The sequence below is a fragment of the Pseudomonas sp. CC11G genome, from assembly GCF_056174845.1.
The window spans coordinates 55,631-110,271 of sequence record NZ_JBWBZC010000012.1; the positions used below are offsets into that span (position 1 = coordinate 55,631).

Genomic DNA, 54,641 nt, shown 5'->3' on the forward strand with positions numbered 1-54,641 from the left:
CGTAACCGACTGACCCGCAGAGGTCAGCGATATTCGGCGTGTGGACTGCGCGTCGTAGGGAAGGTAAACGATGGTACAGGTTAGAGCGCAGCAACCGATCAACACGGATGGCAGCATCAACCTAGAGGCCTGGCTCGATCATGTATTGAGCGTCGACCCGGCGCTGGATCGTGAGGCCCTCAAAGCCGCGTGCGAATTCGCCCGCGAAGCTGAGCAGCAAGCCAATGCTGCGCAGAACCTGTGGACCGAAGGCACCTCCAGCTTTCGCACGGGTCTGGAAATCGCCGAAATTCTCGCCGACCTCAAACTCGACCAGGACTCGCTGGTAGCCGCCGTGCTCTATCGCGGCGTGCGCGAGGGCAAAATTCCCCTGGCTAACGTGGCGCAGCGCTGCGGCGCGGTGGTGGCCAAGCTGATTGAAGGCGTGCTGCGCATGGCCGCCATCAGCGCCAGCCTCAACCCGCGCGAGTCGCTGGTGCTGGGCACCCAGGTGCAGGTCGATAACCTGCGCAAAATGCTCGTGGCCATGGTCGACGACGTGCGCGTGCCGCTCATTAAGCTGGCCGAACGAACCTGCGCCATCCGCGCCATCAAGAATGGCGACGACGAAAAACGTCAGCGCGTAGCCCGCGAAGTGTTCGATATCTACGCGCCGCTCGCCCACCGCCTGGGTATCGGCCATATCAAATGGGAGCTGGAAGACCTGTCTTTCCGCTACCTCGAGCCCGAGCAGTACAAACAGATCGCCACGTTGCTGCACGAGCGGCGGCTGGACCGCGAGCGCTTTATCACCGACGTCATGGCCCAGCTCAAAGACGAGTTGGCGGCCACCGGCGTGCAGGCCGATATCAGCGGCCGGGCCAAACACATCTATTCCATCTGGCGAAAAATGCAGCGCAAGGGCCTGGCCTTCAGCCAGATCTACGACGTGCGCGCGTTGCGGGTGCTGGTGCCGGAAATGCGCGATTGCTACACCGCGCTCGGCATCGTCCACACCCTGTGGCGGCACATTCCCAAGGAGTTTGACGACTACATCGCCAACCCCAAGGAAAACGGCTACCGCTCGCTGCACACCGCGGTAATCGGCCCGGAAGGCAAGGTGCTGGAAGTGCAGATTCGCACCCACGCCATGCATGAAGAAGCCGAGCTGGGGGTTTGCGCGCACTGGCGCTACAAGGGCACGGACGTCAAATCCGGCTCCAACCACTACGAAGAGAAAATCTCCTGGCTGCGCCAAGTGCTGGAATGGCACGAGGAGCTGGGCGATATCGGTGGGCTGGCCGAACAGCTGCGGGTGGATATCGAGCCCGATCGGGTTTACGTGTTTACCCCCGACGGCCACGCCATCGACTTGCCTAAGGGCTCTACGCCGCTGGACTTCGCCTACCGCGTGCACACCGAAATCGGTCACAACTGCCGCGGCGCGAAGATCAACGGCCGTATCGTGCCGCTCAACTACAGCCTGCAAACCGGCGAGCAGGTGGAAATCATCACCAGCAAGCACGGTGTGCCGAGCCGTGACTGGCTGAACAGCAACCTGGGCTACGTCACCACCTCGCGGGCGCGGGCCAAGATTGTTCACTGGTTCAAACTGCAAGACCGCGACCAGAACGTGGCCGCTGGCCGAACCATGCTGGAGCGCGAGTTGGCGCGCCTGGCGCTGCCCAGTGTCGACTTCGACAAGGTGGCGGAAAAAGCCAATATGCGCACCGCCGAAGACCTGTTTGCCGCCCTCGGGGCTGGCGACTTGCGCCTGGCGCAAGTGGTTAACGCGGCGCAGCAACTGGTCGAGCCGGAACGTGGCAACGAACAGCTGGAGCTGATTCCGCGCCGGCACACCGGCTTCAAACCGGGCAAACGCGGCGATATCCAGATTCAGGGCGTGGGCAACCTGCTTACCCAGATGGCCGGCTGCTGCCAGCCGCTGCCGGGCGATGCCATCGTTGGCTATATCACCCTCGGCCGTGGTGTGAGCATTCACCGTCAGGACTGCGCCTCGGTGCTACAACTGGGCGGCCGTGAACCCGAGCGCATCATTCAGGTGAGCTGGGGCCCGGTGCCGGTGCAGACCTATCCGGTCGACATCATCATTCGCGCCTATGACCGTTCCGGTTTGCTGCGCGACGTGTCGCAGGTGCTGCTCAACGAGAAGATCAACGTACTGGCGGTCAACACCCGTTCCAACAAGGAAGACAACACCGCCGCCATGTCGCTGACTATCGAGATTCCGGGGTTGGATGCATTGGGGCGTTTGCTCGGCCGTATATCCCAACTCCCCAACATCATCGAAGTGCGCCGCCACAGAACGTCTTGATACCGCGGGTCTGCAAAGATCAAAAACTCGAGGCTGAAGCCTCTCCCACAGGGAACCTCAATCCACTGTGGGAGAGGCTTTAGCCTCGATTCCTGGAAACACAGTGTCTCCATGGTTTGAGGGCTGCCTGTCCATGTACCAACTCCCCGACTTACTGCACCTCATGGCCCGCCTGCGCGACCCGCAATACGGCTGCCCGTGGGACTTGCAGCAGAACTACGCCACCATCGTTCCCCATACCATCGAAGAAGCCTACGAAGTGGCCGACGCCATCGAGCGTGCCGACTTCGAGCACCTGCCCGGCGAGCTCGGCGACCTGCTGTTTCAGGTGGTGTATTACAGCCAGCTGGCTCAGGAAGAAGGGCGTTTCGAATTCGCTACGGTGGTCGACGCCATCACTCGCAAACTGGTGCGCCGCCATCCTCATGTATTCCCCGACGGCGACCTGTACGGCGCGCCAGATATGGCCCGCTTGAGCGAAGCGGCGGTAAAGCAGCGCTGGGAAGAAATCAAAGCCGAGGAGCGCGCCGAGAAGCCCGCAGCCCCGGAGCAACTGTCGCTGCTGGACGATGTGCCGAATACGCTGCCGGCTCTTTCGCGCGCCGCCAAACTGCAAAAACGTGCGGCCCAGGTCGGCTTTGACTGGCCCGAAGCGCTGCCGGTGGTGGACAAGGTGCGCGAAGAACTCGATGAAGTGCTGGAAGCCATGAGCGCCAACGACGAGGAGGCGATGGCCGAGGAAATCGGCGACCTTTTTTTGTGGTGGTCAACCTGGCCCGGCACCTGAAGGCCGACCCGGAAACCGCGCTGCGTGCCGCCAACGCCAAGTTCGAACGGCGTTTCCGTTTTATCGAGCAAGTGCTGCGCGAGCAGGGCCGGGATATTCAGGCGTGCAGCCTGGAAGAGCTGGATACCATCTGGGGCCAGGCCAAACACGCCGAGCGCCAGGTGGCGGCATCGGGCACCGGCAGCTGTGGATAAGTCAGGCCGGTAGGTTTTATGCTGCGGCTTGTGGAAGAATACCGACGTTTTTTACCAGTGCCCTTGAGAGAGTCGTCTACGAATGAGCATGTCATTGCGTGACCAGTTGCTGAAAGCCGGCCTGGTCAACGAGAAGCAGGCCAAACAGGTCAGCAAGGAAAAGCAGAAACAAAAGCGCCTGGAGCACAAAGGCCAGGTTGAGGTGGACGACACCCAGCAGCGCATCGCCCAGGAAGCCAAGGCGGAAAAAATCGCCCGCGACCAGGAGCTGAATCGTCAGCAGCAGGAAAAGGCGCAGAAAAAAGCCGAAGCCGCGCAGGTGAAACAGCTGATCGAGCAAAGCCGTCTGCCCAAGCTGACCACCGAGGACTACTACAACTTCGTTGACGACAAGAAGGTCAAGCGCATCTCCGTCAACGCCCTGATGCGCAACAAGCTCAGCAGCGGCTCGCTGGCTATCGTGCAACACGGCGGCGGCTACGAAATCATCCCCCGGGAAGCGGCGCTGAAAATCCAGGAACGCGACCCTCGGCGCATCGTACAACTCAACGTGCAGACCGAAGAAGACGACGCCAACGATCCGTACGCGGCGTACAAGATTCCTGATGATCTGATGTGGTAAGCCCCTCGCCCATCCTTATCTGAAGCGCCCGCCCGCCTTCGCGGCGGGCAGTGGCGCTTCGCCTTGCCGACGACTACCTTCATTGCACCGCTGTGCTACGTGCGCCATCGCCCCTGCGCAGCGACATAGGACGGCGTGTGGTTGGCAAGAAAGCGGTCCGCAGTACCTGCCTGAGTAATCCCGTTCAATAAAAAGAAATGCCGTTCCCGTGCAAGCGGGCGCGCGCCTTTGGCTGTTCTGGTTTCTGCCAATTGAGCAACGGGGAGTTTTCAGGTGTGGGTGCTTGAAGACTCGAGGAGGGACTTCGAGGGCGCTTACATGACAACGTCGGACGACAACCAATCAGCTGGCCAAACCCTGCAATACAGTGCCGAAAAAGCTCGCATAAACCTGCGCCGCAAGTGCCTGGCGCTGGATAACAAGGCGCCGCCGGAGCGGCATTGGGCGCTGGCGTTATCGGGCGGAGGTATTCGCAGCGCTACCTTTGCCCAGGGCGTTTTGCAGGCCATGGCCAGAGCGCCGGCACCTGAGGCGTGCGGTCGGTATGGCGAAACAGCGGTGAGCCGCAAGCTGCTGCCGCATTTCGATTACTTATCCACAGTCAGCGGCGGCGGTTACATCGGTTCTTTTTTCGGCAGCCTGTTTATCCCGGGGCGATTGAGCCTCACCGAGAAAAAGGAAGGTGAGGATGGCATCTGCCGCCAATCGGTAAAAGATGCCGGTGAGTTGGCCTACAAAGTGTTCGAGTTCGAGCCGCCGGGGCGCATCCATTCGAACAAAGACTATGAGTTCACCACCAACCCCGGCGAAGGCCCCATGGCCTGGCTGCGGGAAAACGGCCGCTACCTGTTGCCCAACGGCTCGGGCGATCTGTTCTACGCCATTGCGTTATCGATCCGAAATTTCCTCGCCGTGCATTTCGTGATCGGCATGCCGCTGCTGTTTCTATTGACCCTGTGCATCTTGGCCTCGGTGCTGCTCGGCGATAGCTCGCTCTGCACACCGGGCGGCGAGTTGAGTGATAAAAAGATCGCGCCTTGGGTGTGTACCTCATTATGGGGGTTGCCGCTTGTCTGGTTCGCCGTGGCGGTAATGCCGCTGATATTGGCCTTCTGGATGGTGTACGCCCAGGAAAGCCAGGAGGAGCGCGCCAGGGCATTGAACCTCAGCCTGGCCCTGCATGTAATCGCCGCCGCCGGGCTCGCCACCGCCGGGTTTTATCTGCCGCCGGGAAGCAAAGCTACGGCCATTTTGTGTTGGGCAGTCGCGGCGATCATCGGTTGGGCGGTTGTGCTGCAACTGCTGATGACGGGACCGTTGAAGCTATTGAGCAGCCGGGATGATTGCCCTGGCGGCATCCTCTCGGTACGCAGCTTTCGGGTGGTCGCCACCCGGCGTCTTTCCGAGGCGTTTCTCTTTGCCGGCCTGCTGTTTTTTCTGGCGCTGGTGGTCGAAACCTCGCACTTCGCTTACGCCAAAGTGGTGGGCGGCTGGAACCTTGCCTACACACCGTCAGCGGTGCTGGTGGGGCTGATCGTACTGATTAAAAAGATCTCGACGTTGTTCGATGAAAAGACCCTGCCCAGCTGGTTTCAGAAAGTGCCGGTAAATGTGATTGCAGGTGTGGTGGGTGTGGTGATGTTGTTCTCACTGGCGGTGCTGTGGGGCATGGCGGTGGAGTGGGTGCGATGGAACGGCGGGGTGGTGAGCGACCCGCTCTGCACCGACGCCTGGTTACGGCTATCGGGCCTGCTAGTGGCCTCGTTCCTGCTGACATTTATGTCGGGCCAATTCATTGGTTTTCTCAATCTGTCATCGCTGCATGCCTTCTACTCCAGCCGCCTGGCGCGGGCGTATCTGGGGGCGTCCAACCGCCGCCGTTTCAAAACATTCAAACCGTTCAAAAATCGGCATACGGACAAAGCCGATGACCACGCCAATCTCGACCGGCAGTTCAAAAGTGTGGCCGATGCCCTGGTTGGCGACGACGTGTTGCTCGAGACCTACTACGGCACGCAAACCTGCGCGCCGGTGCACTTGATCAATGTGACCATGAACCTCACCGTCGACCCCGGCGAGCAGTTGGTGCAGCGCGAACGCAAGGGTAAGCCGCTGTGCCTGGCACCGAATTTTTATCCGGCGCAGCACGATATGGATGTGGTCAGTTACATCCTCGATGGTGAGCCGCGCACGCGCTCCACCCGGCATAAATGGTTTAGCGAAATCACCCAGCCGCTTTCTCTCTCGCACTGGGTGGCCACCTCGGGTGCGGCGGTCACTACCGGCCTGGGCCGGGCCACCACGTTGGGCACGTCGTTGGCGTTGGGGCTGGCGAACGTGCGCCTCGGCTGTTGGTGGCCGTGCAACTTCATTGACAGTGGGGAGGGCAAGCACGACCAGCGCGAGTGGAAAGACACGGGCCTGGCGCGGGTGTTGCCGACGCAAACCTACTTGTTCTACGAATTGACCGCGACCTTCCACGGCTACCGCCGCGACTTCCAATATCTGTCCGATGGCGGCCATTTCGAAAACACCGCCGCCTATGAGCTGCTGCGCAAGGGCCGCCAGGTCGAGTTGATCGTGTTATGCGACTCCGGCTGCGATCAGGCCTATGGGTTTGACGACGTTGCCAACCTGATACGCCTGGCGCGCATTGATCACGCGTTGGAGATCGAAGAGGACCTGGACATCCAGAAGCACCCCGTACTGGGCAAGGTGTTTTTCTCCATGAAAGAGTTCGCCGAGCCGGCGAGGCTGGGGCCTCAGGGCTGCGCTGTGATGCTTGATGTGTACGATAAAGACCGGCATATGGGGTTGCGCTGCAAGATTCTGGTCCTCAAACCCTGGAACATCGCCGACCTGCCCGCCGACGTGCAGAACTACGCAAAAACGCACCCGGCATTTCCCAACGAAACCACCGCCGACCAGTCGTTCGACGAGGCCCAGTTCGAGAGCTATCGGCAGTTGGGTTTGAATATGGGGCAGCTGTTGTTTGGTGAACCACGCGCCGATCAGCCGGATGTGGCTGCAGCCTTGTGGACGTATTTGCAGGGCCCCGGACCTGGCAGTCTGAAAGGCAACGCCATGCGCTATTGAACGGTAACGGGAAAGCGATGGGGCGCGCCGCTTGAAGGCGCCCTATGATGCGCAATGGCCATCAAACAGTTCGAACACTCTGGAACGTGCCCGGTCGAACCCCCTAGACCAACACTTCCGGAGGCCCGCCGATGGCCGATATCCACAACCTGCAACGCTTTGTCGATGCACAAGCCACCACCTACGACCAGGCATTTGCCGAACTGCAGGCGGGCAAAAAACAAAGCCACTGGATGTGGTTTATCTTTCCCCAGCTCCACGGTCTGGGCCATAGCGCCACCGCTCAACGCTACGGAATTTCCGGGCTGGACGAAGCCAACGCCTATGTCACCCATCCCGTTCTCGGCCCGCGTTTACACGCCTGCACCCAAGCCTTGCTGGCCTGGAGCCAACGCAGCGCGCGGGAGATTCTGGGTACGCCAGACGATATGAAACTGTGCTCGAGCATGACGCTGTTCGCCACGCTGGCCCATGAACCGAATATTTTTGCTCAGGTGCTGGAGCATTTTTTTGAGGGGCATGCGGATCCGCTTACGTTGGCGCGGGTGGGGTAGGTGCAGAGTGCCGGAGCAGGCATCTATTAACAAAAATCCAGATATCGAGATCAGTGAAGCAGTGAGCCGTGCCCGACACCAAACCGGACAGCTAGCTCGGCTAAGCGTTTATCTAACGTCCATAGCTGCGTGCCGGGGTAATAAGGGTTGAGGCAAGAAGGGTCAGGTCCACCAAACCACAGCCGAGGCCATAGAGCTTTTCATTTTCGATGAAAGCCATCACTTCGTTGAGGCTTGCCTGATTGGACGTCTGTAGCAGTGATAGGTAGAGCAGGGTATTTGCGCGTGGAGCCGGCGGAGTTCCACAAGCAATTTCCGCGATCACCATCGGATGAGTCATGGCCAGGTCCAGACTGATTAGTTTGGCCAGCCCATCATTTCCATTTCGGAAATGGTCTACCCACACCGATGTGTCGACCAGCACCCCCATATCAGGTTGCCTTCTCACTGCGGCGAGGAATGCCTTGCATATCAGGTGCCGAGCCACCCAATGCAGCCAGGCGCTTGCCGGCTTGTACACGAACGAAGGTTTTGAACGCTTCGCGGAAAATGTCCGCCTTATCCGTTCCCGGATCAGCCATCTCCAACGCTCTTTCGTAAAGCGAGTCGTCAATGGTTACGGTAGTGCGCATATGAACGAGCCCTCATCAAAGTTGATGCAATTATGCGTCAATAGTGAATCTAAAGATCCTGCGTTTTTTGGCAACCCTCATTGGCCTAGTAAAACCTCTTCTTCCCCACATCGCCCCTCCCGCATCTGCGCCAACACCCGCTCGGCATTGCTATCACAGCCCATGCCCTCGGGTTTGTTTTCGATATTGGCGATGATCTCCAGCAGCCGTGCCTTGTTCTGCGCCAGGCGTTCCTGCATGGCTTCAATCTCCCCCACCTTGCGTTGCAGGCTGCTCAGAATTTCGTCGTGCTTCCAGCCCGCTTCGTTGTTGTCGGGCAGGAAGCGACGGATTTCTTCCAGGCTAAAGCCCGCGCGCTGGGCGTTGAGGATGATTTCCAGGGTATGCACGGCGTGCGCCGGATAGTGCCGGTAGCCATTGGCGTGGCGCTGGGCAGCGATCAGGCCGCTGGCTTCGTAGAAGCGAATGCGCGACGGCGCGAGGTTAGTGCGTTGAGCCAGTTCGCCGATTTTCATGCGTGGTTTCCAGAAAGGGTATTGACCTTAAAGCTGACTTTAACCTTAGGCTCGTCCCATCTGCCAATACCCTTTTTCTTCTGGAGCTTGAGATGACTGTCTTTTCGCCTCTGCAATTGCCCAACGGCACCTCGGTTGCCAACCGAATCGCCAAAGCCGCTATGGAAGAAAACATGGCCGATGCCGGGCAGGGCCCTTCTGCCGAACTGCTGCGTTTGTACCAGGCCTGGGCCGACGGCGGCGTCGGGTTGATTCTGACCGGCAACGTGATGGTCGACCGCCGCGCCATGACCGGCCCCGGCGGCGTGGTGCTGGAAGATGCGCGGCAGCTGGACAAGTTTCGCCAGTGGGCGCGCATCAGCCGCAGCCAGGGTGCGCAGGTGTGGATGCAGCTCAACCACCCCGGCCGGCAAATGCAGGCCAGCCTGGGGCAGCAGACCGTCGCGCCGTCGCCGGTGTCATTGCAGCTGGGCGGCCTGTCGAAAATGTTTGCCGAGCCCAAGCCAATGAACGAGGCGGATATCGCCGAGCTGATCCAGCGTTTCGCCACTGCCGCGCAACTGGCCGAGCAAGCGGGTTTTACCGGCGTGCAGATTCACGCAGCGCACGGTTATTTGCTGAGCCAGTTTCTGTCGCCGCTGAGCAACCAGCGCAATGATCGCTGGGGCGGCAGCCTGGAAAACCGTGCGCGGTTGCTGGTGGAGGTGGTGAAAGCCGTGCGTGCCGTCGTAGCGCCGGAATTCTGTGTGGCGGTAAAACTCAACTCGGCCGACTTCCAGCGCGGCGGTTTTGATGCCAGCGATGCGCTCAGGGTCGTCGAGTTGCTTAACGAATTGCCGGTGGATTTGGTCGAGCTGTCCGGCGGCAGCTACGAGGCGCCGGCCATGCAAGGCGATGCGCGTGACGGCCGAACCCTGGCGCGTGAAGCGTACTTCCTCGAATTCGCAGGCGAGATCGCCAAGTCGGCCCGCATGCCAGTGATGGTCACCGGCGGCATCCGCCGTTTGCCGGTGGTGGAGCAGGTGCTGGCCAGCGGCGTGGCCATGGCCGGTATCGCCACGGCATTGGCCATCGAGCCGGCCTTGCCCAAGCGCTGGCAGGCAGGCCAGACCAGCAGCCCGGAGCTGGCGCCCATCACCTGGAAGAACAAAGTGTTCGCCTCGCTGGCCTATATGGCGGTGGTCAAATTTCAACTGCGCCAATTGAGCCGCGGTGACCGAACCAAGCCGGGCGTGTCGCCGCTGTGGGCGCTGGTGCTGGAACAGGTGAAAACGCTGCGGCGTACGAAGCAGTACAAGCGGTGGATGGCAGTGAATTAAGAGCCCGACCACACCGCCAACTCATACCCATCCAGATCCAGAAACTGAAAGCGGCGCCCACCGGGAAAGGCAAACACCGCCTTGCTGAGGGTGCCGCCGGCTTTCTCCACGCGTTGTTGCGTGGCGGCCAGATCATCGCCATACAGAATCACCAACGGCCCACCCGGGCGTACCGCCGCGCTGGTGGTAAAGCCGCCGGTCAAGCGGCCGTCGGTGAATTCGCAATAGGTGGGGCCGTAGTCGGTGAAGGTCCAGCCAAACACGGCGCCATAGAAGGCTTTGCTGCGTTCGATATCGGCGACGTTGAATTCGATATTGTCGATCTGCCGATCATTGCCTCGGGTACCCATGGTGCTCTCCTCGTTTAACGCGCGACGTTCTTCAACGTTAGCGGCGCGATCAATCGATGAAAAGGCGCAACGGGCACCATGTACAGCGTGCCCAGCCAGTTGTGGGTATGCACCACGGTCGACATCACCAGCGTGCGCGTGCCGTCGGCGTTGATGGGCAGGCGGTTGAGGGCCAGGTAGACGTCCAGGTGTTTGTCCTGGTCGGCCATGATCACTTCGTCAGCGTCGTTGCTGATCAAGGTGAAAATACCGACGCGTTCGCCGGGCTGGTAGGTGTTTTCGTCACGGTTGAGATCAATGCGGGTCAGGCGCCCCAGGTCTTTCAGGCCCAAGCGTCGGACGATGCTGTTGCGCAGCTGCATCATGTTGTCGATCCACTTGGGCGTGGCCGACATGGCGCGCAAGGCATGGCCCATGGCACTGCGTTCGGTGTTGGTGACGTCGATGCGCTGACAGTCGATAAACGAGGCGCCGGCAGCGCGTTGGGTCAGGCTGCAAACGGCGGGCAAGCCGCAGCTGTGGACGGTGGTCATAGGTCTTCCTTGCGCATCAATGATTCAGGCCAGATCGCGTATGGCGTCTTCTACCCGAGAAAAACGGAACACGTAGCCCGCCTCGAGCAACCGCGTTGGCGCAACGTTCTGGCCATCGACAAACAGCTCAGCCATTTCCCCGGCCAGTAGTCGAAATGGCGCGGCCGGCAGGTGTAGCCACACCGGTCTGTTGAGCACCTTGCCAGCCGTGGCTGCGAACTCGGCCTGGCTGATGGCATCGGGCGCGACCAGGTTGTAAACGCCCTGCATGCTTTTATCCGCGATGGCGCGGGCGATCAGCTGCAGTACGTCTTCGCGGTGAATCCAGCTGATGATTTGAGCACCGCTGCCCACCCGTCCGCCCATGCCGAAGCGATGGGGAAACAACAGGGGCCGCAATGCGCCGCCTGGGCCGAACACCACACCCAACCGCATGACCACCTGGCGTACGCCGGCAGCTTTGACTGGCTGATTCGCTGCTTCCCAGCGAGCGCAGAGTTCGGCCATAAAGCCGCGGCCTACGGAACTGTCTTCACTTAACAATTCTTCCGGACTGCGCACGCCGTAGTAACCGATGGCCGAGGCTTGTACCCACACCTGCGGTTTATGGCGGGCCGTATTGAGCCAGGCAACCAGGGCTTGGCTTACGCCCTCGCGACTGGCCAGCAATTGCGCCTGGCGGGCCGGTGTCCAGCGCGGCCCGGCCACCGGCGCGCCGGCCAGATTGATAACGGCGTCGAAGGTGTCGAATTCGTTGAGTGCGGCAAGGGTGGCGATGCAGCGCGCGCGGCCGTTGAACATCGTCGCCGCACGTAGCGGGTCGCGGGCAAATACGCACACGTTGTGGCCAGCATCCAGCAACTGGTTAACCAGGGTTTCACCGATAAACCCGGTGCCGCCGGTTACTAATACGCGCTGATAGGGAACGGCTGCAAACGGGTTTGGCGCGCTCGATGCGTTGGTCGGGCGGGGGCGCCGATCATGGCGATAGAGCCAAGCCAGCGGCACGAGCAAGGCGATCACGGCGGCGCTGTCCACCACTACGTGCGACCAGATACCCGCCTGCAATGAAATCCAGATGTCCTGAGGCGCCCACAGCACAATCCCGACCATGAGCGAGGCCCAGGCGGCGCTGCTTCTATGCCGATTGCCCAGGTACACCAGCGCGGCCATAAACACCGCATAGCTCTGCACGGTGGCGCCGAACAACGCGACCCACCACAGTTGCAGTTCGCGCGCGGCACTGGGCACATCCTGCCCCCAGAAAGCCTGCTCGATGCTGTGGTGGTAGCCCTCGAAAATGCCCGCGTGGCCCCACCAACTGAACAGTGCGCCACCGAGGAAATGGAGGGCGGCGACGGCATAGAGCCAGCGCACCAGCCACACACGTAGCGTATTGCTATCGACCTGTTGCATGGCGCTGGACTCCTGTCGAACGTGGTTGCCTGGCCGGATGATAGCAGCGGCGTCGCGTTATCCGCCGTAAAGGGCTAATAGGTGTAGCGCTGAATCACACTCCTGACCGTCTCCAGCGCGTGCGGCAACACGTTCAGCGCCAATGAGCCCAAAGCCAAACGCAGGGCATGCGGCACCTGCGCGGCCGTGCAAAACGGCTCGGCGGTCGACACGGCTACGCCTTCGCGCAACAAGGCCATGGCCACCTGATCGGCACGCACTTCCTCGCCCAGCGGCAACCAGACGAAATAGGACGCGGGGTGCGCCACCAGCGGCAAGCCCGCCAGCACGTCGCGGGCGATGGCCTGGCGCTCACGGGCATCGGCGCGTTTCTCCACTTCCAACCGCGCCACCGTGCCGTCCTCCAGCCAACGACAGGCGATGGCGGTCATTACGCTCGGCGTATTCCAGGTGGTGGCGCGAATACAGCGCTCCAGCGCCGGCACCATGGAGGTGGGTGCCGCAACAAACCCCACGCGCAAACCGGTGGCCACGCTTTTGGAAAAGCCCGAGATATACACCGTGCGCTCCGGCGCCAGCGCGGCGAGAGGCGGCGGTGGGTTGTCGACGAGAAAGGCGTAGGCCGCGTCTTCGATAATCAGCAGACCGTGTTGGCGAGCGATGGCAACCAGTTGCTCGCGGGTGTGCAGGTCCAGCACCCAGCCGAGCGGGTTGTGCAGGGTGGGCATGCAATACAGCGCGCGTACCCGGCGTGTTTTGCACAGCTGGTGCAGGGCATCAAGGTCGGGACCGTGTTCGTTGACAGGGATCGGTGCCAGCTCCAAGTGGTAGGTGTCGGCCAAGATCTTGAAGCCGGAGTAGGTCAGTGCATCTACTGCAATTACATCGCCGGGACGCAGCAACGCCATGGCGGTGATGGCCAGGCCATGTTGAGCGCCGCTCACCAGCAGCACGTTTTCGGCCTGGGTCGATACGCTTCTGTCGCGCAAGTGGGCGGCCACTGCCTGCTGCTCATGTTGGCGGCCGGCGTGCGGTTGATAACGCAACAGCGCTTCCATATCACCGGCCATGGCCAGCTCGCGCAGCGCTTTGCGCAACAGGTTGGCTTGGCCGGGCAGGGCTGCGTAGTTGAAGTTGAGGTCGAGTATGTCCGGGCTAATGGCCGGTTGATCAATGCCCAGCCCCGGCGGCAGCGCCGTTTCGCGCACAAAGGTGCCGCGCCCGGTTTCGCCGCTCACCAGGCCCATGTTTTCCAGTTCGGCGTAAATCCGCGTGGCCGTGGCCAGGGCGATGCCGTGCTCAAGGGCCAGCTGGCGATGGGTAGGCAGGCGAGTGCCGGGTGTGAGGTGGCCGCAGCGGATATCGGCGGCCAGGCGGTCAACCACGTGCTTGTAGCGGGCGCGAGGCATGGGAAATGTATCCATGACAATATTTTGATTGTGCTGAATATGGGTGAATAACATGGGCCGCCGCAACCCATCACCCATCAGGAAGCCCGCCATGCATATCGCCATCCTCACCTTCGACGGCTTTAACGAGCTCGACTCGCTGATCCCCTTCGGCATTTTGCAGCGGGTGAAAACGCCAGGCTGGCGGGTGTCGATTGCCAGCCCTACGCCGCACGTGGTGTCGATGAACGGGGTGAGGCTCCACGCCCATATTTCAGTTGAGGAAGCGTGTGCGGCCGACGCAGTGTTGGTCGGCAGCGGCATGGCTACCCGCGAGGTAGTGGCCAACCCGGCGTTGATGGCGCAACTGCATCTCGACCCGACACGGCAACTGATCGGCGCGCAATGCTCCGGCACGTTGATTCTGGCCAAGCTCGGCCTGCTGGAAGGCGGCGTGGCCTGCACCGACCTCACGACCAAACCCTGGGTAGTCGAAGCCGGCGTCGAGGTACTGAACCAACCATTTTTTGCCAACGGCAATGTCGCCACGGCCGGCGGTTGCCTGGCGTCGCAGTACCTGGCGGCGTGGGTGATTGCGCGATTCGAAGGGTTGGAAGCGGCGAAGAGCGCGATGCACTACGTGGCGCCCGTGGGGGAGAAGGAAGTGTATGTGGAGCGGGCTGTGGAGAATATTTCGGCCTACGTTTGAGAAAAATACACGTAGAGAGCGGAATGTTCAGCGTCCAAAACTGCACCTAATTCAGTACAGTTTTTTGCCTGGTCAATCACAGGGCATTGGCCAAAAAACGCCATTCCATTCTTCGAGGTGATTCCTGATGAACAAACACGTAGGCAGTGACTTCGATGCGTTCCTGGCCGAAGAACAACTGCTCGAAGAAGTCACGGCTGCGGCTCTGAAACGTGTAGTGGCTTGGCAAATCAGCCAACTGATGAAGGCCCAGCGCGTGAGCAAGTCCGCGCTGGCGCAGCGGATGCAAACCAGCAGAACAGTGGTAGGGCGGGTGCTCGACAGTGACGATGCGGGGCTTACGCTTGCGACGTTGGCCAATGCAGCGCGGGCATTGGGGCAACGAGTGGAAATACGCTTCGTACCGGAGGGTGGCGCTTAACCCGCGCTAATGTCATCCGCCCGCTGCGCGCGAAATTCCAGCACTTCGAGTTCGATCTCGATGGCGTGGGCAATGATGGTTACATCGTCTTCAGACAACGTGGTACCGCACGGAATGCAGGTGATCACCACCAGGTTTTCCCCGCTCTGCGGGTCGTACACCCGGGCTGTCATTGAGGTCGGCGAGCTCAACACACCTTCGAAGCCCAATGGCGCGAAGTGGTTTTGCAGCCTTGCGCAGGCGGCCGGGAAGATCATTCTGGCCATTTATGACTCTCTGGGAAAAATCCAACGGTGCCAAGGATAATTCAATCACAGGAAATGTGACAGGTTGCTCATTTTGGCGGCCACTTGATTGATGTGTGTCTGCACCACTTAGCGCGCTATCTGCTCAAGCCTATTCAGACGCTGCCGGTAGTGGGCGGGCGCTTCGCCGGTGTGTTGTTTGAACACCCGGCTAAATGAACTGAGCGTGGGGTAGCCAACCGCCAGGGCAATGTCGCCAATCGAAGCGGCACTGCGTTGTAACAGTAGCTGACTGCGCTCCACCCGTAGCTGTATCAGCCAGGTGGCCGGCGCAACGCCGGTGGCGGTGGAGAACGCGCGGACGAAACTGGAGCGCGACATGCTGGCCTTGGCCGCCAACGCTTCCACGCTCCAGTCGTGGCCCAGATCATCCAGCAACGCCATTGCCGCCTTGGCCAGACGTTTATCCCGCAGCAGCGCAAACACGCCCGGCAGTTCCTGCTGGTGCTCGCAGAAGTGGCGCAGCATCAGGGTGAACAGAATCACCGACAGCCCATCGACCACCGACTGATTGGCCAACTGTTCGCCTTCGGCCTCCAACCGCATCAGGGTAATGATCGCCTCCAGTCGGTCGCGGCTGGCCGGGGTGCTGGCGTTGATCACCAACACCTCCGGCAGCGCGGCCAGCAAGGTGGCCTGCGGGGTGTATTGGATACGCCCGCAGAGCATGTTCAGCGCGCCGCTGCCCTGGTCTTGGCGCAGTTGGGTGATGCGCCCGGCCTCGCGAATTGTGCGCGGCATACCTGCTGGTGCGGTGCCGGCTGCCAGCACATGCACGGCACTACGCGGCAGCAGCACGATATCGCCGGCACTGAGCCATTGCGCAGCATGACCCGGCAGTTCGAGGCGACAGGCGCCGTCCAGTATCAGGTGATAGCTCGCCTGCCCGGCGGCCAGCGGCGGGTGGTCCAGCGCCCAGCTGCCCTGCAGGTGGCAATTGAGGTCGAGCACCCCGCGCAGATTGGCCAGGGAAATCAGGTGATCGAAGGCATGCATTCGGGACGATTCGACAAGTGAATGAGCGGTGCGGAAAAGCGCGGCCGGCGTGCCAGGGCCAGACTGTTTACGTCGGCCACCTTCCGGCCGTTGGCAACCCAAGTCCCCCAAAGTAGGAGAATCGATCATGCTCTTCAACTGGTCCGAATACGTACCCGCAGTAAAGAAAGCCTTTGGCAAACTCGGCAAGGCGCACCCCAAAATGCTTCAGGCCTACGGTGCCCTTGAGGAAGCGGCGGCCGAAGGTGACGCCCTGGATGCGAAAACCCGCGAGCTGATTTCCATCGCCGTGGCCATCACCACCCGTTGCGACGGCTGCATCGGCGTGCATGTGCAGGCCGCACGCAAGGCAGGCGCGACCGAGGCGGAACTGGCGCAGACCCTGGCCACCGCCATTTCCCTTAACGCCGGCGCGGCCTATGTGTACTCGTTGCGGGCACTCGAAGCGTTCGAGCAACTGGAGGCTTGAGCGAGCGCCGGCGCATTGCGCAATGAAGGGGGCTGGCTATATTGCTTAACAAGCGTCGCTGCACGGTCGCCTTGTCTGTAGCCCCTCCCAGTTGCCGCGCATGTGCCGGCTCCTGTTGCGCAAGTGGCGTTTATCGGAGCCTTGCCCCCATGTTTTTCCCCAACACAGGTCGCCGCTGATGGCTCGCAAACGCCTGCAGCAGTTCTGGAATTCGGCAGACCTGGCCTTGATTCATCACCGCCGTGAACGGCGTATGCGGGTGCTCGCCAGCTTTGTGATGTGGGTGCTGGGCGGCATCTGGGCGGTGTTTTTTTCCTTGCAAGGGCACTGGTTAATCGTGGCGATCGACCTGGTGCTGATGGGCACCGGGGTAGCGGTGTTCACCCTCAGTTGGCTGCACTTTGACCGTACGGCCCGGCTGCTGCTGTTTGGCGTGCTGTTGCTGGTGATTGTCGGCATTTCGTTTGTGCTGGACGTGCCCAACGGCGCTGTTCCGCGCTCCACGCACCTGTATCTGTTGCCGCTCGGCGTGGCGGCGATGATGGCGTTTCGTGACGAACCCACCTGGCTGCGCTACAGCGTCATCGCTGTGTGCCTGGCCAGTTTTGTGCTGCTGGCCGGCACGTACTGGACGCCCATGCCCGGCTACAGCCTGCCCGACGAAACCCGTGGCCCCGGCACCTGGGTGAATACCACTGCGGCCATGCTGTGCCTCTTCGCCATGCTGCATGTGCTGCAAACCGATGCGGTGCAGCGCTCGGCTTGGGAAGGCGAACTGCTGGAGGCGTTATCGGCCCAGCAGTTTCAGCTGCACTACCAGCCGCAACTGGACAGCCACGGCAAAGTGATCGGCGCCGAAGCCTTGCTGCGTTGGTACCACCCGCAGCGCGGCATGATTCCGCCCGGCAAGTTTATTCCCCACGCCGAAGAAACGGGCCTGATCATCCCGATCGGCAAATGGGTGCTGGAAACCGCCTGCGCCCAACTGCGTTGTTGGAAAGACGACCCTGCGCTTGAGCACCTGTGCCTGGCGGTGAATATCAGCCAGAAACAGTTCAATCAGGGCAACTTCGAGGCCGAAGTGCTGGCACTGATCAAACGCTATGAAATCGTGCCTGGCCGGCTGCAACTGGAGATCACCGAGACGATGGTGGTGAAGGACATGGAAGAGCTGTCGCGCAAGATGACCAATCTGGTCAGCCTGGGCATCACCTTTGCCCTGGACGACTTCGGCACCGGTTATTCCTCCCTGAGCCACCTCAAGCGCCTGCCGTTGAACAAGCTGAAAATCGACCAATCGTTTGTCTTCGATGTGCTCACCGACCACAACAGCGAAGCCATCGTGCGTACCGTGATCGGCCTGGGCAGCAACATGGGCCTGACGGTGATTGCCGAGGGCGTGGAAACCGCCGCCCAGCATCAGTTCTTGCTGGACAACGGCTGTGAGCAATTCCAGGGTTACTTCTTCAGTCGGCCGCTGCCGCTGGTTTCGTTTGCCGAGTACACCTTGGGCTGCAATACCTGAGCAACTGAACAATCAGGCAAAAAAAGGGGAGCTCGATGCAACATCGGCTCCCCGTTTCTTATCCCGTGGAATCAGACAATCAGAAGATTTCCAGCGGGTACTCAACGAACGCACGAATCTCGTTCAGGTTCGGGCCCACGTCACGGTCGGCGCGGTAGATCGAGTTACGCAGTTTCAGCGACAGGTCTTTGAGCGAGCCGTCCTGCACCACGTATTTCACCTGGTTGAAGAACTCGCGCTCGGTGCCGTCCTGCTCGCCGCCTGCATCGATATTGCTGCCGCGCACATAGGCGGTTTTGTAGCTCAGACCGGCAATGCCGTACTCGGAAAAATCCAGCTCGTAGCTCACCTGCCAGGACTGCTCGTCCTTGAGGTTGAAGTCCGAGTAGTAGGAGTTGGCCACGTAGATGGTGCTGCCGCCATCGCCGTAGTCGTAGGCGTAACCGGCATCACCGCTGCTGCGTTGGTGAGCGACGATAAACGCGTGTGCGCCCACGCTGTACTTGGCCGCCAGGCTCCACAGGGTGTTGGTGTCGTTGTTGCCGTCACCACCAAAATCCAACGCGGCCGTGGAGTTGTCGTCGTAGTCGGTGCGGTAGATGTTGAAGTCGAAATTCAACGCCTGGTTATCGCTCAGCACCTGGGTGAAGTTCACGTTGCCGTAGTACTTCTTGAAGGTGTCTTCCACGTCGGAGTGGTAGGCCGCCACGCTCAGGGCGTCGTTGACAGCGTAGGTGCCGCCGATGACGTCGATGCTTTTCAGGCGGTTAGGGTCGCGCGAGGAATCGCCCATCGGGCTGTCGGCGGTGAAGCGGCCGGCGTTGAGTTCCAGGCCTTCAATTTCCTTGCTGGTCACCAGGGTGCCGGTGAAGGCTTGCGGCAGCAGACGCGAGTCGTCATAGGCCAGTACCGGCAGCGACGGGAACTGGTTGCCGTAGCGCAGCACGGTGTTGGAGATGCGCAGTTTCACCACGCCACCGGCTTCGGAGGTGTCGTCGACCGGGTGGCCATCGCTGTCGGTATCAAAAAACGCGCTGTAGTTACGGCCGCGGCCGCTGTCCAGCTTGATGCCCAGCAAGCCATAGGCGTCAACGCCAAAACCCACGGTGCCCTGCGTGAAGCCGGACTGGAACGTGCCAATGAAACCCTGACCCCAGACCTTGGCGTCGTTGGTGTGGTTTTTGTAGTCGCGGTTGAAGTAAGCGTTGCGCAGCAGAACGTTCAGGCTGCTGTCTTCGACAAAACCCTTGGCGTCGGATTGTTCACTGGCGAAGGCCGGCGAAACGCTCAGCGAAGCCAGCGCGCAGGCCAGCGCGATGCGTGTGCGATTGAACATAGGTGCTCCCCATATCAGGTACTTGGCGTAAAGGTGTGGCAGGAGACTGCACGGCCATGGGAAGCCAGCGTAGTGAGCCGGCTGACTTCATGCGGGAAGTTATTAGCTATAGGAATTCCCAGCCTATGCAGTGGCTGGGATAAATACGCCTTCAGGATCCATCGGTAAAACTGCTTATTTCAATTTTTACTATCGATAGGATTGATGGCCTATTTCAGGCGAGGAGGATTACCATCGGCCCCGATGAAATCTCCAAGGTACTGAATTACGAGACTTATTCGGTACTTTGCTCTCTTCATCAACCTTTGGTTTTATTTGCCGCCTCAACTGGGGCGGCTTTTTTATGGGCGTTAAATAATCGAGCTATTCGATTGTTTATCAAGGGTGCGCAGCGCCATCGCTTCCCACCGGCGCAACTCTGGCAATGGCTTGCCGACGACTTTCGCCGCTTCATCCCAACGCCGCAGGCGCAGGGCGTCTTTGAATAAAGGACTGTGTTCAAACGCATCGGCTTGTTCGGCATTCATCGGCCCACCTTGCCAGATCAGGGTCTGCCGACTGGCCGGGCTCAGCCCTTCGAAATAGCCGGGTTCACGCGCACACAGGTAGCGCTTGGCGTCGACATGGCTGGCCACCAGGTCGCATAGCCGTCGGGGAAAACCCAGGCTGGCCAGCCAGTGCGCGCCGACCTGTTCGTGGCCCTGGCGGCCGTGTTCGTCCATGCGGTTATGGGCCTGTAGCGGCGCGCAGAAATGGCCGACGTCATGGAGAAACGCCGCCAACACCAACTCCTCATCGGCGCCTTCCTGCTCGGCCAGTTCGCCGGCTTGGGCCATATGTTCGAGCTGGCTGATGGCCTCGCCAATGTAGTCGGCGTGAGCCTGTTGGCGGCACAGCGCAAAAAGTTGGCTTACGGATTGTTCAGCACTCAGGCGTTCGGCCATGGACCTTCTCCCAGCAAGACAGCAATTGTGCGTTCACCCAAACCTAGCCCCACGCTCATGCCCAACCCGGTGTGCATCAACACGGCGGTAACGCCATCGGCGGCACGCAGCACACTGAACGGGCCAGGCCCACGCGAGCCGTATACGCCTTGCCAGCGCTCGACCACCTCGACCTTCATGCCCAACGTATGTTCGGCCAGCTCCAGCATGATGTCGTCGGTGCTCTCGGCATTGAACGGCGAGGCGTCGCTGCCGTAGTCGTGGGAGTCTCCGATGATCAACTCGCCATAGGGCGTGGGGCTGATCAGCAGGTGAATGCCCAGGCGCTCCAGTTGCGGCTGGTCGCGACGGATCTGTTTGCGAATGGCGTCGGCTTGCGGCAGGTCGGAGAACGCGCCGTAGTGGATGCAGCTCAGGCCGGTCAGCACGGAATGCTGCAAGGCCAGCGGTTCAGTTGGCCGGGCACGGAGCATTTGCAGGCGGCACACCTGCGGTTGCAGACGCGCCATCTGGTCGGCCAGCAGGGTTTGGTAATCGTGGCCGGAGCACACCAGGATATGCCGCGCGGTAAAACGCCCGGCGCTGGTGAGCGCGCTGCCCGGCTCCACGTCGCGTACCAGAGTAGAAAAGTGAAACTCCACGCCGTAGGCGCGCGCCAGATAGGCAACGATCTGCGGCAGGGCTTCACGCGAATACAGCTGCTGATCATCCAGACCATGCAAGGCCGCGCGGTGGTGGCTGAAACGGCCGCCATACAAAGTGTTCAACGCTTCGCCGCGCAGCAGCTCGGTGCGGTAACCCAGCTCTTCGCCGCGACCGTTGACGAAGGCTTCCACCAGCGCTTCTTCGGCCTCGGTACGAGCAAACAGCAACGAACCCTGCTGATACAGATTCAACCCGGCTGCTTGCGCCAGTTCAGCCCACAACCCACGTGCCTGGCGCGCCAGATTAAGCATCGCCCCCGGCGCCTGACCGCCCACCAGGGCCTGGCCGAAGTTGCGGATGGAAGCGCCCAGCGGCGTATGTGTGCGTTCGAATACCTTGACCTTGAGGCCGCGCTTGGCGCCGGCCCAGGCATGGGCCAGACCGAGAATGCCGGCGCCGACGATTAACAGATCGCAGTCTTGCTCAGCCATAAAAAACTCCAGAACCGGGTGCAGAGAAAAAAGCCCGCCCCTCATCACGAGGGGTGGGTGGTAACGCGGTACTTATTGAGGCAAAGGCTCGGATTTACCGTCATAGCGCTTGCGCCACTCGGCCAGAATCTGGTCGCGGTTTTCCGAGGCCCAGTTGAAGTCGTTTTTGATCAGGCGCTGCTCGTAGTCAGCCGGCAATTCCTGGAAGCGCTCGGCAATGCCGGGCTGGGCCAGTACGGCGAAGTTGGCTTTGTACAAGTCCATGGCTTCGCGGCTTGCCGAGAAGTCAGCGAGCTTTTTGGCCGCGGCCAGATGCGAGGTGCCTTTGATGATGCCGGTGGCTTCAATTTCCCAACCCAGGCCTTCTTTAGGCAACACGATATCCAGCGGTGCGCCTTTGCGTTTCAGCTGTACGGCTGGGTATTCAAAGGAGATACCAATCGGAAATTCGCCAGCGGCGGCGAGCTTGCACGGCTTGGAACCGGAGTGGGTGTACTGGCCGATGTTGGCGTGCAGTTTGTCCATGTAGGCCCAACCTTGTGCTTGCCCGAAGGTTTGCAGCCAGGCGCTGACGTCAAGGTAGCCGGTGCCGGAGGAGGCCGGGTTAGGCATCACGATCTTGTCTTTGTAAACCGGGTTGGTCAGGTCTTCCCACTTGGTCGGTTTGGGCAGGCCCAGCTTTTCGGCTTCCACGGTGTTGAAGCAGATGGTGGCGGCCCACACGTCCATGCCCACCCACGACGGCGGGTTGGCGGCGTCGCGGTAGTTGCTGCCGATCTTGTCGAGGTTGCCCGGTGCGTAGGCTTCAAGCATGCCTTGTTGTTTCAGAATGGCCAGGCTGGAACCGGCCAGGCCCCAGACCACGTCTGCCTGTGGGCGCTCTTTTTCGGCCAGCAGTTTGGCGGTGACGATACCGGTGGAGTCGCGTACCCATTTGATTTCGATGTCCGGGTTCTGCTTCTCGAAGGCTTCTTTGTAGGCCTTGAGTTGTTCCACTTCGAGGGCGGTGTACACAGTCAGCTCGGTGGCGGCTTGGGCCTGGAATGCGCAGGCAGCGAGAAGGCCGGCGGCCAGGGCGGTGCGTTTGAACATGGAGACAGCTCCTAGTGGTTTTACGTTGGCGTTGGTTATTCGGTTTCAGGCATTGCGGCTCAATGCCCCGGTGCCGGCTGACGCCAGGCTTGGGAGCGGCGCAACAGCCCACGGGAAAGACCGGCCAGCAGCAGCGATACGCCGGCCGAGGTGAGCAGAATCAGGGTGGACATGGCTGCCGCGCCGCCTACGTTGCCGGCGTCGTCCATGTTCAGCACGGCCACGGCGGCGAGCACGCTGTCGGGGCTGTAGAGGAAGATTGCGGCCGACACCGTGGTCATGGCCGATACGAACAGGTAGCGAATGATGTCCAGCAGGGCGGGCAGGCAAATCGGCACCGTCACCCGCAAAAAGTGGCGCACCAGCGGCACCTTGAGCGACAGCGCGGCCGCTTCGAATTCGCCATCGAGTTGGCGCAGGGCGGCCGCGGCAGTCATCTGCGCGGTGGTGAAAAAGTGCGCGATGGTGCACAGCACCAACAGGGTCAAGGTGCCGTACAGGCCGTTCAATGGGTTGTGGGTCTGGTTGAAAAAGAACACGTAACCCAAGCCAAACACCAAGCCCGGCACGGCCATGGGCACAAAGCTGAGCAAGCGCAGCGCCTGGGTGAGGACGGTTTGCCGGGTTTTCTCAATCAGGTAGGCGCCGGTAAAAATCACCACGCTGCCGAACAGCGCGCTGCATACCGCCAGCACCAGGCTGTTGCGATACGCCAGCCAGCCACCAGGCAATTCGGAGAAGGCGTAGTGGTCCAGCGACAGCGACAGGTTGTAGGGCCAGAACTTCACCAAGGAGGAATAGATGGCCATCCCGAATACGCCGAGCAGTGCCAGGCAGATGAGCACGGTGATGGCGAGAAAGGTGAAGTCGCGGTTGCGCGAAGGCTTGGGGTGATAGACCTGCGCTCGGCCGCCCATGGCATCGCGCTGACGGCGGCGTAGCCACAGGTCCACGGAAAAACTCAGCAGGGCCGGCAGTAACAGCACCAGACCAATCAACGCGCCGCGGCCGAATTGCTGCTGCCCGACCACCGCTTTGTAGGCTTCCAAGGCCAGCACCTGATAGTCGCCACCGACCACCACCGGCACACCGAAGTCGGTGATGCACAGCGTGAACACCAGACACAGCGCCGCGAACACGCCCTGGCGGCTGCCCGACCAGGTGATGCTGCGAAACGCCCGCCACGGCGAGGCGCCCATGCTGGACGCGGCATCGAACAGTCGCGCATCGGCCAGGGCCAGCGCCGAGAGCAACACCATCAGCGCATGGGGAAAGGTGTAGATGGCCTGGCCAATCACGATGCCCCAGAAGCCATAAATATTGTCGGCGAGCAGCCCGCGCAACACGCCCTGGTTGCCAAACAGATAGATCAGAGCAATGCCCGGCAACATCGACGGCGCCAACAGTGGCAGCAGGGAAATACCGCGCCATACCGGCTTGGCTTTTATGCAGGTGCGTTGCAGCGCATAGGCGAAGGCGTAGGCCAACGGCACCACGATAACGGCCACGGTCAGCGACACTTTCAGGCTATTGCCCAGCAACCAGCGGAAGTTAGCGCCGCCATACAGCGTGGCGGCGGCAGTAAGACCGCCGCCCTGGCTGGCGTCACCGGCGAAGCCACGCCAGAGCATGGCCAGTAACGGGAACACCACTGTGAGCAACAGCAGGAGCATCAACAGCCATTGGCCGCCTTGAATAAACAAACGATCAGGTACAAGAGCATCGAGGCTGAAGCCTCTCCCACTCCGTGCCTCGTTCCCCTGTGGGAGAGGCTTCAGCCTCGATTGGCCCTCAGCCGAAATGCACGTTTTAACCGCCATCACGCAAATACCTGCAGACTGTGCGGCGGCAACGCCACCCAGATATCGGCGCCGTTCAAGCGCGGCATGGCTTGCGGCTCCAGCTCGGCCAGCAACGAATGGCCGGGCAGGGCATCAAGTTCGAAGCGCAGGCGGCAACGGTTGCCGAGGAACGTCATTTCGCGCATTTGCGCGGAGAACAGGTTGTCTTCATGCACCGGCGGGTTGATCACCACCGACTCCGGCCGGCAGAACAGGCGACCACGGGCATGCCCCGCCACATGGCTAGGCAGGCGCAAGCTGATGTCGCCCACCTGCGCATGGCCATCCAGGCTGCGCTCGAATGGCAGCCAGTTTCCCTGGCCCACAAACTCGGCCACAAAGGTCGTGGCCGGGCTGCGGTAAATGTCTTGCGGACTGGCGTATTGCTCGACGCGGCCCTGGTTGATCACCGCGATGCGGTCGGCCATCAACATGGCCTCATCCTGGTTGTGGGTGACCATCAAGGTGGTGATGCCCAGGCGTTGTTGCAGCTCGCGCAACTCACCGCACAAGTGTTCGCGCACACGCGCATCGAGAGCCGACATCGGTTCATCGAGCAGCAACAGGGACGGTGCCGGCGCCAGGGCGCGGGCCAGCGCCACGCGCTGCTGCTGGCCGCCGGAAAGCTGGCCGGGGTATTTCTTTTCACTGCCCAGCAGGCCCACCAGTTCGAGCATCTCGGCCACGCGCGCCCTGATGGTGGCGCGGCTGTTGCCGTTGAGGCCGTAGCCGATGTTCTGCTCCACCGTCAGGTTGGGGAACAGCGCGTAGGACTGAAACAGAATGCCGTAGTCGCGTGCCTGCGGCGGCAGCTCGGACACATCCCGCGAGCCGATCACGATGCTGCCGCTGTCCTGACGTTCCAGCCCGGCGATGCAGCGCAGTAACGTGGTTTTGCCGCAGCCCGACGGACCCAGTAGGCAGACCAGTTCACCGGCGGCGATATCCAGCGACACCCCATCCAATGCCTTGAAGGCACCGAAGCCTTTGTGGATGTTGCGAACCTGCATATTCACTGAATGGGACATGGCCATCACAAAAACCTCGAAGCGCGACTGGGCTAGACCAGAGTCATGCTACTGAGGGGATGCGAAGGCTTTGTGGCAGAAGGGCAAAAGCTACCGATAGTGGTATTGGCGAATTTTGTACATGGCGCTCAGCTAGCGGCGCCGCTGCGCGCCAGGCTCAAAAAAGCCGCGGGCAATCGCGCATGACGGCGCTCTTTCAAGCAGTACAAATACTCGGCCATCAGCGGCGCGCCTTCGAGCTCCACTACTTTGAGTTGCGGATTATCCGGCACCTCGTGGCGGGCGATGATGCTGATGCCGATATTGCGCAGCACCGCTTCGCGGATGGATTCACGGCTACCGATTTCCAGCAGGGGGCCCGTTGCGATGCCGGCTTCGCGCAACAGATTCTCCGTCAGCACGCGGGTGCTCGAACCGGTCTCGCGCATCAGCAAACAATGCCCGGCCAGTGCGCTGAGCGGCACACGGTTATGTACCGCCAATGGATGGCTGCGGTGCACGGCCAATACCAGTGGGTCGTGGCCTAGCACTACGCGAATCAGGCGACTGTCTTCCAGCAGTTGCGAGGAGGCTGCGAGGTCGACGCGGTAATCCTCCAGGGCCTCAATCACTTCCTGAGAGTTGCCGATGGTGAGAGTGACTTCGCACTGCGTGAATTGCTCGCGAAAGCCGCGCACCAAGTCCAACACGTAATAGGGCGCCGTTGCCCCCACCCGCAGCGCGCCCTGTACCTGGCCGCTATTGCGCAGAAAAAACTCGATATCCGCTTCCTGCTGCAACAGGTTCTGCACCATGGGCAGCAGGCGCGCACCTTCGTCGCTCAAGGTCAGGCGCCGGCCGCCACGGTAGAACAGCTCGACGCCGTACTGCCCTTCAAGATGACGGATCTGGGTAGTCACGGTGGGCTGGCTTAGACCAAGCTTTTTCGCCGCCTGCGTGATGCTGCCCAGGCGGGCCACCATATGGAAAGATTTGAGTTCGGCGCAAAGCATAGGAGTAGTCGTCACCCAGGGCAGAACGCCCGAGGTGGCAACAGTATTAAAAAAACATGACGGCTATGTGACGGGGGTGTGAGCGCTATCGAGCGTCAGTCACCAGGCTGTCGTGAGCGGAATCGGCTCGCGTAACGGTTCCTGAGCATCCTGCTCGAAGCCACACATTTCGGTATGCACCTCGCAGTGCACCAGGTGAAACGGCACCACCACCGGCAGCCCCTGCAGCAACTCCCGCGCCTGGGTTACCGAACGCAAACGCAGCGTGTTGCCGTTCTGCATTTTGATGGCATGCACCCGGCCCTCGATCTGTGCCTGCAACAGATAAATGCCGCCCACCAGCGACAACAGTTCCAACCCTTGCAAATCGCCTACCGAGGCGTACTCGTAGACATCCTGAATATTCATGCTCGCGTCCCTCGCTTGGGCATGTGTCGCAGGGTGCAGCGAGAGCCAAAGACCTCGCCGCCAGATACCGGTACGACACAAACCGGGGTGCCTTTTTTAACCGTATGCGAGATTTGCGTTTTGTATAGTTTCCAATGCGAAGAATTTCACTTTAAGGGCTTTGCCATGCGGGTTCTGGCGGCAATTTTCAGGGCTGCGGCTACTGTTTTTTCCAGGAAACCGGGATCTGGAACACCTCTTTGTCGTTCCAGACCGTGACAAAAGCCGAGACGGATTGGCTCGATATCTTTATGGCACTGACGGTGTAGCGATATTCCGGGCCGGCACGTTCCATCGCCGCGTTTTTGGCTTTTTCGGCCGTTTCCCCGTTGAGCGCCACTTTCACCGATACGAATGTCAGCAAAATCATCCCAGCACCCAAGCCCACTGGAATGCGCATATCCCGTTTGCGCCGGCCGCTGGCTGCCCTGGCGGCCTCTACAGTGGGGTCGCCCAGTAAGACAACAAGCCAGACCAGCAACACGCTTATCGCGCCATAGAGAGCGGCTGCAAAAACGAACTCCCACGGTGCGAGGCGTGCCTGCACCAGCGTTAAATCCAACGGTTGGAAAAAGGGCAGAAACGGTAGCGAAGCGGCAAACGCGCTGAGTGTCATCACACTTATCCAGCGCACCAAAGACGCCGTGCGCAAACTGCCGCACATCAGCAGGAGCCCTGCGATCACGCCGAAGAAGTGGAAACCAGAGGAGTACCTCAGGTTGTTGCTGAAGCAATAGACAATCACGCCTATATCAATCACCCCGATGGTAAGCAGTGTCGCGCCCGCCAGCTTGAGTGAAGGCAGGTGGTCGGTATAGGGCGCAGGGGCTTCGATCGGGGTGCTTTCAGACGGCGTCATACGGGAGAACATCCATGTTGGAAGAGGGTATTCAAGCCCGCTACCACGGGCTAAAAACCGGACGCTACTCAAGCGCGCCGCCTTTGTCTAGGAGCTGGCGCGACTTGCCCTATACACCCAGCTCGGCGCCTGCCCCGGTACATCGTCCAGCACATCGATGCGCTGCATGCCGACCTTTTCCAACACCCGTATCGAGGCCAGATGCGCAGGGCGCACCACGGCAAATACCTCGGGTTTGCCCAGGTCTTCGAACGCGAACGCCAGTGAGGCCGCTGCCAGTTCACTGGCGTAGCCCTTGCCCCACGCTTGCTCGGCAAACCGGTAACCAAGGTTCAGGCGCTCCACGTCGCCATATAGGCGCGGGGCTATGCCGCCAAAGCCAATAACTTGCTCCGGCTCGTGGTGTGTCGCAATCGCCCATTGGCCGTAGCCGTAGTGTTGCCAGTGGCCTAGCCAAATGCCCAATACGTGCTCGGCCTGCTGGCGGTGGAGCATGGGCCCGGCGGGATTGAACTGGTTGGTGGCGGGGTCGGCGTGGATGGCGTGGAACACCTCCAGGTCGGCCAACGAGGGCGGGCGCAGCAACAAGCGGATGGTGTCTTTGCGCATCGGCGGGCTCGTGAATAGTGTTCGGTTGAGGCGCACTGTAAAACGTGCGTAGCCGCCGGCCTAGAGCCGTTTTATTGCCCTGCGTTTTTTCAACCAGTCACTACACTTGCCAAGGCTCGGCTCAGGCAGTGGCAGTCCGGGTATCAACGGAAGGAAATCTTTTACGGTAAGCGGAGATGACTGCATGCGTGCACTTCGACATTCATTGACTTGTGGCCTGGCACTCGCAGTGGTGGTGGGTTGTTCCTCCACCTCGCAACCGGGCAGAAGCACCACGCTGGGCGAAGACGTTAAAGGCTCAGGCTTTCTCGGCGATCTTTATTCGCAGATGAAAGAAGGCGGTGACGGTGAGGCATTGCGCCTGTACCGCAACCCCAAGTACGCCACTGCGGCGAGTTTTACCCGCTACAAAAAGGTATGGCTGGACCCTATCCAGATCTACGCCGATCCCACGTCCAAGCTGCATGCCGCTTCTAAAGACCAGGCCAATCTGATTGCGCAGAGTTTTCATAAACAGGTGACTGACCACCTGGGCAAGGACTACCAGATCGTGGATGCCGCAGGGCCCGATACCTTGCATATCTCCATTGCCATCGTAGAGGCGCAAGAGGCCAATACCACCGAGAAGGCCGCCTCCTATATTCCCATTCCCCTAGGCCTGCCAGGTGCCAAGGCCGCCGCGATGCAAGGCATTACGCAAACCACCGGGCAGCCACCTTTCACCGGCGAAATTTCCATTGAAGGCAAGATGGTTGACTCCCAGACCGGAGAAGTCATCGCTGCCGAAATTGACCGCCGCGTTGGCTCGCGCAAGCCCATCATCGGGCTGTTTGAAAGCGGTACGTATGACTCGTGGAATGACGTCACGAGGCCGAGCGTTACTGGGCCGAGTTGCTGCGCTATCGCTTGTGCATGCGCCGGGCGGCGGGGAATTGTGTTACGCCGACTGAGTAACCGTTCATGGGCGGTGGGTGATACGTAATCGGCCGCCCATGATGCTGCAAGTTGACGCTCAACTCATCGACGCAAAACGTTCGATAGGTGGTTGTGGACGGTGCTCGGCTTGCCAGATGTCGTAGCTAGCTTGTACCGCTAGCCAAAGGCGGGCGGTGCTGATTCCGGCGCGCTCCAGGCGCACCGCCAGATCAGGACTGATCGGAGCGTGGCCGTGGAGAATGCGCGAAAGTGTTTCGCGGGCAAAACCCAGGCGTCTGGCAAATTCCGCGATGCTGATATTCAGTGCTGGAAGAACATCTTCCAGCAGGGTTTCGCCCGGATGAGGCGGATTGAACATGCCCATGTCGGGTACTCCTAGTCAGTGGTAATCCAGATAATCGACCAGCTCGATATCGTTATTGATAAAGCGAAAGATCAGCCGCCAATTGCCGCTGACACTGAGCGACCAGAACTCAGCCAACTCACCACTAAGCGGGTGCAGCCGTCGGCCAGGAATTTCCAATTCGGCGGGTGTCACGGCGTCGTCCATAAGTTGCAGTAGGCGCGCTAGTCGCTTCGCATGATCGGCTCGAATGCCGCGGGTGGAGCCTGTCTCATGGAAAAGGCGCAGACCCTTGTGCTGGAAACTGACAATCATGTGCGTTGAGTGTGATGTGTTAGATCACACTTTGCAAGCCGTGCTTGCGTGGAAGTGGCATTCCATTCCATCTCTCTTCTCGCCGTGCCGTTGTGACAGCGGCGATCGACTATAGAAAGAGAGAAATACTGATGTCTGGAGGACGCTGCCTAAGCCCGCAGCGGAAAACCGCTAGCCCCGCAACAATGCCAACAACGCACTCGGCGCCAACCCCGTCCAACGCTTGAACGAGCGGCGGAAGTTGGTGGCGTCGTGAAAGCGTAAATGGCTGGCGACTTCGTCGTTGCTGTAGCCCTTGAGTTGATAAAGGTACAGCGCCACCAGCATGCGGATCTGGTCGTGTTGTTCCTGGTAGCTGGTGCCGTGTTTGTGCAGTTTGCGCTTGAGCGTGGCCGGGCTCATGGCGAACGCGGCGGCGGCATGTTCCAGGTTGGGGGCCTGGCGCACGTGGCGAAATAGCCAGCGTTGCAGGGTGTCGAGCAGGCTCGCTTCGGCGCCTAAACTTTGCAGCTGTGCGCGCGCTTGCTGGCAGGCGACCTGCGCAGTGCTTTGCACGGTTTGCGGCCAGGGCTTGGTGAGGCATTCGCGTGGCAGGCGCAGCAGGTTATAGGGCCGATTGAAGTGCAGGTCTTCGCCGAGGTTGACCCAGTATTGTTCGATATAGCGCGGCGCTGCCCCACGGAAGTGGCATTGCCAGGGCAGGTGTTCACCGCCCAGACGGCGACTCATGGCGACAACCGCAGTCATATTGGCTTCCAGCAAAAACCGTTGCTGCTCGCCGGCGCCACAGCTGTCGAGCCAGTACAGGTATGCGTGCTGGTCATCCAGCAGCAACCGTGGGCTAAGCAGCGGCGAGAGCAGGGCTCGCAGCTCACTCAACAGTTCCAGCGCTTGTTGCAGGTTATTGGCCAGTGCCAGGGCCTGGCTGGCGGCGCCGTGGTGGCCGGGCAGCAGGCGTTGGCCGAAGAGAAAACTGGAGTCATCGGCACCCAGCAATCGCTGGGCATTGTCGATCAGGGTGAGGAACTGCCCGGGGCTGATCAGGGTGTCGGCCTTGGGCACGTCTTCTACGAACAGGCCGGTGCCGCGCAGCAGGCGATGGCTGTCGATGCCGCGCGACAGGCACAGTTCGATCAGCGTGGCGGGCTGCTGGTGCGCGGCGATGATGCGGCTGTCGCACTCGTACCAGGGGCAGGGCAGTGTCATGGCCGGTCAGGCGCTCAAAGCCAGCGGACGCTTGGCTTTGGCCAGGGCCAGATTTAAACGTTGCAGCAGGTGTTCCGGCGTTTCATGCAGGGCCATAACGGTGGCTGCCGCCGCGCTCAATTGAATGCGTTCACCATGCTGGCGACTCTTGTGCGCCAGATGCTGCAGCGACTCGGCCAGCTCGCGGGCCAACTGGGCAGCCAGGGTTTCGCCGGTGTTGGGCAGCAGCACCACAAAGCGGTCGCCGGCCAGGCGGCAGAGCAAGTCTTGCTGACGCAGATTAAGCAGCAACAGCTGGGTGACAGCCTGCAACACGCGGTCCCCTTCGTCATGCCGTAGCGTTGGTGATCGTGTCGAACTGGTTATATCCACCACCACCAACGACAGCGCTGCTGCTCGCGGGCGCTCTGTTGCAGGCTCAACTCCAGCTGCTTGCGCAGGTAGTCGGCGCCACCCAGCGGAGTGAGTTTGTCGAACAGACGGTGCTCGCGAACAGCCGCTCGCGTTTTTCCATCTGCTGCGAAATGGCCAGTTGTTCGTGGTGCCAGTGGTAGATGCCGTAGGTCAGAAACAGCAGGCCCACCGGCATCGGCGCCGACTCCAGCCAGTGGTCCAGGTGATGGCATCGGGCAGGCGGATAAATTCGTCGAGCAGGTCGATCCACCAGGAAAAGAACACGCAGCTCAAGCCGATGGCAGCAGATTGGTCACCCGCCCGGCCGGCCGGCTTTTCAGAATCAGCCCCAGCCACACCAGCGCCAACAGCGTGGAGCCGCCTTCACCGACGATATCCAGCCACACCCATTCGGCCACGGCCTTGAGGTCGCCAACGGCCAGGTGCAGCAGCAAACCCAGGTTGGCCGCCCAGGAACAGCGCGGTGAGTTTCAGACGGTGGTGGTGCAGCAGGCTGGATTTCATTTCGGCTTCCTTTTTGGGGGCACTGCCATTGCCGCTACGTCGCGAAAATCTAGATCCCCCCTGCGCGGGGATGACGGTGTAATGCCAAGCACCTCCGTCTTCCCCGCGCAGGCGGGGATCCAGAATAGCGAGGCAACGAAGTATCTATGCCGCCCAGCTCACCAGAGCCTTATGACACTCAGGTTGCAATGGGGGAGGTCAATTGGGCTCAGGCAATCGTGCGGTTTTTTTTGCGTTGCGCTGAGCAGATGACAGCGGGTATGGCTGGGGCCATCGTTGGCCGGGTCATTTCAGCCCATTCGGTGCGCCAAACCCCGTAAAACCCCCGGTTTCACTGGCTTTGCGGCGGGTGCTGTCACAGAAGCGTCATGGCCGCTGCCTAGCGTGTCGCTCCACTTGCCGGGTTCCAGCCTGGCCTTTGCGACCACATGGGGAGTTACCGATGACGTTGAATTTCCGCCAGGCCGCCGTGCCGGGCATGCCCTCAGCGCCTGACCCTGGCCATCGCCGCCAGTGCCGTGCTGGCTGCCGAACCCGTGCCGAAGTGGCCGCCGACGGCGACACCGAGCACGTCAATGTGGTCGGCCAGGCCGTGAGCATGGACAAGGCCATCAAGAACAGCGCACCGCCGACACGGTGAAAAGCGTGGTCAGCGCCGACGGCGTGGCGCAGCTGCCGGATGAGAACGTGGCCGAAGCCGCGCAGCGCTTGCCGGTGTGAGCGTGGAGCGCGACCAGGGCGAAGGGCGCTTTGTGAGCGTGCGTGGCCTGGGCCCGGACCTCAACAGCGTGAGCATCAACGGCACCCTGATTCCCTCGCCTAACAGCGACACCCGCGCCGTCGCCCTCGACGTACTGCCTTCTGAATTGGTGCAGTCACTCAGCGTGATCAAAACCCTCACCCCGGACATGGACGCCAACTCCCTGGGCGGCACCATCGAGGTCAAGAGCCTGTCGGCCTTCGACCACAAGGGCCTGTTCTACACCGGCAGCGTAGAAGGCAGCCACGACGACAACACCGGCAGAACAGCCCGAAAGTCTCCGGCGCGGCCAGCGACCGTTTTAGCCTGGGCGACGGCACCAATAACTTTGGCGTCGCCGCAGCAGTGAGCTGGGGCAACGTGATTTCGGTTCCGACAACGTGGAAACCGGCGGCGACTGGGACTTCGAAGACGGCGCAAGCTGGAGCAATTCGAGCAGCGCGATTACGACATCACCCGTGAGCGCACCGGCGCCGGCCTGAACTTCGATTACCAGGCCGACGACTACAACAGCTACTACCTGCGCACCCTCTACAGCCGCTACAAAGACACCGAAACCCGCAACGCCGCCGGCGTCGAATTTGCCGATGCTCAGGCCGAAGGCGAAACGGGCGACAGCGAAGGATGGCGCGAACTGAAGAGCCGCGAAGAAACCCAGAAATCCAGAGCTACGTGCTGGGCAGCGAACCCTGCGCGGCGACTGGACCTCAATGCCCAGGCCGGTTGGAGCGAGTCCAGCGAAGACAGCCCCGGCCATATCGCCTCGGCGACATTCGAAGGCACCGACGACTTCAGCGATAGCGGTTTTAGCAGCTCCTCCAAGCCGCGTCTGAACATCGGCAGCGAGTTTTACAACCCGGCCAACTTCGACTCGACAGCGTGGAGTGGGAAGAACAGAACACCACCGACACCGAGAAAAACATCAAGCTCGACTTCGCCCGCGACTACGAACTGGCCGGCAACAGCGCCCAGGTGAAGTTCGGCGGCAAGCTCAGCCGCCGCGACAAAGACAACGACCTCAACAGCTGGAAGTACGAAGACTTCGACAACTACGGCATCACCGACGACGAGCTGTCGCTGACTCAATACACCAAAGGCACCGTGCACTACAGCCTGGACAACTTCGGCCCCGGCATCAGCGCCAGCTCCATCAAGAACCTGCTCGCCGTCTGGACCGCAGCGAGTTCTACGACGAAGAACAGTCGCGGGTAAACGACTTCACCATGAGTGAAGACATCAACGCCGCCTACCTGATGCACACCGTGGACGTGGACGCCTGGCGCATCATCGCCGGCCTGCGCTACGAGGGCACCGAGTTCAAGGCCAAAGGCACCGGTATTGAAGATGGCGCCTACGTGGCCAGCGACGCTGACAACAAGTACGACCACTGGCTGCCTGGCCTGCACGTGCGCTACCAGGTCGACAAGCAAACCCAGCTGCGTTTCGCCTGGACCAACACCGTGGTGCGGCCAAGCTTCGAACAGCTGGCGCCGGGCTTTGTAATTGATGGCGATGAGGCCGAATTCGGTAACCCGGATCTTGATGCGCTGGAGTCGAGCAACTTCGATCTGGGCATCGAGCACTACCTGAACAAAGACGGCGTGGTGTCGGCATTCGTGTTCTACAAAGACATCGAAAACTTCGTGTACAACGCCGACCTGTCCGGCAGCGGCCGTTGGGCCGACTTCGACGAAGCCAACACCTTTGCCAACGGCGAAAGCGCCGACTTGTACGGTATCGAATTGGCCTGGCAGCAGAAATTCAGCAGCTTGCCGGCGCCGTGGAATGGTTTGCTGATGGGCGCCAACGCCACGTTCAGCCGCTCGGACGCGCATATCGAAGGGCAGGGGCAGAAGCGCGATATCGACCTGCCGTTCCAGTCCGACACCGTGGGCAACGTGATGCTCGGTTGGGAGAACGACAAGCTCAGCCTGCGCCTGTCGGCCAACTACAAATCCGACTATCTCTACGAAGTGGCCGCCATCGACGACAAGGCTCACGACCTGCACGTGACGACCAGACCTTTGTCGACTTCACCGCGCGCTACTTCCTGACCAAGAACCTGCAGCTGTCGTTCGAGGCGCAGAACCTCACCGACGAGTCGTATTACGTGTACACCGGCAGCGGTGCCTACAACGGTCAATACGAAGAATACGGCCCGACTTACAAGCTCGGCCTGACCTTCACCCACTTCTGATTGCGCCCGCGCGCCCCGCGTGGCGCGCGTGGCCTGTGCGTTTTAGTACAAGGACACCGCTTTGATGAACCCGTTGTTTACCCGAACGTTGCTGTCGCCGGCCTGTTGCTGGCTGGCTGCGATGTGCTGCCCAAGGCCAGCGAAGCACAACCTGCCGTAAGTCTGTCGCCCTGGAGCGCTTCGGCGAAAGTGCAGGCCGAAGACGTACGTTTTCTGCCAGCTGACGCGGCCAACAGCGCCGATCTGCGCCTGGCCGCCAGTGAGCGCAATGGCCTGCTGTTACTGAGCACCGACGGTGCCGAGCTGGCGCGTTTGCCGGGCAATTACAGTGGCCTTGATAGCCGTACACTGGGCCAGAACGTGCTGGTCGCCAGCATCGATGGCGCCACCCAGCAAGCGGCGCTGGTGCTGCTCGACCCGCAATCGCGCCAGTGGGCCAAACCGCTGTTGTTGCCGGCGCGCGATTACGCCGTGTCGGGCCTGTGCCTGTACCGCGATGAAGCCGCCAACCTGCATCTGTTTCTGCTCGGCGAAGACGGCAAGGGCGAGCAATGGTTGGTCGGCAGCGGCACGCAACTGAACAAGGAACCGCTGCGTTTGCGCGGCGTACCGACGCCACCGGGCGCAGAATACTGCCACGCCGATGACGCCGCCAATCGCTTGTATGTGAATGAAGAAGGCGTCGGCTTGTGGGCGTTTTCCGCTGCACCAGAAGCCGATACCGCGCGAGTTCCTGTGGACCTGCGTGCGCCGTTTGGCACGCTCGCCGGCAGCCCGCAAGCGATGGTGAGTGTGCCGGGCGGCCTGGTGGCGTTGGATAGCGAGAACGCCACGCTGCACCTCTATCAACAAGAAGGCGAGCAGTGGAAAGGCGTGGCCAGTCTGCCGCTGAGCGGCATGCAGGAACCCGAGCGCCTCGACGCCCGCGTCACCGCCAACGGCCTGGAACTGTTGATTGAAGACGGCGAGCAAAAGCGCATCTACCAAGGCCAGTTGAACTGGAAGCCAACACCGCAAACCTTGCCGCCACCCCTGCCCAATGTGCCGGCGCTGCGCCAGACCGAACCGGTCGGCCGCCAAGGCGATGCCGCCGATGACCCGGCGATCTGGCTGCACCCGACCCAGCCGCACTTGTCGCGCGTGCTCGGCACCAACAAGAAACAGGGCCTGCTGGCCTACGACCTCGATGGCCGCTTGCTGCAAGAGCTGCCAGTGGGGCGGCTGAATAACGTCGACGTGCGCGCTGGCTTCACCCTGGCCGGCAAGCCCATCGACCTGGCGGTGGCCAGCAACCGCGACAAAAACAGCATCAGCCTTTTCGCCATCGACCGCGTCACGGGCGAGCTGCGCGAAGCCGGCGAAGTGCGCACGCCCCTGGCGGAAATCTACGGCATCTGCCTGTTCCAGCCGGCGCCGGGCGAGCTGTATGCGTTCGCCAACGGCAAGGACGGCACCTTCCTGCAATACCGCCTGAGCGATGAGCACGGGCAGATTCAGGGCCAACAGGTACGCCGCTTCAAGGTGGACAGCCAGCCCGAAGGCTGCGTGGCCGATGACCAGCAACAGCGCCTGTTTATAGGTGAAGAAGACGTCGGCGTATGGGCATTGGATGCGCGCCCGGATGCCTCCGGCGAGCTGACCAGCGTGCTCAAGGTTGGCGATGTGCTCAAGGCGGATGTGGAAGGCATGGGCCTCTATCACGGCGCACGCGGCAACTACCTGGTGGTGTCCAGCCAGGGCAACGACAGCTATGTGCTGCTCGATGCCCAGCCGCCGTTTGCCGTGCATGGCGCATTTCGAGTCGGCCTGAACGGTGCCCTGGGTATCGACGGCGCTTCGGAAACCGATGGCCTGGAAGTGACCGGCGCCAACCTCGGCGGCCCGTGGAGCCAAGGTTTGCTGGTGGTGCAGGACGGCCGCAAGCGCATGCCCGAGAGCACCCAGAACTTCAAGCTGGTGCCGTGGCGTGATGTGGCCAAAACCCTGGGCCTGCCATAAGCGACTGTCACGCCCGCGTAATCGAATAGCCGTACAACAAGCCCCGTTAGCGGGGCTATGAAATAAGGAGCTGCACCATGCACAGCACACTCGAACAAATGAGCGTCTGGAGCCTGATCAACGATGCCTCGCTGCTGGTAAAGGGCGTGATGGTGATTCTGCTGCTGGCCTCGTTGGTTAGCTGGTATTTGATCGTGCAACGCAGCCTGTTGTTGGGCCGTATCGAACGGCTGCTCAAGCAATTCCAACTGCAATTTCGCAACAGCAGCGACCTGGCTCAGCTGTACCGCGAAGGCGGCGAACAGCTGGACGATGACGCTTGTCTGCAACGGATTTTCCACGAGGGCTTTAGCGAATACACCCACCTGCGCCGCGAGCCGGGCATTACTCCGGAAGCGGTGGTAGACGGCGTGGAACGCCGCCTGCTGGTGAGCATCAGCGAGGAACAGGAACGCCTGGAAAAGGGTCTGGCCTTTCTCGCCACCGTCGGCTCGGTCAGCCCGTATATCGGCCTGTTCGGCACTGTGTGGGGGATCATGAATTCCTTTATCGGCTTGTCGCAGGTGCAGCAAGCCACGCTCGGCACCGTGGCCCCTGGCATTGCCGAGGCGTTGATTGCCACGGCTATCGGCCTGTTTGCTGCCATCCCCGCCGTGATCGCCTACAACCGTTTCGCCGCCCGGGTGGAAACCCTGAGCACGCGCTTCTACAGCTTCGGCAACGAGTTGCAAGGCCGCCTGCACCGCGCGCTGCAAGCCACCACGCGCCTTGCGCAAGCGGCCTGAGGAGCAGGTTATGCGCAAGCCAGTTCGCAAGCACGGGCCGAAGGCCGAAATGAACGTGGTGCCCTATATCGACGTGATGCTGGTGCTGCTAGTGATCTTTATGGTCACCGCGCCGATGCTCACCCAAGGGGTAAAAATCGAGCTGCCGAAAGTGGCCGCCGAAGCGTTGGCCAGCAATAGCCAGCAGCAGATTCTGACGCTCTCGGTGAAGGCTGATGGCGGGTATTACTGGAACGTCGGCGCCGAGCTCGACAGTCATGAAAAAGAAGACAGCGCCGTAGGCCTGGATGAAATGACTGCGAAGGTCGGCGCCATCATCGCGGCCCGTGGCGACACCCAGGTGTATATCCGCGCCGACCACAACACTGACTACGCCACGGTGGTGGCCGGGATGGCGGCGCTGCAAAAGGGCGGCGTGCGCAACCTGGGCCTGATCACCGAGGCGCCGCAATGAGTGCGGCGCTCATGTCTGCCGCTCAGCCCATGCCCCGCCTGCAATGGCCCAACCGTGTCTGGTCGCGGCATGCCCTGGCGGTCAGCATTGCCGTGGGTTTGCATGCGGTGGCGGTGCTGGTGCTGATCAGCCATTGGCAAACCAGCCCGCCGCCGGAGCCGCCGAGTCAGGTGATGACCACGCAGTTGATCACCTTGGCGCCGCCGCAGCCGCCCGCACCTGAACCGGTGGTTGCAGCGCCGGTTCCCGTGCCGTTGCAACCTGAGGTGTTGGCGCCTGCGCCAAAGCCGGTGGTGGCTAAACCCGTCGAAGCGAAACCCAAGCCCACCATCGACCACGCCGCCCTGGCCCGCAAACGTGTGCAAGAGCAGGAACAGCAAGCGGCCGATCGCGCGCAACAACTAGCAGAGCAACAACAAGCCGAGCAGCAACGTCAGCAACAAGTGGCCGCTGCAGCCAAGGCCCAGGCCGACGCCAAAGCACGCGCTGCCGCCGCCGCCCTGGCCGCCGAAAGCCGGCCCTATCTGCCGGTCAGCAAAGAAGCCCCGGAATATCCGGACAAGGCATTGGAAAAAGGCGTCGAAGGCGACTGCACCGTGACCTACACCGTCACCCCGCAAGGCCGGGTGGACAACCCGCAGGTGCTGGGCCAATGCCATCCACTGCTGGTGCGGCCATCGCTGGCGGCGGCGCTTACCTTTCGCTATCAGCCGCGCATCGTCGATGGCCAGGCCATCAGCGTCAGCAACGTAAAAAACACCTTTCACTACCGAATCGAGTAAGTTCGGCGCCAAGCGCCGGGCACAGACTTTACGAGAGCCGTCATGAGCCACGATCACGAGCAGTTTCATACCCGTCTGGAAAGCCACGACGACATTGCCATCAACCCCAGCGGCAACCCGAGCCTGGCCGACATCCTTAACCCCAGCCGACGCAATGTGCTCAAGGGCGGATTGAGTGTGGCAATTCTCGGCTTTTTCGGCGGCATCGGCGCGTGCAGCAAACTGGGCGCGAGCTCGCTGCTGAACTTCAAGGGCGTGCCGGTGCAACTCGACCCGCATTTTGACGGCGTAGTGGTTGCCGAGGGTTATCGCGCGGTGCCGTTTTTCTCCTGGGGCGATCCGGTAGAGGCGGGCGCGCCAGCCTGGAACCCGGATGCCAGCGACGATTGGCAGGCCCAGTTGAAACAAGCCGGCGATAACCACGACGGCATGGATTTCTTTGCGTTCGAGGGCGAGACCGACCGTGGCCTGCTGGTGATGAACCACGAATACATCAACCCGCATCTGCACCCCTCCAGCACCATCGACCAGAGCAAACCACGCTCGTTGGACGAAGTGCGCAAAGAGCAGGCCGCCCACGGTGTGTCGGTAATCGAAGTGAAAAAAGGCGCCGATGGCCAATGGGTGCGCGTGCTCGATTCGGCCTATAACCGCCGGATCAGCATGCTCACGCCCATGCGTCTGGCAGGCCCACTAGCTGGCCACGCCCTGATGCAAACCGCCAGCGATCCCGCGGGCCTCGAAGTGCTCGGCACCCTCAATAACTGCGCCACCGGCGTAACGCCGTGGGGCACGTTTCTGACCTGCGAAGAGAACTGGCCGAACTACTTTATCAACCGTGATCAGGCCGACTTCGCCCAGCGCGTTTCCCACAAGCGCTATGGCCTGGCCTCAAGCGGAACCAGTAAAAACTACGCCTGGGAAAGTGCCGACCCACGCTTCAACGCCACTCCGGACGCCAGCCAACCCCACGGCGGGCACGTCAACGAACCGAACCGGTTTGGCTGGGTGGTGGAAATCGACCCGTTCGACCCCACTGCGCAGCCGATCAAACGCACCGCCTTTGGCCGTTTCAGCCGTGAATGCGCGGCGCTGAGCCTGGGCGATGACGGCAAGATGGCGTTCTATTCCGGCGACGATGCCAAGGGCGAATACATCTACAAATTCGTGCCCAGCGGCACCCACGATGTGGCCAACCCCAAGGCCAGCCGCGACCTGCTCGACAGCGGCACGCTCTATGCCGCGAAACTCAATGCCGACGGCAAGGGCCTGTGGCTGGCGCTGGTGCATGGCGAGAACGGTCTGACCGCCGAGAACGGGTTTGCCAGCCAGGCCGAGGTGCTGGTCAACGCCCGCGCCGCCGCCGACAAGGCAGGCGCCACGCCGATGGACCGCCCCGAATGGGCTGCCGTGCACCCGCGCACCCGCGAGGTGTACGTGACCCTCACCAACAACGACGGGCGCGGCAGCAAACAGCCGCTGGACAACGCCAACCCGCGTGCACAAAACCTGCACGGGCATATCCTGCGGTTCAACGAGCAAGACGCTAACCCGACCGCCCTGGCATTTACCTGGGAGTTGTTTTTGCTGGCAGGGGAGGCGCAGGGCACCAAGGGCAAAGACGGCAAACCGGTGCCGGCCAACCTCACCGGCACCATCAACGGCGACATTCTGTCGTCGCCGGATGGTTTGGCGTTCGATGGCGCCGGGCGTTTATGGATTCAGACGGACTACGACGACGTGGAACCGGCGATGCAGAACATGGGCTGCAATCAGCTGCTATGCGCCGATCCATCAACCCGTGAAGTGCGCCGTTTTATGGTGGGGCCGCGTGGCTGTGAAATCACCGGCCTGGCCTGGAGCCCGGACGGCAAGGCGATGTGGGCCAATATCCAGCACCCCGGCATCAGCTTTCCCGCCAGCGACGGCAAGACTCGCCCGCGCTCTACGACCGTGATGATTACCCGCATCGATGGCGGCGTGATCGGCGCATAACGCTACGTTTGAAAACGTAGCGAGCGAAGGTTTGGCAAGGCAAAAGCGGGAGAAAAAGCGCAGTTGACACCCAGTCAATAAGCATTTTTCGCCTGCGTTTATCGAAGCCAAACCGAGCGCAGTAGTTTCGTTTTGAAAACGTAGCGAGCGAAGGTTTGGCAAGGCAAAAGCAGGGGAAAAAGCGCAGTTGACACCGAGTCAATGAGCATTTTTCGCCTGCTTTTAACGCAGCCAAACCGAGCGCAGTAGTTTTCTCAGGAGAAGAAGAGGGTGGCCTTGGCCTGCTGGGTGACATTGCCGGAGAGCTGCTCGCCGGCAAATCGCACAATCACGTAGTTGGCGCCGCTAGGGAATACCGAGTCGTTGGCGGCGGCGGAGGCCGAATACACCCCCAGGCGCTCCTCACGAATAACCGTGGCCTGGCTCAACTCGATGGAGCCCTGCGCAAAGCAGAGAATGATCTCGGCGGGGCCTTCATGCAGGATGCGGCGCGGCATGCGGTATCCAGCATTTCAGGCTGGAGTGGCGGCTGCAGGTTGTCGTTTTTTGGCGTCGTCGCGCATGATCGCCACGTCCTTCGGCGCGGCAATGCCAATGCGCACCTGGTTGCCATTGACCTCAACCACAGTCACCGAGATGTCAGTACCAATCTGCAGAGTTTCGCCTACGCGGCGGGTAAGAATCAGCATGAGCCTGCTCCAGTGGGTCACGATGCCGGAGCACCGCCTGTTGGCACTCCACTTGAGGGCTATGACCTAGGAATTTGCGCAGAGGTTTCAAGAATTTTTCCCTGACGTTTGATTGGGTCGTTTGCAGCACTGCGCCGTGCTTGCGGATACCCGCCGCGCGTGTATTCGCCCTGCGTGTTGGGGGCTTTCAGGGAATTGGCTGTTTTCCGCAGGTGCTGAAAACGCCTAAAGCGCTGAAAGGCACGTTGGTTAGGGGGAGGTAGGGTGAAGTGGAGTTCAGACAGGCGCTGCGCCAGCAGAGGACCCGACTGGCGCGCGCCCGGTAAAGCAGGCGTTAAACGCCCAGTTCGGCGAGCTTCTCCATCGTCCTGTCGTGCTCTTCATCCAGCTCTGTTTCGCCAATCAGGTCGGCCGCCAGGCAGGCTCTGCGGCTGATCAGCACCAGATCGGGAAACTTGTCTTCGAGGCGGTCCAGCACCTTGCGCAGTTCATTGGCCGTGGCAAACGGGCCGTACTTGCCGAACGGCGCGCGCTGAATATGTGCCTCGTCGAGTATGTAGTAATGCACAAAGCCGCGTTCCCGCTTCCATGGGGTTTTCAGGTGTTCCCTGAGGTCCTGGGCTTCCATGCAGCCGATTAACGAATCCACCACCGCTTTGGCCGACTGCAGGGTGTGATGGGTGAGCCAGGCGGCGTTGTCTTGCAGGGGCTGGCTGCCCATGGCGGCATCCATGATGCCGTCTTCCAGGGTGCTCAGCAGGCAGGAAACACTGGTGAGGGCGTCGATGACCGGTACGTCGGGCGTAACGGCGAATAGCGAGCGATGGCGCGTGACATCGCCGGTGGGGTGAAAACGGTGGCCGTCTTCGGTTTTGATGCTGTCCTTGTCCATGATGCAGTCCTTTTCAGGCGCGAAATTGCGCGTACTGAGAGTGGCTGGAGGGCAGGGGACGTTCCAATAGGAGCGTTAGCAGGCGCCTGTAGGACTAACGTTTTATCCGAGTGGCCAAGCGGGCGTGATTTTTACGGTTGAGCAAAACGCTTCACTTGCGCGCGCAGCCATTGCAGGGCTGGGTCGGCATCCTGGCGCGCGTGCCAGTAGGTCATCAGCTCCGGTGCCGGGTAGTCCACCGGCGGCTGGTGACAGCTCAGGCCAAAGGTGCCGGCAAACACCTGGGCGATGGGGCCGGGCAGGTTGCAGATGTAGCCGGTCTGCGCGGCAATCATCGGCATGGCCATAAAGTTCTGCACCACCGCGCCAACGCGTCGCGCCAAGCCAAGAGCTGCCAGGGCCTGATCAATCGGGTTACCGCCACGGTCCTGCATATTGATCACCACGTGGGGCCGCTCAACGTAGAGTTCGAGCGGAAATACCCCGGCCGGTAATTTTTCCTGGTGCCAGATCAGGCTCTGCAAATGCACTTCGCCGATGGCCTCGAAACGTACGCCGGCGCCCACGGCGGTTGGCGTATTGATCATCAGGTCGACGGCGCCGCTTTCCAGCAGGCCGGGCAGGGCGCTGGGTGCAGGCAACGGTTCAACGGCGATCACCACGCCCGGCGCTTCGAGAGCGAGGTGCTGCAACAGCCGCGGCAGAATCAGAAACTCCACGAAGTCGCCGGCGGCAAGACGAAAGCGCCGCTCGGCCGTAGCCGGGTTAAAGGCGTCGCCGCCTTGTAGCGCTTGGTCAATTTGCGCCAGGGCTTCGCGGATCGGGCCGATCAGTTCGCCGGCCCGCGAGGTGGGCACCAAGCCGCCGCGGCCGAGCACAAACAGCTCGTCGTCCAAGCGTTCACGCAAACGCCGCAGCGCATGGCTGACTGCGGACTGGCTTAGCGCCAGGCGCTCGCTGGCACGGGTGACGTGCTGGGTTTCCCACAGGGTGGCGAACACCACCAGCAGGTTGAGGTCCAGAGTACGGATATTAGGTTTGTTCATTGTTGGAATGGTGGATATTCATTTCACTCATTGTCAAGGCTTTGCTTTAGTACGCCCACCCCCACGGCGGCAGAGCACAAACAATGAACAATAAGACTCCCCTGAACATGGGCTGGTTTTGCCCAACCCTCGGCGATACCTCGGCCTTTGGCGACCCTAGCCAAAACATTGCCCAGTCCCGCGAGCACTTCGAGCGTGTGGCCCTGGCCGCCGAAGCCGCTGGCTTCGACTATATGCTGATGCCCGTCAGCGCCATCTGCTGGGACGCCTGGGTAACGGCGACCTACCTGGCCGCACGCACCGAGAAACTGAAAATGCTGGTGGCCCTCAAACCGGGCTACGTGCACCCGGTTGCGCAGGCAAAAATGATCGCCACGTTTGACCAGCTCACCCAGGGCCGCATCTACCTCAACCTGATCGCCGGCGTGAGCGAAAAAGACTCCTACGCTGAGGGCCAGTTGGCCTCCAAGGAAGAGCGCTACGACCAGTTGCTGGAAGAAGTCGAACTGATGAAACGGCTGTGGATGGAAGAGGGCGTCGAACACAACGGCACCTACTTCCACACCCACGGGCCGAAAGTGATTCCCGAGGTGTTCCAGCGCCCCCATCCGCCGTTCTTCCTCGGTGGCGGTTCGGAGCAGGCGGCGGAAATTTCGGCCAAGCATTCCGCCGTGCATCTGTTCTGGGGCGACTATCCCGAGCGCATCGCCGGGCAGATTATCGAGATGCGCGCCCGCGCCGCTCGCTATGGCCGCGAGAACGAAATCCGCTTCGCCATGCGCCTGCAGGTGATTTGCCGCGAGACCGAAGACGAGGCCTGGGCTGCGGCCGACGCGCTGATTGCCGGTGCGGAAAACTCGGCCTTGGCCGCCGCCGTGCAACTGGCCGCCAAAAGCAATTCCGTGGCCAGCCAACGCGCTGCCGAACTGTCGAAAACCGTGGGCCGCAAGCTGCGCCCGCACCTGTGGACCGGTATCACCGAAGTGCGCCCTGGCGCCGGTGTCGCCGTGGTCGGCAACCCGCAGCAAGTGGCCGATCAGTTGATGGAGTTCGTCGAGGCGGGCTGCACCGGTTTCTGCCTGTCCGGCTACCCCCATCACGAAGAAGCCGAGCGCTTCGGCCGTCTGGTAATGCCGCTGCTCGGCCAATGACCCTTTTCCCCGACCGCCCCGGTTGTGGGGCGCAGGAGTCTTGTTATGCAACACGCTGATTTCGATGCCCGCCAGTTTCGCCAGGCCCTTGGCGCCTTTACTACCGGCGTCACCATCGTGACCACACGCGGGGCCGATGGCCTCGATTACGGCATGACCGCCAACAGCTTCAACTCGGTGTCCATCGACCCGCCGATGGTGCTGTGGAGCCTGAACAAGGACTCCACCTCGGCGGCGGCCTTTACCCAGGCCAGCCATTTCGCGGTGCATATTCTGGCCAGCGAGCAGGAGCCGTTATCCAACCGGTTTGCCAAAAGCGGCGGCGATAAATTTGCCGGTCTGACGCCTGGTCGCGGGCCCGACGGCATTCCGTTGCTGGACGGCTGCACGGCGCGCTTCGAATGCCGCACGGCGTACCAGTACGAAGGCGGCGACCACATCATTCTGGTCGGCCACGTACTGGCCTTCGAACGCGTCGAGCGCGCGCCATTGGTGTTCCACGGCGGCGGCTACCGGCGCCTGCAACTGCCGGCCATGGCGGCGGCAGTCTAGGCGCACGCACTTACAACAATAAAAAGGCGTGAGGTGTTTTGTATGTCGAGTGCCACCGAGTTTCCCCAGGCTTACGCGATAAGCCCTGCGCGGGCTAACTACGCCGTCGGCGTGCTGTTGCTGGCCTATGTGTTTTCGATCATGGACCGGCAGATTCTCACCTTGCTGGTGGGGCCGATTCAGCAAGCGTTGCAGGTGAACGACAGCTGGATGGGCGTGCTGCATGGCTTCACCTTTGCCGCGTTTTACTCGCTGGTGGGCTTGCCGATTGCGCGGCTGATCGACCGTGGCAACCGACGCTGGATCATCACCCTGGGCGTGGCGCTGTGGTGCCTGGCGACCGCGGCCGGCGGCCTGGCTACCGAGTTCTGGCACTTGCTGCTGGCGCGGGTGGGCGTGGCGGTGGGCGAGGCGGTATTGCTGCCGGGCGCGGTGTCGTTGATCAGCGACCTGTTCGGCGCCGAAAAACGCGGCCGCGCCCTGGGCGTGTTCGGCATGGGCGCCTCGTTTGGCGCGGGCGCCGGGCTGCTGGCGACCGGGCTGGTGCTGGGCTATTTCACCGCCCACCCGCTGACATTACCGGGCCTTGGCGCGCTGCAGCCGTGGCAAACCACCTTGATGTCCATCGGTCTGCCGGGCCTGTTTATTTTGCTGTTGCTGCGCGGCGTACCGGAACCGCGTGAGCGAGGGATTGTTCAGCACGCCACTCCCGCCACGATTCCATTGGCCGAGGTGCAGGCGTACCTGCTGGAACACCGGCGCACCTTCGTCGGCATCCTGCTCGGCGCCGGCTGTTTTTACGCCGGCGTATACGGCAGCGGCAGTTGGGTGCCGAGCTATTTTGTGCGCGAGTTTGGTTGGACGTACGCCCGCATCGGCGCCTGGATGGGCGCCATCATGTGCGTGTGCGGGCCGCTGGGCGTGATGCTCGCCAGCCTGTTGGGCGAGTACTGGCGCAACAACGGCGTGGTCGGCGGCAACTTGCGCGTGGCGCTGGCGGCGAGCATTGCGTTGCCGCTGTTCAGCGTGCCGATGTTGCTCGCGCCCAGCGCACCCTGGGCACTGGTGTTTCTGCTGTTTACCTCGCTGCTCTGGACCTGCCTGTTCGGCGTCGGTGCCGCCCTGATTGTGGATATCACCCCGGCGCCTTTGCGCGGCCAATTCATGGCGCTGTTCACCGGCGTACTCAGCCTGCTGGGCGCCGGTTGCGGGCCGGTGGCCGTGGGCCTGTTGACCGATCACTGGCTGGGCCCGGCCGGCACCCATTACGCGATTCTGCTAGTCACCTCTGTAGGCGGCGGATTGGCCTGCCTGCTGTTTGCCAGTGCGCGTCGTTCATTCGCCCACACCGCGCAACACGCGGTGCAGTGGCAACCCCGTTCTACCCCTGTTGAGGATTACCCATGAGTTACTCCGGCAATTGCCTGTGCGGCGAGATTGAATTTGTATGCGATGCCGCGGCCGTCACCACTGCCATCTGCCACTGCCATGATTGCCAGAAGCAATCGGGCAGTGCGTTTTCGGTCAACCTGCTAGTGCCGGCCAACGCCCTGCACGTGTCGGGCGACAGTCTGAAAAGCGTGTTCACCGAGGGCGCCAGTGGCGCGTCGGTACGTCGGCATTTCTGCGGCAACTGCGGCACGCCGATCTACACCGAAATGGCCGCGCTGCCTGCGCTGGTCGCCCTGAAAGCCGGCGCGCTGGCAGACACCAGCGGCATCACACCCAAGGTGCAACTGTGGTGTGCGTCGGCGCAGCCATGGGTGGAACTGGCCTCGGACATGCCGCGTTTCGACCAGGCCGCCAGCGTTTGAGTTAACCCCCAAAGCCCGTAGTTGCCTGGCCACTACGGGCTGCCTGCAACGAGAAAAACCGATGAAGAATTTGTCTACGGCGGCCCCAAGGCCTGCGCCGCGACGCCTGCTGCTTGCCTTGCAAAACCTGGCGCCCGGCTTGCTGGTCAGCTTGGCTATCGCCATGGCCTCGGCGTTTATCGCTGACCACTACGGCGGCCCCACGTTGCTCTATGCGTTGTTGTTCGGCATGGCTTGTCATTTTCTCAGCGAGGACGGCCGCTGCCTGCCCGGTATCGAGTTTGCCGCGCGGCATATTCTGCGCGTGGGTGTGGCGCTGCTCGGGGCGCGTATCACCCTGGAGCAGATCGGCTCGCTGGGTGTGTCGACCGTAGTTGCCGCTGTAGCGGCAGTGGCGCTGACCATCACCGTGGGCTGGCTGAGCGCGCGCCTGCTGGGATTGCGCGCCGACTTTGGCGCGCTCACCGGAGGTGCCGTGGCTATTTGCGGCGCGTCGGCGGCCTTGGCTATTTCGGCGATTCTGCCCAAGCACGAACACAGCGAGCGCGACACGCTGGTGACGGTGGTCGGGGTAACCGGCCTATCGACCCTGGCATGATCAGCTACCCGATCGTGAGCAAGCTGCTTGGCTTGGGACCAGAACAGGCGGGGATCTTTATCGGCGGCACCATCCATGACGTCGCCCAGGTGGTGGGCGCCGGCTATATGATTTCGCCGGCCACGGGCGATATCGCCACGGTGGTGAAACTGCTGCGCGTGGCGTTGCTGGTGCCCGCGGTGGTGGTACTGGCTTCGCTATTTCGCCGTCAATGCGCGGCGGCCGGTGGTGGGAAAAAACGCCTGGCGCTGATTCCGGGGTTTCTGGCGGCGTTTATTGCGTTGGTGGTGGTCAACAGCCTGGGCGCCATTCCAGCGGCGGCGAGCAATGCGCTTGGCGATTTATCGCGAGCCTGCCTGGTAACGGCCATTGCGGCGCTTGGGGTGAAAACCTCGTTGCAGAAACTGGCTGCCGTGGGCTGGCGGCCTATTGCGTTGCTGGTGGGGGAAACCCTGTTTCTGGCTTGTCTGGTATTAGCGTTGTTGCTGTTTGCACGTTAAGCCCATAGCGCGTCACCACCTGCTCAAGGTTGTAAAACAGCCGTTCGGGGCCGAGTAACTGCCCCAGCGGCGACGGCAGAATAATGGCCGAAACCCCTGGGTTAAGGCCGGCCATCCACACCGTAATGCCCTTTTCCCGCTGGCGTTGCTCAAAGTCATTGAGCATCTTCAAGGCGGTGTATTCCACGTCGAACACCCGGCTTAAATCCAGCACCACCACCTGCGGGTGTGCCTGGGCGATCAGCGGTAGAATTTTCTGCCCGACCCGTTCGGCATTGGCAAAAAACAGACGGCCTTCGGGGCGCAGCAGAAGCAAGCCTGGAAAGTGCTCGTCATTGGGGTGTAGCGGGCTCTGCGGGCGGAAGACATTGGTGCCCAGCTTGCGCCCGAGCACATACACCGGCGGGTCGGATACCTGATGCGCCAACGCCAGTAGCGACACCACAATGGCCACCACGATGCCCTGCAGCGTGCCCAGCAGCATCACCCCCAGTAGCGCCACCACGGCCCAGATAAATTCGGTTTTGCGCACCCGCAGAATGTCGCGAAACTCTGACGGCTGGATCAGCCCCATCGAATAGACGATCACCACAGCGGCCAGGGTGGCGTCGGGCATCAACCCAATCACCGGGCCGAGCAACAACAACGCCGCCAGCGCCAGCAATGCCGTGATTAGCCCGGCCAGTTGCGTTTGCGCCCCCGCCAGACGGTTTACCGCCGTTTGCGTGGTGCCGCCGCCGGCCGGCATGGCGCCGAAAAACGCACCGCCTACATTCGCCAAACCGGTGGCCAGCAGTTCACGGTTGGGTAGCACGCTGGGGTCGTCGTGGGCGGCAAAGGCTCTGGCTGCGGCAATCGTTTCGGTGAAACTCATCAGCGCGATACCCATGGCGGCGGGCCATAGCTGCACCACCAGATGCCAGTCCGGCAAAGTCAGCGGCGGCAGCCCGGCGGGAATCGCGCCCACTGTGGCGATGCCGTAACGCTCAAAGCCAAACAGGCCGATGCAGGCAATCCCCAATGCCACGACCACCAAGGGCGCCGGCACCTTCGGCACATACTTTTTCAGCAGTACCAGGGCGGCCACCATGGTGACACTTAGTACGACCGTGGGGAGGGACGCGTGGGGTATGCCTTCGACGGTTGCCACCAGGTTCTGCACAAACGAACCCTTGTGAATGTGAATGCCCAATAGCTTGGGCAGTTGGTCGAGCACGATGACAATCCCGATGCCCGCCTTGAAGCCGATCAACACCGGCTCGGAGATAAAGTTGGCGACAAAGCCCAGCCCCAATAAGCCGGCGACGGCCAAGGTGATGCCGACCAATACCACAAGGGTGGCGGCGGCCGTGGCCAGGTTTTCCGGGGTGATGCCCGCCTGGCTGAGGGCCGTGGCGGTGAGAATGGCCAGCGTGGTAGTGGTACTGACGCTCAACGGTCGTGAGCCGCCCAGCAACGCGTAAATCAGCGTTGGTACAAAAACCGTATACAGCCCGACTTGCACCGGCAGCCCGGCGATGGTGGCGTAGGCCAGGGCCTTGGGAATCACCACCGCGCCAGCCGTCAGGCCCGCGACCATATCCAGGCTCAGCCAGCGCCGTTGATAGCGGTGCATCCAGGTTGGCAAAAACGCTCGCATAAGGCCTCTCAATTGAACGCGTTATGGGCGGCCTTGCCGGATCATGTCCATCACGGCGGCGGTCATGGTGGCGGTCGAGACGCCGAACATCAGCACGCCGTTCGCCGCTTCCAGTGGCGCGAGCAAACGCCAGGCAGGGGTCATCACCAGGTCGCCATAACCGATCGTGGTGAAGGTCACGCCGGAGAAATACAGCGCAGTGGAGTAGGTGTCGAACTCACCCAGCAACCGAAACAGCCCGGCCCATATCCCCTGGAGAAAGTTGCCGAGCAGCATCAGCAGCATGACCGGCGACACCACCACGATGTTCCAGCCTGTCGAATGGGGCTGCGGGCGTGCTGCGCTGACGGTTTGGTACAAACGCAGGCACAGCGTCAGGAACGCGGCCTGCAACACCAGACAGAGCAGCATTACCGGTAGGCCAGTGAAAAAGATCAGCAGCACGTGTGCCCCCGTCGATCAATGGAACGGGAAGATGTAGTTCATCCAGGAAGACATGCGCAGCAGAATCTTGCGCATGATCGCCACGTGGTGAAAGTGCTGGCTGTAGATCGCCGCCTGGCCGTAGGAACCACCGGGCATCACCGCGCGGAACTGCTCATAGTCCGGGTCGGTGATCTCGATCACCACCGGCACTCGCCCCGCTGGCGGTGAACCGGTGTAGCTGATCAGGGTGCCGGAAGGCTGCACCTGGCCTTCACCAATAACCGGCAGCACATTCTTCACCTTGCCCTCAAATACTTTGCCGGGAATACCGTCGAACGCCACTTCGGCCTCGTCGCCGAGTTGCAAACGCAGTTGGCTGTTCTGGCGCATCCACGCGGTGAAATACTGGGTTTCGGCGGGAATAAATACCATCGACGGGCGTAGCGGCAAGCGCGTGGCCATCATTCCTGGGCGCAGGGATACATGCACCACCATGCCATCGCCGGGGGCGCGTACGGTGGTGTTGTCCAGCTCAAACTGGGCGATGTTCAGTTGCGCTTGCAGATCGTCGACGCGGGCGGTGGCGATATCTTCATCGCGCCGGTTGCCGACATTGCGCTTCACCAGTTCGCTGGCGCGAAACAGATCGGCACGGGCCGAAACCAGCTGCGCCTTGATCGACTTCACTTTGTTGGTAAAGGGCGTGGGGTCGATGCGAAACAGAATGTCGCCCTTTTTCAGCGGTGTATTACCTTGCACCGGCACGTCGATCACCAGGCCGCTGACTGCCGGCACCACCGGTGTCGACACAAAGTACGCACGCGCCACCTCGGAGTAGGGATGGTTGTAGTTCATGGTGAAGATCAGCGCGCCGATCAGAATCACGCCGCCCAATACCGCCGTGGGCACGGTCCATTTGTTCAGCGGAATACGGAACAGTTTGAAGATCGCCACGCAGAAGGCGGCGTAGGTCAGTACCAGTAATAAATCCATGTTCAGCCCTCCTTGGCGTCGGTGGTGATGGGTGGCAGCGGAGCTGGCGGCGGCAAGTCTGGCGGAGCAGGCGGTGCGGCCTGCGCTTCAAGGGCGGCGAGGCGCTGCTGAAGGTCGAGCACTTGTTCTTCCAGATGCTGCACATGGATTTTCGGCGATTGCCCATCGCCAAACCCCCAACCGCGGTCCTCGCGGTACAGGGTTGCCCAGATCCACAGAAACGGCCACAGCACATGCAGGGTAAACAGGCTTACCCAGCCGGTGGCGTGAATGGCGTCCTGGTGCGGATGGTTGCGGTGTACGGCAATTTCGTAAGGGATGTCGTGCAACGCGATGATGCCGTAGAACAGCACTATGCCCACGAAAAACAGCATCCCCAGAGCGATGTAATCGAGCATATGAGCAGCGCCTCAGACCATTGCTTTAGCGGTCGGGCTGCTTGATGCAGCGGTGAGTGCAAAGCCTTCCATAGCATCTGCCTCCCGATCCGTAGAGCAAGCGTAGATCAGTATTTATTTCGCGCTCTGTGTAGTACTGAGGAGGCGTTCACCAATTCAGGCCAATACCCAGTAGGTAGTGATGATTTTGCTCGGTATGTTCAGCAAAGCCATACCGCTCAAGCTCATACAGCAGCGACAACCTTGCCCAATCATTAAGGCGGTAACTGACGCCATACTCGCTTTGGAACAGGTAGTCGATCGTTTCTATCCGAGGCAGCTTCACCTCGCCTTTGCTGGTGATATCGATTCGGCTGCCCCATAGGGTGCGTTTGAAGTCCCAACCAAGCCCCAGGGTATTGAACGCTAACCGGGCATTGGTGGTTTCCAGCGAAACCCGGGTGAATTGGCCGATTATTTCCAGCCGTCCCAGTTCGTTATCCCAAAAGCGATAGCCAGGGCCAGTACCTAGCTCACGCCAGATTTCCTTATCACCCTGGCGTTCTTCCTCTTGTGCGGCGCTGGTGCGAGCGAACCAGTGGTGGGAAAAGAAGTAGTCGAGGTCGTAGTCGAGTTCCCAGTTATCTTCAGTGCGTTTTTGGTCTTTTGCCTTGCGTACTGTCTGGCCGTTGATGACGTGCCGCCAGCTGTCGTGCTCAATGCGGGTTTCGCCCTTGAGGTTCCACTCCTGGCTGTCGTGTTCGTCGTTGTCCAGGTCCACCTTGACGTCGAGCTTGCCTTGCCATTTGAAGTCGCCAAGTACCTGAGAAGGCGGCAGCAGCCGGGTGATGTTGGCCAACGGCACATTTTGGCTAGCGTCAGTGCCCACTTGTACCGTGCCGCTGGTGCTGGCGAACAGACGGCTTTGAAACTGATTGCCGCGGTCTTTGCGCCGCAGGAGTAAAGGCTTGTCCGAGGCCAGCGTAGTGACGCCTTGCCAGTTGATCTGCACGCGGCCGGCCAGCGGCGTGTCGAGCAGCAATTTGTCGCCGTCGAGCAGCACGATGGTGCCACTGAGTCGGTCACCATTACTTAGCCAAACGGTGTCGGCAACGAGGGGCAAGGGCAGTGCCCAGCACAGCAGAAAAATCAAATAACGACGCATGGCAAGACGGTCCGAGGAAGGACCCCGAGCATGCGTACAGGTGGACCGACTAAAACGCCGGGCTAAACCGAAAGATTTGTGTGCAACCGATTAAAAAACGGCTGATTTTTCCTAGCCGACCATCACCTGATTACGTCCCTGATGCTTGGCCTGATAGAGCGCCGCGTCGGCACGTTGCAGCAGCGTTTGTGCGCTGCTGTCGACACCGGGTTGCAGGCTGACCACCCCGACACTGAGCGTCACATGCCCCAGCGGCGAAAACGCGTGGGGCAGGGCTAGCACGGCCACGGCCTGCACCACCTTGAGCGCCATGGCCTGAGCTCCGGCAGCGTCGGTCATGGGCGCGAGAAACACAAACTCCTCGCCGCCGTAACGGGCCACCAGGTCGCCGGACCGGCAGACGGTAGCGGCCAGGGTCTGGGCGATCTGCTTCAGGCACGCATCGCCGGCCGGGTGGCCGTAGTGGTCGTTGTAGGGCTTGAACCAGTCCACATCCATGATCGCCAGGGTCAGCGGCGCGCCGATGCGTTGGGCCCGCGTCCATTCCTGGGCGAGCACGTCGTCGAAATGGCGGCGGTTGGCGATGCCGGTCAGAGCGTCGGTAAGGCTCAGGGTTTCCAGTTTGGTATTTAGCACTTGCAGTTCTTCGGTGCGCTGCGCCACCCGTTGTTCCAGCTCGCGCTCGGAGCTTTGCAGGGTTTGTACGAGCTGCTGTTGGGTGAGCAGCAGCTGTTCACGCACGCGGGCTTTTTCGCGGCGCATCACGTTGTAGCGGTCGGCCAACGCAAAGGCCAGCAACAGCATTTCCATGGCCGAACCCAACTGCAAACCGTCCACGGTAAACAGGTTGGTGGGCAGGATGCCCATGGCCCGCAGCGAGGCCATGGCCCCGCCCAGCATCAGCAAAGCAAAAGCACCGAGAAAGAAATACGCACTGCGCTGGCGCTTGAAGGCAGCCGCCACGCCGACGGCCAACACGACCAGCGCGGTCGCCAGGTTGAGCAGAATCGCCGCGCGGGAAAACACCGGCAGCGCGATGGCGTAGGCAAGCGGGGTAAGCAGATAAACCACCACCAGCCCGAGCAGTAGACGGTCTACCCGTGGCAGTAACTGCGCCGTGCCGAGCATGCGCCGAATAAACAGCAGCATCGCCGCCAGGGCCAGCGAAGTCCCCGAGTAATACACGATGTTGGAATTAAGCGGCACGCTGCCCAGCAGCCAGTCCGGCGCCAGGCCGTTTTTGATTGCCAGGGTGGCGAAGGTGCAGGCAGCGAAGGCGATGTACAGCAGGTAGATGCGGTCGCGCAGCGAGACGAAGAGCATCAGGTTGAGCAGAATCATTGCCGTGGCAATGCCGAAGTACCAGGCCTGACCCACGTAGTCGTCGCGCTCATGGGCGTGGTAGGCCGGCGGCGTCCACAGCTGCAACGGAATCAGCAGGCCGACGCTGGACTCCATGCGCAGATAAATCACCTGTTCCGACTCGGGCGCCAGGGTGATGGGGAAGATGAAGTTGCGGTTGGGGTACACCTTGCTGCTGGCGGGCACATCGGAGCCTGTAACCACGGTTTGATAGGTGCCTTGGGCGTCGGGCAAGTAAGCCTGAATATGCGAGATACGCGGGTTTTCCACGGCCAGCATGCGTTGCAGGTTGCTGCTGGTGGTATTGCGCAACGGCAGG

At 61.3% G+C, this 54,641-nt stretch carries 53 protein-coding genes and 4 pseudogenes (1 of these 57 cut by a window edge); 22 read left to right on the forward strand and 35 right to left on the reverse strand.

Going from position 1 to position 54,641, the window contains the following annotated elements; translation table 11 throughout:
• The first annotated feature begins 70 nt into the window (after positions 1 to 70).
• The 5 genes and pseudogenes from relA to AC0V2S_RS15785 all read left to right on the forward strand — a co-directional run bounded on the left by relA (position 71) and on the right by AC0V2S_RS15785 (position 7,567).
• Positions 71 to 2,314, forward strand: coding sequence for a GTP diphosphokinase (relA, locus tag AC0V2S_RS15765; protein ID WP_475510552.1), 2,244 nt, complete (start codon positions 71 to 73; stop codon positions 2,312 to 2,314).
• Between the two features lie 133 nt (positions 2,315 to 2,447).
• Positions 2,448 to 3,295: pseudogene (gene mazG / locus AC0V2S_RS15770) on the forward strand (nucleoside triphosphate pyrophosphohydrolase).
• An 82-nt stretch (positions 3,296 to 3,377) separates the two neighbouring features.
• Positions 3,378 to 3,917, forward strand: coding sequence for a DUF2058 domain-containing protein (locus AC0V2S_RS15775; RefSeq protein ID WP_457441678.1), 540 nt, complete (start codon positions 3,378 to 3,380; stop codon positions 3,915 to 3,917).
• A gap of 318 nt (positions 3,918 to 4,235) precedes the next feature.
• Positions 4,236 to 7,013 carry a hypothetical protein gene (locus AC0V2S_RS15780; RefSeq protein ID WP_475510553.1) on the forward strand — a complete coding sequence of 926 codons (2,778 nt, stop codon included), beginning with the start codon at positions 4,236 to 4,238 and terminating at the stop codon, positions 7,011 to 7,013.
• A 131-nt stretch (positions 7,014 to 7,144) separates the two neighbouring features.
• Positions 7,145 to 7,567 (forward strand): DUF1810 domain-containing protein, encoded by a 423-nt coding sequence (locus AC0V2S_RS15785; protein ID WP_475510554.1) that lies wholly within the window; start codon positions 7,145 to 7,147, stop codon positions 7,565 to 7,567.
• A gap of 112 nt (positions 7,568 to 7,679) precedes the next feature.
• Here the strand turns inward: AC0V2S_RS15785 and AC0V2S_RS15790 are convergent, their stop codons facing one another.
• From AC0V2S_RS15790 to AC0V2S_RS15800, 3 genes are all read right to left on the reverse strand, one after another.
• Entirely contained in the window at positions 7,680 to 7,997 is a 318-nt protein-coding gene (locus AC0V2S_RS15790) for a type II toxin-antitoxin system VapC family toxin (RefSeq protein ID WP_475510555.1), read from the reverse strand.
• Position 7,998: 1 nt separating this feature from the next.
• Positions 7,999 to 8,199 (reverse strand): type II toxin-antitoxin system VapB family antitoxin, encoded by a 201-nt coding sequence (locus AC0V2S_RS15795; protein WP_475510556.1) that lies wholly within the window; start codon positions 8,197 to 8,199, stop codon positions 7,999 to 8,001.
• A gap of 77 nt (positions 8,200 to 8,276) precedes the next feature.
• Positions 8,277 to 8,714 carry a MerR family transcriptional regulator gene (locus AC0V2S_RS15800; protein WP_475510557.1) on the reverse strand — a complete coding sequence of 146 codons (438 nt, stop codon included), beginning with the start codon at positions 8,712 to 8,714 and terminating at the stop codon, positions 8,277 to 8,279.
• Between the two features lie 92 nt (positions 8,715 to 8,806).
• On the opposite strand from AC0V2S_RS15800, the gene AC0V2S_RS15805 reads away from it, so the two are divergent.
• Positions 8,807 to 10,033 carry an NADH:flavin oxidoreductase/NADH oxidase family protein gene (locus AC0V2S_RS15805; RefSeq protein WP_475510558.1) on the forward strand — a complete coding sequence of 409 codons (1,227 nt, stop codon included), beginning with the start codon at positions 8,807 to 8,809 and terminating at the stop codon, positions 10,031 to 10,033.
• Here AC0V2S_RS15805 and AC0V2S_RS15810 read toward each other — a convergent pair.
• The 4 genes from AC0V2S_RS15810 to AC0V2S_RS15825 form a co-directional block, all read right to left on the reverse strand.
• A complete protein-coding gene (locus AC0V2S_RS15810; protein WP_475510559.1) occupies positions 10,030 to 10,383 on the reverse strand; it encodes a VOC family protein in 354 nt (117 codons plus the stop codon). The genes AC0V2S_RS15805 and AC0V2S_RS15810 overlap by 4 nt on opposite strands.
• Before the next feature lie 14 nt (positions 10,384 to 10,397).
• Positions 10,398 to 10,916 carry a DUF2867 domain-containing protein gene (locus AC0V2S_RS15815; RefSeq protein ID WP_475510560.1) on the reverse strand — a complete coding sequence of 173 codons (519 nt, stop codon included), beginning with the start codon at positions 10,914 to 10,916 and terminating at the stop codon, positions 10,398 to 10,400.
• A gap of 24 nt (positions 10,917 to 10,940) precedes the next feature.
• On the reverse strand, positions 10,941 to 12,332 hold the full coding sequence (locus tag AC0V2S_RS15820) for a TIGR01777 family oxidoreductase (RefSeq protein ID WP_475510561.1): 1,392 nt from the start codon (positions 12,330 to 12,332) through the stop codon (positions 10,941 to 10,943).
• A gap of 74 nt (positions 12,333 to 12,406) precedes the next feature.
• A complete protein-coding gene (locus AC0V2S_RS15825; protein WP_475510562.1) occupies positions 12,407 to 13,741 on the reverse strand; it encodes an aminotransferase-like domain-containing protein in 1,335 nt (444 codons plus the stop codon).
• Positions 13,742 to 13,832: 91 nt separating this feature from the next.
• Here AC0V2S_RS15825 and AC0V2S_RS15830 point away from each other — a divergent pair, with 91 nt between their 5' ends.
• Together AC0V2S_RS15830 and AC0V2S_RS15835 are read left to right on the forward strand one after the other, a co-directional pair.
• Complete coding sequence (locus tag AC0V2S_RS15830) at positions 13,833 to 14,429, forward strand: DJ-1/PfpI family protein (RefSeq protein WP_475510563.1); 597 nt, start codon at positions 13,833 to 13,835, stop codon at positions 14,427 to 14,429.
• 127 nt (positions 14,430 to 14,556) lie between these two features.
• Positions 14,557 to 14,850: a helix-turn-helix domain-containing protein gene (locus AC0V2S_RS15835; protein WP_475510564.1), complete on the forward strand. Its 294-nt coding sequence runs from the start codon at positions 14,557 to 14,559 to the stop codon at positions 14,848 to 14,850.
• Here the strand turns inward: AC0V2S_RS15835 and AC0V2S_RS15840 are convergent.
• Positions 14,847 to 15,116 carry a DUF1652 domain-containing protein gene (locus tag AC0V2S_RS15840; RefSeq protein ID WP_475510565.1) on the reverse strand — a complete coding sequence of 90 codons (270 nt, stop codon included), beginning with the start codon at positions 15,114 to 15,116 and terminating at the stop codon, positions 14,847 to 14,849. The two genes, AC0V2S_RS15835 and AC0V2S_RS15840, sit on opposite strands and share 4 nt — an antisense overlap.
• 108 nt (positions 15,117 to 15,224) lie before the next feature.
• Complete coding sequence (locus AC0V2S_RS15845) at positions 15,225 to 16,151, reverse strand: cupin domain-containing protein (RefSeq protein ID WP_475510566.1); 927 nt, start codon at positions 16,149 to 16,151, stop codon at positions 15,225 to 15,227.
• A gap of 127 nt (positions 16,152 to 16,278) precedes the next feature.
• Here AC0V2S_RS15845 and AC0V2S_RS15850 point away from each other — a divergent pair, with 127 nt between their 5' ends.
• Positions 16,279 to 16,620 (forward strand): carboxymuconolactone decarboxylase family protein, encoded by a 342-nt coding sequence (locus tag AC0V2S_RS15850; protein WP_475510567.1) that lies wholly within the window; start codon positions 16,279 to 16,281, stop codon positions 16,618 to 16,620.
• Positions 16,621 to 16,798: 178 nt separating this feature from the next.
• A complete protein-coding gene (locus AC0V2S_RS15855; protein WP_475510568.1) occupies positions 16,799 to 18,145 on the forward strand; it encodes a putative bifunctional diguanylate cyclase/phosphodiesterase in 1,347 nt (448 codons plus the stop codon).
• Between the two features lie 79 nt (positions 18,146 to 18,224).
• On the opposite strand, the gene AC0V2S_RS15860 is transcribed toward AC0V2S_RS15855, so the two are convergent.
• From AC0V2S_RS15860 to AC0V2S_RS15905, 10 genes are all read right to left on the reverse strand, one after another.
• Positions 18,225 to 19,481: an OprD family porin gene (locus AC0V2S_RS15860; protein WP_475510569.1), complete on the reverse strand. Its 1,257-nt coding sequence runs from the start codon at positions 19,479 to 19,481 to the stop codon at positions 18,225 to 18,227.
• A gap of 350 nt (positions 19,482 to 19,831) precedes the next feature.
• Complete coding sequence (locus tag AC0V2S_RS15865) at positions 19,832 to 20,425, reverse strand: phosphonate degradation HD-domain oxygenase (RefSeq protein ID WP_475510570.1); 594 nt, start codon at positions 20,423 to 20,425, stop codon at positions 19,832 to 19,834.
• Complete coding sequence (locus AC0V2S_RS15870; protein WP_475510571.1) at positions 20,410 to 21,561, reverse strand: TIGR03364 family FAD-dependent oxidoreductase; 1,152 nt, start codon at positions 21,559 to 21,561, stop codon at positions 20,410 to 20,412. Before AC0V2S_RS15870 ends, AC0V2S_RS15865 begins: the two co-directional genes overlap by 16 nt.
• A gap of 72 nt (positions 21,562 to 21,633) precedes the next feature.
• On the reverse strand, positions 21,634 to 22,653 hold the full coding sequence (locus AC0V2S_RS15875; RefSeq protein ID WP_475510572.1) for a putative 2-aminoethylphosphonate ABC transporter substrate-binding protein: 1,020 nt from the start codon (positions 22,651 to 22,653) through the stop codon (positions 21,634 to 21,636).
• Positions 22,654 to 22,712: 59 nt separating this feature from the next.
• The gene (locus tag AC0V2S_RS15880) at positions 22,713 to 24,473 is read right to left on the reverse strand and encodes a putative 2-aminoethylphosphonate ABC transporter permease subunit (RefSeq protein ID WP_475510573.1); all 1,761 of its coding nucleotides are present in this window, start codon (positions 24,471 to 24,473) and stop codon (positions 22,713 to 22,715) included.
• On the reverse strand, positions 24,473 to 25,522 hold the full coding sequence (locus AC0V2S_RS15885; RefSeq protein WP_475510574.1) for a putative 2-aminoethylphosphonate ABC transporter ATP-binding protein: 1,050 nt from the start codon (positions 25,520 to 25,522) through the stop codon (positions 24,473 to 24,475). Before AC0V2S_RS15885 ends, AC0V2S_RS15880 begins: the two co-directional genes overlap by 1 nt.
• 128 nt (positions 25,523 to 25,650) lie before the next feature.
• Positions 25,651 to 26,514 (reverse strand): LysR family transcriptional regulator, encoded by an 864-nt coding sequence (locus AC0V2S_RS15890; RefSeq protein ID WP_475510575.1) that lies wholly within the window; start codon positions 26,512 to 26,514, stop codon positions 25,651 to 25,653.
• 99 nt (positions 26,515 to 26,613) lie between these two features.
• On the reverse strand, positions 26,614 to 26,922 hold the full coding sequence (locus tag AC0V2S_RS15895) for a DUF6482 family protein (RefSeq protein ID WP_475510576.1): 309 nt from the start codon (positions 26,920 to 26,922) through the stop codon (positions 26,614 to 26,616).
• A 199-nt stretch (positions 26,923 to 27,121) separates the two neighbouring features.
• Positions 27,122 to 27,820, reverse strand: coding sequence for a hypothetical protein (locus AC0V2S_RS15900; protein ID WP_475510577.1), 699 nt, complete (start codon positions 27,818 to 27,820; stop codon positions 27,122 to 27,124).
• A gap of 87 nt (positions 27,821 to 27,907) precedes the next feature.
• A complete protein-coding gene (locus AC0V2S_RS15905; RefSeq protein ID WP_475510578.1) occupies positions 27,908 to 28,429 on the reverse strand; it encodes a GNAT family N-acetyltransferase in 522 nt (173 codons plus the stop codon).
• Positions 28,430 to 28,613: 184 nt separating this feature from the next.
• Between AC0V2S_RS15905 and AC0V2S_RS15910 the strand changes: the two genes are divergently transcribed.
• Positions 28,614 to 29,411 carry a DUF3313 domain-containing protein gene (locus AC0V2S_RS15910; protein ID WP_475510579.1) on the forward strand — a complete coding sequence of 266 codons (798 nt, stop codon included), beginning with the start codon at positions 28,614 to 28,616 and terminating at the stop codon, positions 29,409 to 29,411.
• A gap of 30 nt (positions 29,412 to 29,441) precedes the next feature.
• Here the strand turns inward: AC0V2S_RS15910 and AC0V2S_RS15915 are convergent, their stop codons facing one another.
• The 6 genes and pseudogenes from AC0V2S_RS15915 to AC0V2S_RS15940 all read right to left on the reverse strand — a co-directional run bounded on the left by AC0V2S_RS15915 (position 29,442) and on the right by AC0V2S_RS15940 (position 32,077).
• On the reverse strand, positions 29,442 to 29,729 hold the full coding sequence (locus AC0V2S_RS15915; protein WP_475510580.1) for a HigA family addiction module antitoxin: 288 nt from the start codon (positions 29,727 to 29,729) through the stop codon (positions 29,442 to 29,444).
• Between the two features lie 15 nt (positions 29,730 to 29,744).
• The gene (locus AC0V2S_RS15920) at positions 29,745 to 30,023 is read right to left on the reverse strand and encodes a type II toxin-antitoxin system RelE/ParE family toxin (protein WP_475510581.1); all 279 of its coding nucleotides are present in this window, start codon (positions 30,021 to 30,023) and stop codon (positions 29,745 to 29,747) included.
• A gap of 171 nt (positions 30,024 to 30,194) precedes the next feature.
• Complete coding sequence (locus AC0V2S_RS15925) at positions 30,195 to 31,229, reverse strand: AraC family transcriptional regulator (protein WP_475510582.1); 1,035 nt, start codon at positions 31,227 to 31,229, stop codon at positions 30,195 to 30,197.
• A 6-nt stretch (positions 31,230 to 31,235) separates the two neighbouring features.
• A pseudogene (locus tag AC0V2S_RS15930) lies at positions 31,236 to 31,628 on the reverse strand (diguanylate cyclase domain-containing protein); the annotation flags it as partial.
• Positions 31,629 to 31,647: 19 nt separating this feature from the next.
• Positions 31,648 to 31,818, reverse strand: a complete 171-nt coding sequence (locus AC0V2S_RS15935; protein WP_475510583.1) for a hypothetical protein — start codon at positions 31,816 to 31,818, stop codon at positions 31,648 to 31,650.
• Between the two features lie 94 nt (positions 31,819 to 31,912).
• On the reverse strand, positions 31,913 to 32,077 hold the full coding sequence (locus AC0V2S_RS15940) for a hypothetical protein (RefSeq protein WP_475510584.1): 165 nt from the start codon (positions 32,075 to 32,077) through the stop codon (positions 31,913 to 31,915).
• 605 nt (positions 32,078 to 32,682) lie between these two features.
• On the opposite strand from AC0V2S_RS15940, the pseudogene AC0V2S_RS15945 reads away from it, so the two are divergent.
• The 6 genes and pseudogenes from AC0V2S_RS15945 to AC0V2S_RS15970 form a co-directional block, all read left to right on the forward strand.
• Positions 32,683 to 35,104 (forward strand): annotated as a pseudogene (locus tag AC0V2S_RS15945) (TonB-dependent receptor); the annotation flags it as partial.
• Between the two features lie 105 nt (positions 35,105 to 35,209).
• Positions 35,210 to 37,102, forward strand: a complete 1,893-nt coding sequence (locus AC0V2S_RS15950) for a phytase (RefSeq protein ID WP_475510585.1) — start codon at positions 35,210 to 35,212, stop codon at positions 37,100 to 37,102.
• Positions 37,103 to 37,179: 77 nt separating this feature from the next.
• Positions 37,180 to 37,887: a protein TolQ gene (gene tolQ / locus AC0V2S_RS15955; protein WP_475510586.1), complete on the forward strand. Its 708-nt coding sequence runs from the start codon at positions 37,180 to 37,182 to the stop codon at positions 37,885 to 37,887.
• Positions 37,888 to 37,897: 10 nt separating this feature from the next.
• Entirely contained in the window at positions 37,898 to 38,341 is a 444-nt protein-coding gene (gene tolR / locus AC0V2S_RS15960) for a protein TolR (protein WP_475510587.1), read from the forward strand.
• Positions 38,338 to 39,123, forward strand: a complete 786-nt coding sequence (locus AC0V2S_RS15965) for an energy transducer TonB (protein ID WP_475510588.1) — start codon at positions 38,338 to 38,340, stop codon at positions 39,121 to 39,123. The genes tolR and AC0V2S_RS15965 overlap by 4 nt, the downstream gene beginning before the upstream one ends.
• A gap of 42 nt (positions 39,124 to 39,165) precedes the next feature.
• A complete protein-coding gene (locus AC0V2S_RS15970; RefSeq protein ID WP_475510589.1) occupies positions 39,166 to 41,118 on the forward strand; it encodes a PhoX family protein in 1,953 nt (650 codons plus the stop codon).
• Between the two features lie 254 nt (positions 41,119 to 41,372).
• On the opposite strand, the gene AC0V2S_RS15975 is transcribed toward AC0V2S_RS15970, so the two are convergent.
• From AC0V2S_RS15975 to AC0V2S_RS15990, 4 genes are all read right to left on the reverse strand, one after another.
• Positions 41,373 to 41,615, reverse strand: a complete 243-nt coding sequence (locus tag AC0V2S_RS15975; RefSeq protein WP_475510590.1) for a hypothetical protein — start codon at positions 41,613 to 41,615, stop codon at positions 41,373 to 41,375.
• 15 nt (positions 41,616 to 41,630) lie between these two features.
• Entirely contained in the window at positions 41,631 to 41,807 is a 177-nt protein-coding gene (csrA, locus tag AC0V2S_RS15980; RefSeq protein ID WP_475510591.1) for a carbon storage regulator CsrA, read from the reverse strand.
• A gap of 334 nt (positions 41,808 to 42,141) precedes the next feature.
• Entirely contained in the window at positions 42,142 to 42,699 is a 558-nt protein-coding gene (locus AC0V2S_RS15985) for a DUF3077 domain-containing protein (RefSeq protein WP_475510592.1), read from the reverse strand.
• 131 nt (positions 42,700 to 42,830) lie between these two features.
• Positions 42,831 to 43,745 (reverse strand): LysR family transcriptional regulator, encoded by a 915-nt coding sequence (locus AC0V2S_RS15990; protein WP_475510593.1) that lies wholly within the window; start codon positions 43,743 to 43,745, stop codon positions 42,831 to 42,833.
• A gap of 83 nt (positions 43,746 to 43,828) precedes the next feature.
• Between AC0V2S_RS15990 and AC0V2S_RS15995 the strand changes: the two genes are divergently transcribed.
• The 5 genes and pseudogenes from AC0V2S_RS15995 (at position 43,829) to AC0V2S_RS16015 (ending at position 48,360) form a co-directional block, all read left to right on the forward strand.
• A complete protein-coding gene (locus AC0V2S_RS15995; RefSeq protein ID WP_475510594.1) occupies positions 43,829 to 44,896 on the forward strand; it encodes an LLM class flavin-dependent oxidoreductase in 1,068 nt (355 codons plus the stop codon).
• 45 nt (positions 44,897 to 44,941) lie between these two features.
• Entirely contained in the window at positions 44,942 to 45,448 is a 507-nt protein-coding gene (locus AC0V2S_RS16000; protein ID WP_475510595.1) for a flavin reductase family protein, read from the forward strand.
• A 42-nt stretch (positions 45,449 to 45,490) separates the two neighbouring features.
• Positions 45,491 to 46,855, forward strand: coding sequence for an MFS transporter (locus AC0V2S_RS16005; RefSeq protein ID WP_475510596.1), 1,365 nt, complete (start codon positions 45,491 to 45,493; stop codon positions 46,853 to 46,855).
• Complete coding sequence (locus tag AC0V2S_RS16010; protein WP_475510597.1) at positions 46,852 to 47,262, forward strand: GFA family protein; 411 nt, start codon at positions 46,852 to 46,854, stop codon at positions 47,260 to 47,262. Before AC0V2S_RS16005 ends, AC0V2S_RS16010 begins: the two co-directional genes overlap by 4 nt.
• Positions 47,263 to 47,323: 61 nt before the next feature.
• Positions 47,324 to 48,360: pseudogene (locus AC0V2S_RS16015) on the forward strand (YeiH family protein).
• On the opposite strand, the gene AC0V2S_RS16020 reads toward AC0V2S_RS16015, so the two are convergent.
• The 6 genes from AC0V2S_RS16020 to AC0V2S_RS16045 form a co-directional block, all read right to left on the reverse strand.
• Entirely contained in the window at positions 48,287 to 49,999 is a 1,713-nt protein-coding gene (locus tag AC0V2S_RS16020; protein WP_475510598.1) for a SulP family inorganic anion transporter, read from the reverse strand. The pseudogene AC0V2S_RS16015 and the gene AC0V2S_RS16020 overlap by 74 nt on opposite strands.
• 21 nt (positions 50,000 to 50,020) lie before the next feature.
• A complete protein-coding gene (locus AC0V2S_RS16025) occupies positions 50,021 to 50,443 on the reverse strand; it encodes a potassium channel family protein (RefSeq protein WP_475510599.1) in 423 nt (140 codons plus the stop codon).
• Positions 50,444 to 50,458: 15 nt separating this feature from the next.
• Positions 50,459 to 51,418 (reverse strand): HlyD family secretion protein, encoded by a 960-nt coding sequence (locus AC0V2S_RS16030; RefSeq protein ID WP_475510600.1) that lies wholly within the window; start codon positions 51,416 to 51,418, stop codon positions 50,459 to 50,461.
• A 2-nt stretch (positions 51,419 to 51,420) separates the two neighbouring features.
• Positions 51,421 to 51,816 (reverse strand): DUF3302 domain-containing protein, encoded by a 396-nt coding sequence (locus tag AC0V2S_RS16035; RefSeq protein WP_475510601.1) that lies wholly within the window; start codon positions 51,814 to 51,816, stop codon positions 51,421 to 51,423.
• A 148-nt stretch (positions 51,817 to 51,964) separates the two neighbouring features.
• Positions 51,965 to 52,960, reverse strand: a complete 996-nt coding sequence (locus AC0V2S_RS16040; protein ID WP_475510602.1) for a DUF481 domain-containing protein — start codon at positions 52,958 to 52,960, stop codon at positions 51,965 to 51,967.
• A gap of 111 nt (positions 52,961 to 53,071) precedes the next feature.
• Positions 53,072 to 54,641 carry the 3' portion of a sensor domain-containing diguanylate cyclase gene (locus AC0V2S_RS16045; RefSeq protein ID WP_475510603.1) on the reverse strand. The gene runs 278 nt beyond the window's last position, so 1,570 of the gene's 1,848 nt are visible here — the last part of the coding sequence; its start codon lies beyond the right edge, outside the window; the stop codon is at positions 53,072 to 53,074.

What these genes read in the sequence shown, in the direction of transcription:
- relA (WP_475510552.1), top strand. Translation starts at nt 71, where the DNA reads ATGGTACAGGTTAGAGCGCAGCAACCGATCAACACGGATGGCAGCATC.
- AC0V2S_RS15775 (WP_457441678.1), top strand. Translation starts at nt 3,378, where the DNA reads ATGAGCATGTCATTGCGTGACCAGTTGCTGAAAGCCGGCCTGGTCAAC.
- AC0V2S_RS15780 (WP_475510553.1), top strand. Translation starts at nt 4,236, where the DNA reads ATGACAACGTCGGACGACAACCAATCAGCTGGCCAAACCCTGCAATAC.
- AC0V2S_RS15785 (WP_475510554.1), top strand. Translation starts at nt 7,145, where the DNA reads ATGGCCGATATCCACAACCTGCAACGCTTTGTCGATGCACAAGCCACC.
- AC0V2S_RS15790 (WP_475510555.1), bottom strand. Translation starts at nt 7,997, where the DNA reads ATGGGGGTGCTGGTCGACACATCGGTGTGGGTAGACCATTTCCGAAAT.
- AC0V2S_RS15795 (WP_475510556.1), bottom strand. Translation starts at nt 8,199, where the DNA reads ATGCGCACTACCGTAACCATTGACGACTCGCTTTACGAAAGAGCGTTG.
- AC0V2S_RS15800 (WP_475510557.1), bottom strand. Translation starts at nt 8,714, where the DNA reads ATGAAAATCGGCGAACTGGCTCAACGCACTAACCTCGCGCCGTCGCGC.
- AC0V2S_RS15805 (WP_475510558.1), top strand. Translation starts at nt 8,807, where the DNA reads ATGACTGTCTTTTCGCCTCTGCAATTGCCCAACGGCACCTCGGTTGCC.
- AC0V2S_RS15810 (WP_475510559.1), bottom strand. Translation starts at nt 10,383, where the DNA reads ATGGGTACCCGAGGCAATGATCGGCAGATCGACAATATCGAATTCAAC.
- AC0V2S_RS15815 (WP_475510560.1), bottom strand. Translation starts at nt 10,916, where the DNA reads ATGACCACCGTCCACAGCTGCGGCTTGCCCGCCGTTTGCAGCCTGACC.
- AC0V2S_RS15820 (WP_475510561.1), bottom strand. Translation starts at nt 12,332, where the DNA reads ATGCAACAGGTCGATAGCAATACGCTACGTGTGTGGCTGGTGCGCTGG.
- AC0V2S_RS15825 (WP_475510562.1), bottom strand. Translation starts at nt 13,741, where the DNA reads ATGCCTCGCGCCCGCTACAAGCACGTGGTTGACCGCCTGGCCGCCGAT.
- AC0V2S_RS15830 (WP_475510563.1), top strand. Translation starts at nt 13,833, where the DNA reads ATGCATATCGCCATCCTCACCTTCGACGGCTTTAACGAGCTCGACTCG.
- AC0V2S_RS15835 (WP_475510564.1), top strand. Translation starts at nt 14,557, where the DNA reads ATGAACAAACACGTAGGCAGTGACTTCGATGCGTTCCTGGCCGAAGAA.
- AC0V2S_RS15840 (WP_475510565.1), bottom strand. Translation starts at nt 15,116, where the DNA reads ATGGCCAGAATGATCTTCCCGGCCGCCTGCGCAAGGCTGCAAAACCAC.
- AC0V2S_RS15845 (WP_475510566.1), bottom strand. Translation starts at nt 16,151, where the DNA reads ATGCATGCCTTCGATCACCTGATTTCCCTGGCCAATCTGCGCGGGGTG.
- AC0V2S_RS15850 (WP_475510567.1), top strand. Translation starts at nt 16,279, where the DNA reads ATGCTCTTCAACTGGTCCGAATACGTACCCGCAGTAAAGAAAGCCTTT.
- AC0V2S_RS15855 (WP_475510568.1), top strand. Translation starts at nt 16,799, where the DNA reads ATGGCTCGCAAACGCCTGCAGCAGTTCTGGAATTCGGCAGACCTGGCC.
- AC0V2S_RS15860 (WP_475510569.1), bottom strand. Translation starts at nt 19,481, where the DNA reads ATGTTCAATCGCACACGCATCGCGCTGGCCTGCGCGCTGGCTTCGCTG.
- AC0V2S_RS15865 (WP_475510570.1), bottom strand. Translation starts at nt 20,425, where the DNA reads ATGGCCGAACGCCTGAGTGCTGAACAATCCGTAAGCCAACTTTTTGCG.
- AC0V2S_RS15870 (WP_475510571.1), bottom strand. Translation starts at nt 21,561, where the DNA reads ATGGCTGAGCAAGACTGCGATCTGTTAATCGTCGGCGCCGGCATTCTC.
- AC0V2S_RS15875 (WP_475510572.1), bottom strand. Translation starts at nt 22,653, where the DNA reads ATGTTCAAACGCACCGCCCTGGCCGCCGGCCTTCTCGCTGCCTGCGCA.
- AC0V2S_RS15880 (WP_475510573.1), bottom strand. Translation starts at nt 24,473, where the DNA reads ATGGCGGTTAAAACGTGCATTTCGGCTGAGGGCCAATCGAGGCTGAAG.
- AC0V2S_RS15885 (WP_475510574.1), bottom strand. Translation starts at nt 25,522, where the DNA reads ATGTCCCATTCAGTGAATATGCAGGTTCGCAACATCCACAAAGGCTTC.
- AC0V2S_RS15890 (WP_475510575.1), bottom strand. Translation starts at nt 26,514, where the DNA reads ATGCTTTGCGCCGAACTCAAATCTTTCCATATGGTGGCCCGCCTGGGC.
- AC0V2S_RS15895 (WP_475510576.1), bottom strand. Translation starts at nt 26,922, where the DNA reads ATGAATATTCAGGATGTCTACGAGTACGCCTCGGTAGGCGATTTGCAA.
- AC0V2S_RS15900 (WP_475510577.1), bottom strand. Translation starts at nt 27,820, where the DNA reads ATGACGCCGTCTGAAAGCACCCCGATCGAAGCCCCTGCGCCCTATACC.
- AC0V2S_RS15905 (WP_475510578.1), bottom strand. Translation starts at nt 28,429, where the DNA reads ATGCGCAAAGACACCATCCGCTTGTTGCTGCGCCCGCCCTCGTTGGCC.
- AC0V2S_RS15910 (WP_475510579.1), top strand. Translation starts at nt 28,614, where the DNA reads ATGCGTGCACTTCGACATTCATTGACTTGTGGCCTGGCACTCGCAGTG.
- AC0V2S_RS15915 (WP_475510580.1), bottom strand. Translation starts at nt 29,729, where the DNA reads ATGGGCATGTTCAATCCGCCTCATCCGGGCGAAACCCTGCTGGAAGAT.
- AC0V2S_RS15920 (WP_475510581.1), bottom strand. Translation starts at nt 30,023, where the DNA reads ATGATTGTCAGTTTCCAGCACAAGGGTCTGCGCCTTTTCCATGAGACA.
- AC0V2S_RS15925 (WP_475510582.1), bottom strand. Translation starts at nt 31,229, where the DNA reads ATGACACTGCCCTGCCCCTGGTACGAGTGCGACAGCCGCATCATCGCC.
- AC0V2S_RS15935 (WP_475510583.1), bottom strand. Translation starts at nt 31,818, where the DNA reads ATGCCGGTGGGCCTGCTGTTTCTGACCTACGGCATCTACCACTGGCAC.
- tolQ (WP_475510586.1), top strand. Translation starts at nt 37,180, where the DNA reads ATGCACAGCACACTCGAACAAATGAGCGTCTGGAGCCTGATCAACGAT.
- tolR (WP_475510587.1), top strand. Translation starts at nt 37,898, where the DNA reads ATGCGCAAGCCAGTTCGCAAGCACGGGCCGAAGGCCGAAATGAACGTG.
- AC0V2S_RS15965 (WP_475510588.1), top strand. Translation starts at nt 38,338, where the DNA reads ATGAGTGCGGCGCTCATGTCTGCCGCTCAGCCCATGCCCCGCCTGCAA.
- AC0V2S_RS15970 (WP_475510589.1), top strand. Translation starts at nt 39,166, where the DNA reads ATGAGCCACGATCACGAGCAGTTTCATACCCGTCTGGAAAGCCACGAC.
- AC0V2S_RS15975 (WP_475510590.1), bottom strand. Translation starts at nt 41,615, where the DNA reads ATGCCGCGCCGCATCCTGCATGAAGGCCCCGCCGAGATCATTCTCTGC.
- csrA (WP_475510591.1), bottom strand. Translation starts at nt 41,807, where the DNA reads ATGCTGATTCTTACCCGCCGCGTAGGCGAAACTCTGCAGATTGGTACT.
- AC0V2S_RS15985 (WP_475510592.1), bottom strand. Translation starts at nt 42,699, where the DNA reads ATGGACAAGGACAGCATCAAAACCGAAGACGGCCACCGTTTTCACCCC.
- AC0V2S_RS15990 (WP_475510593.1), bottom strand. Translation starts at nt 43,745, where the DNA reads ATGAACAAACCTAATATCCGTACTCTGGACCTCAACCTGCTGGTGGTG.
- AC0V2S_RS15995 (WP_475510594.1), top strand. Translation starts at nt 43,829, where the DNA reads ATGAACAATAAGACTCCCCTGAACATGGGCTGGTTTTGCCCAACCCTC.
- AC0V2S_RS16000 (WP_475510595.1), top strand. Translation starts at nt 44,942, where the DNA reads ATGCAACACGCTGATTTCGATGCCCGCCAGTTTCGCCAGGCCCTTGGC.
- AC0V2S_RS16005 (WP_475510596.1), top strand. Translation starts at nt 45,491, where the DNA reads ATGTCGAGTGCCACCGAGTTTCCCCAGGCTTACGCGATAAGCCCTGCG.
- AC0V2S_RS16010 (WP_475510597.1), top strand. Translation starts at nt 46,852, where the DNA reads ATGAGTTACTCCGGCAATTGCCTGTGCGGCGAGATTGAATTTGTATGC.
- AC0V2S_RS16020 (WP_475510598.1), bottom strand. Translation starts at nt 49,999, where the DNA reads ATGCGAGCGTTTTTGCCAACCTGGATGCACCGCTATCAACGGCGCTGG.
- AC0V2S_RS16030 (WP_475510600.1), bottom strand. Translation starts at nt 51,418, where the DNA reads ATGGATTTATTACTGGTACTGACCTACGCCGCCTTCTGCGTGGCGATC.
- AC0V2S_RS16035 (WP_475510601.1), bottom strand. Translation starts at nt 51,816, where the DNA reads ATGCTCGATTACATCGCTCTGGGGATGCTGTTTTTCGTGGGCATAGTG.
- AC0V2S_RS16040 (WP_475510602.1), bottom strand. Translation starts at nt 52,960, where the DNA reads ATGCGTCGTTATTTGATTTTTCTGCTGTGCTGGGCACTGCCCTTGCCC.